Source organism: Leptospira saintgironsiae, from assembly GCF_002811765.1.
Classification (GTDB): Bacteria; Spirochaetota; Leptospiria; order Leptospirales; family Leptospiraceae; genus Leptospira_B; species Leptospira_B saintgironsiae.
In genome coordinates, this window is record NZ_NPDR01000005.1 from 57,672 (window position 1) to 115,342 (window position 57,671).

The 57,671-nt window shown below is 40.1% G+C and carries 56 protein-coding genes and 1 pseudogene (2 of these 57 cut by a window edge); 40 read left to right on the forward strand and 17 right to left on the reverse strand.

Annotation, left to right across the window (positions count from 1 at the left end; genetic code table 11):
* The 3 genes from CH362_RS12470 to CH362_RS12480 all read right to left on the reverse strand — a co-directional run.
* Window positions 1-99, reverse strand: the beginning of a protein-coding gene (locus CH362_RS12470) for a hypothetical protein (RefSeq protein ID WP_100710677.1). 1,872 nt of this gene lie to the left of the window's left edge; the window shows 99 of its 1,971 coding nt (coding positions 1-99); it begins with the start codon at window positions 97-99; the stop codon falls past the left edge of the window.
* A 16-nt stretch (window positions 100-115) separates the two neighbouring features.
* On the reverse strand, window positions 116-1,162 hold the full coding sequence (gene asd, locus CH362_RS12475; protein ID WP_100710678.1) for an aspartate-semialdehyde dehydrogenase: 1,047 nt from the start codon (window positions 1,160-1,162) through the stop codon (window positions 116-118).
* Window positions 1,163-1,239: 77 nt separating this feature from the next.
* Complete coding sequence (locus tag CH362_RS12480; protein ID WP_100710679.1) at window positions 1,240-2,784, reverse strand: hypothetical protein; 1,545 nt, start codon at window positions 2,782-2,784, stop codon at window positions 1,240-1,242.
* Between the two features lie 91 nt (window positions 2,785-2,875).
* Here CH362_RS12480 and CH362_RS12485 point away from each other — a divergent pair, with 91 nt between their 5' ends.
* Window positions 2,876-4,354, forward strand: coding sequence for a hypothetical protein (locus tag CH362_RS12485; RefSeq protein ID WP_165780265.1), 1,479 nt, complete (start codon window positions 2,876-2,878; stop codon window positions 4,352-4,354).
* Here CH362_RS12485 and CH362_RS12490 read toward each other — a convergent pair.
* The 6 genes from CH362_RS12490 to CH362_RS12515 form a co-directional block, all read right to left on the reverse strand.
* On the reverse strand, window positions 4,339-5,784 hold the full coding sequence (locus CH362_RS12490) for an MBOAT family O-acyltransferase (protein WP_100710681.1): 1,446 nt from the start codon (window positions 5,782-5,784) through the stop codon (window positions 4,339-4,341). The two genes, CH362_RS12485 and CH362_RS12490, sit on opposite strands and share 16 nt — an antisense overlap.
* A gap of 100 nt (window positions 5,785-5,884) precedes the next feature.
* Entirely contained in the window at window positions 5,885-6,100 is a 216-nt protein-coding gene (locus CH362_RS12495) for a hypothetical protein (protein ID WP_086445707.1), read from the reverse strand.
* Window positions 6,101-6,916: 816 nt separating this feature from the next.
* On the reverse strand, window positions 6,917-7,291 hold the full coding sequence (locus CH362_RS12500; RefSeq protein WP_165780266.1) for a phosphatidylinositol phospholipase: 375 nt from the start codon (window positions 7,289-7,291) through the stop codon (window positions 6,917-6,919).
* A gap of 5 nt (window positions 7,292-7,296) precedes the next feature.
* On the reverse strand, window positions 7,297-8,271 hold the full coding sequence (locus CH362_RS12505) for a hypothetical protein (RefSeq protein ID WP_244280576.1): 975 nt from the start codon (window positions 8,269-8,271) through the stop codon (window positions 7,297-7,299).
* 107 nt (window positions 8,272-8,378) lie between these two features.
* The gene (locus tag CH362_RS12510) at window positions 8,379-9,413 is read right to left on the reverse strand and encodes a hypothetical protein (protein ID WP_100710683.1); all 1,035 of its coding nucleotides are present in this window, start codon (window positions 9,411-9,413) and stop codon (window positions 8,379-8,381) included.
* A 4-nt stretch (window positions 9,414-9,417) separates the two neighbouring features.
* Window positions 9,418-10,827: a helix-turn-helix domain-containing protein gene (locus tag CH362_RS12515; RefSeq protein WP_244280577.1), complete on the reverse strand. Its 1,410-nt coding sequence runs from the start codon at window positions 10,825-10,827 to the stop codon at window positions 9,418-9,420.
* Between the two features lie 217 nt (window positions 10,828-11,044).
* Between CH362_RS12515 and CH362_RS12520 the strand changes: the two genes are divergently transcribed.
* The 5 genes from CH362_RS12520 (at window position 11,045) to metF (ending at window position 17,340) form a co-directional block, all read left to right on the forward strand.
* Entirely contained in the window at window positions 11,045-11,797 is a 753-nt protein-coding gene (locus CH362_RS12520) for a ParA family protein (protein WP_100710684.1), read from the forward strand.
* Window positions 11,781-12,626: a ParB/RepB/Spo0J family partition protein gene (locus CH362_RS12525; protein ID WP_100710685.1), complete on the forward strand. Its 846-nt coding sequence runs from the start codon at window positions 11,781-11,783 to the stop codon at window positions 12,624-12,626. Before CH362_RS12520 ends, CH362_RS12525 begins: the two co-directional genes overlap by 17 nt.
* A 386-nt stretch (window positions 12,627-13,012) precedes the next feature.
* On the forward strand, window positions 13,013-13,906 hold the full coding sequence (locus CH362_RS12535) for a helix-turn-helix domain-containing protein (protein WP_100710883.1): 894 nt from the start codon (window positions 13,013-13,015) through the stop codon (window positions 13,904-13,906).
* Window positions 13,907-13,927: 21 nt separating this feature from the next.
* Window positions 13,928-16,435, forward strand: coding sequence for a discoidin domain-containing protein (locus CH362_RS12540; protein WP_100710686.1), 2,508 nt, complete (start codon window positions 13,928-13,930; stop codon window positions 16,433-16,435).
* 32 nt (window positions 16,436-16,467) lie between these two features.
* Window positions 16,468-17,340 (forward strand): methylenetetrahydrofolate reductase [NAD(P)H], encoded by an 873-nt coding sequence (gene metF / locus CH362_RS12545; RefSeq protein WP_100710687.1) that lies wholly within the window; start codon window positions 16,468-16,470, stop codon window positions 17,338-17,340.
* On the opposite strand, the gene CH362_RS12550 is transcribed toward metF, so the two are convergent.
* Window positions 17,337-18,164 (reverse strand): 1,4-dihydroxy-6-naphtoate synthase, encoded by an 828-nt coding sequence (locus tag CH362_RS12550; protein WP_165780267.1) that lies wholly within the window; start codon window positions 18,162-18,164, stop codon window positions 17,337-17,339. The genes metF and CH362_RS12550 overlap by 4 nt on opposite strands.
* Window positions 18,165-18,336: 172 nt before the next feature.
* Between CH362_RS12550 and CH362_RS12555 the strand changes: the two genes are divergently transcribed.
* From CH362_RS12555 to hemG, 11 genes are all read left to right on the forward strand, one after another.
* Window positions 18,337-19,164: a Cof-type HAD-IIB family hydrolase gene (locus tag CH362_RS12555; RefSeq protein WP_208859586.1), complete on the forward strand. Its 828-nt coding sequence runs from the start codon at window positions 18,337-18,339 to the stop codon at window positions 19,162-19,164.
* Window positions 19,165-19,467: 303 nt separating this feature from the next.
* On the forward strand, window positions 19,468-20,355 hold the full coding sequence (locus tag CH362_RS12565; protein ID WP_100710690.1) for a glutamyl-tRNA reductase: 888 nt from the start codon (window positions 19,468-19,470) through the stop codon (window positions 20,353-20,355).
* Window positions 20,340-21,902 (forward strand): hydroxymethylbilane synthase, encoded by a 1,563-nt coding sequence (locus tag CH362_RS12570; RefSeq protein ID WP_100710691.1) that lies wholly within the window; start codon window positions 20,340-20,342, stop codon window positions 21,900-21,902. The genes CH362_RS12565 and CH362_RS12570 overlap by 16 nt, the downstream gene beginning before the upstream one ends.
* A complete protein-coding gene (gene hemB / locus CH362_RS12575) occupies window positions 21,899-22,864 on the forward strand; it encodes a porphobilinogen synthase (RefSeq protein ID WP_100710692.1) in 966 nt (321 codons plus the stop codon). The genes CH362_RS12570 and hemB overlap by 4 nt, the downstream gene beginning before the upstream one ends.
* Window positions 22,864-24,159 carry a glutamate-1-semialdehyde 2,1-aminomutase gene (hemL, locus tag CH362_RS12580; RefSeq protein ID WP_100710693.1) on the forward strand — a complete coding sequence of 432 codons (1,296 nt, stop codon included), beginning with the start codon at window positions 22,864-22,866 and terminating at the stop codon, window positions 24,157-24,159. The genes hemB and hemL overlap by 1 nt, the downstream gene beginning before the upstream one ends.
* Window positions 24,156-25,085 (forward strand): sensor histidine kinase, encoded by a 930-nt coding sequence (locus CH362_RS12585; RefSeq protein ID WP_100710694.1) that lies wholly within the window; start codon window positions 24,156-24,158, stop codon window positions 25,083-25,085. Before hemL ends, CH362_RS12585 begins: the two co-directional genes overlap by 4 nt.
* On the forward strand, window positions 25,082-25,774 hold the full coding sequence (locus CH362_RS12590; RefSeq protein ID WP_100710695.1) for a response regulator transcription factor: 693 nt from the start codon (window positions 25,082-25,084) through the stop codon (window positions 25,772-25,774). Before CH362_RS12585 ends, CH362_RS12590 begins: the two co-directional genes overlap by 4 nt.
* Window positions 25,767-26,789 carry a uroporphyrinogen decarboxylase family protein gene (locus CH362_RS12595; RefSeq protein ID WP_100710696.1) on the forward strand — a complete coding sequence of 341 codons (1,023 nt, stop codon included), beginning with the start codon at window positions 25,767-25,769 and terminating at the stop codon, window positions 26,787-26,789. Before CH362_RS12590 ends, CH362_RS12595 begins: the two co-directional genes overlap by 8 nt.
* Entirely contained in the window at window positions 26,786-28,135 is a 1,350-nt protein-coding gene (gene hemN, locus CH362_RS12600) for an oxygen-independent coproporphyrinogen III oxidase (protein ID WP_100710697.1), read from the forward strand. Before CH362_RS12595 ends, hemN begins: the two co-directional genes overlap by 4 nt.
* Window positions 28,136-28,260: 125 nt before the next feature.
* Complete coding sequence (locus tag CH362_RS12605) at window positions 28,261-29,226, forward strand: LA_0442/LA_0875 N-terminal domain-containing protein (RefSeq protein ID WP_100710698.1); 966 nt, start codon at window positions 28,261-28,263, stop codon at window positions 29,224-29,226.
* Between the two features lie 81 nt (window positions 29,227-29,307).
* Window positions 29,308-30,612 carry a protoporphyrinogen oxidase gene (hemG, locus tag CH362_RS12610; protein WP_100710699.1) on the forward strand — a complete coding sequence of 435 codons (1,305 nt, stop codon included), beginning with the start codon at window positions 29,308-29,310 and terminating at the stop codon, window positions 30,610-30,612.
* Here the strand turns inward: hemG and CH362_RS12615 are convergent, their stop codons facing one another.
* The 5 genes from CH362_RS12615 to CH362_RS12635 all read right to left on the reverse strand — a co-directional run bounded on the left by CH362_RS12615 (window position 30,613) and on the right by CH362_RS12635 (window position 34,935).
* Complete coding sequence (locus CH362_RS12615) at window positions 30,613-31,029, reverse strand: SRPBCC family protein (RefSeq protein WP_100710700.1); 417 nt, start codon at window positions 31,027-31,029, stop codon at window positions 30,613-30,615. It lies immediately after the preceding gene.
* Between the two features lie 4 nt (window positions 31,030-31,033).
* Entirely contained in the window at window positions 31,034-32,266 is a 1,233-nt protein-coding gene (locus tag CH362_RS12620) for an RNA polymerase sigma factor (RefSeq protein ID WP_100710701.1), read from the reverse strand.
* A 27-nt stretch (window positions 32,267-32,293) separates the two neighbouring features.
* Window positions 32,294-32,650: a YciI family protein gene (locus tag CH362_RS12625; protein WP_100710702.1), complete on the reverse strand. Its 357-nt coding sequence runs from the start codon at window positions 32,648-32,650 to the stop codon at window positions 32,294-32,296.
* An 87-nt stretch (window positions 32,651-32,737) separates the two neighbouring features.
* On the reverse strand, window positions 32,738-33,844 hold the full coding sequence (gene hemH, locus CH362_RS12630) for a ferrochelatase (protein WP_100710703.1): 1,107 nt from the start codon (window positions 33,842-33,844) through the stop codon (window positions 32,738-32,740).
* Window positions 33,841-34,935 carry a putative porin gene (locus tag CH362_RS12635; RefSeq protein ID WP_100710704.1) on the reverse strand — a complete coding sequence of 365 codons (1,095 nt, stop codon included), beginning with the start codon at window positions 34,933-34,935 and terminating at the stop codon, window positions 33,841-33,843. Before CH362_RS12635 ends, hemH begins: the two co-directional genes overlap by 4 nt.
* Before the next feature lie 188 nt (window positions 34,936-35,123).
* Between CH362_RS12635 and CH362_RS12640 the strand changes: the two genes are divergently transcribed.
* The 4 genes from CH362_RS12640 to CH362_RS12655 all read left to right on the forward strand — a co-directional run bounded on the left by CH362_RS12640 (window position 35,124) and on the right by CH362_RS12655 (window position 38,079).
* The gene (locus tag CH362_RS12640) at window positions 35,124-36,050 is read left to right on the forward strand and encodes a ParA family protein (protein WP_100710705.1); all 927 of its coding nucleotides are present in this window, start codon (window positions 35,124-35,126) and stop codon (window positions 36,048-36,050) included.
* Window positions 36,034-36,735, forward strand: a complete 702-nt coding sequence (locus CH362_RS12645) for a ParB/RepB/Spo0J family partition protein (protein WP_100710706.1) — start codon at window positions 36,034-36,036, stop codon at window positions 36,733-36,735. The genes CH362_RS12640 and CH362_RS12645 overlap by 17 nt, the downstream gene beginning before the upstream one ends.
* A gap of 108 nt (window positions 36,736-36,843) precedes the next feature.
* Entirely contained in the window at window positions 36,844-37,449 is a 606-nt protein-coding gene (locus tag CH362_RS12650; RefSeq protein ID WP_100710707.1) for an NADPH-dependent FMN reductase, read from the forward strand.
* A gap of 231 nt (window positions 37,450-37,680) precedes the next feature.
* Window positions 37,681-38,079 (forward strand): cyclic nucleotide-binding domain-containing protein, encoded by a 399-nt coding sequence (locus CH362_RS12655; protein ID WP_100710708.1) that lies wholly within the window; start codon window positions 37,681-37,683, stop codon window positions 38,077-38,079.
* Here the strand turns inward: CH362_RS12655 and CH362_RS12660 are convergent, their stop codons facing one another.
* Window positions 38,080-39,102: a GGDEF domain-containing protein gene (locus CH362_RS12660; RefSeq protein ID WP_100710709.1), complete on the reverse strand. Its 1,023-nt coding sequence runs from the start codon at window positions 39,100-39,102 to the stop codon at window positions 38,080-38,082.
* Window positions 39,103-39,236: 134 nt separating this feature from the next.
* Between CH362_RS12660 and CH362_RS12665 the strand changes: the two genes are divergently transcribed.
* From CH362_RS12665 to CH362_RS12745, 18 genes and pseudogenes are all read left to right on the forward strand, one after another.
* Window positions 39,237-40,001, forward strand: a complete 765-nt coding sequence (locus CH362_RS12665) for an SDR family NAD(P)-dependent oxidoreductase (protein WP_165780269.1) — start codon at window positions 39,237-39,239, stop codon at window positions 39,999-40,001.
* 12 nt (window positions 40,002-40,013) lie between these two features.
* Complete coding sequence (locus CH362_RS12670) at window positions 40,014-40,529, forward strand: low molecular weight protein-tyrosine-phosphatase (protein WP_100710711.1); 516 nt, start codon at window positions 40,014-40,016, stop codon at window positions 40,527-40,529.
* Complete coding sequence (locus CH362_RS12675; protein WP_100710712.1) at window positions 40,522-41,808, forward strand: NAD(P)/FAD-dependent oxidoreductase; 1,287 nt, start codon at window positions 40,522-40,524, stop codon at window positions 41,806-41,808. Before CH362_RS12670 ends, CH362_RS12675 begins: the two co-directional genes overlap by 8 nt.
* Window positions 41,809-41,858: 50 nt before the next feature.
* On the forward strand, window positions 41,859-42,671 hold the full coding sequence (locus tag CH362_RS12680) for an SDR family oxidoreductase (protein WP_100710713.1): 813 nt from the start codon (window positions 41,859-41,861) through the stop codon (window positions 42,669-42,671).
* Between the two features lie 15 nt (window positions 42,672-42,686).
* Window positions 42,687-43,109, forward strand: coding sequence for an SRPBCC family protein (locus CH362_RS12685; protein ID WP_100710714.1), 423 nt, complete (start codon window positions 42,687-42,689; stop codon window positions 43,107-43,109).
* Window positions 43,110-43,258: 149 nt separating this feature from the next.
* The gene (locus CH362_RS12690) at window positions 43,259-43,624 is read left to right on the forward strand and encodes a PLU-1-like domain protein (protein WP_100710715.1); all 366 of its coding nucleotides are present in this window, start codon (window positions 43,259-43,261) and stop codon (window positions 43,622-43,624) included.
* A gap of 44 nt (window positions 43,625-43,668) precedes the next feature.
* Window positions 43,669-44,757, forward strand: coding sequence for a DUF1574 domain-containing protein (locus tag CH362_RS12695; RefSeq protein WP_100710716.1), 1,089 nt, complete (start codon window positions 43,669-43,671; stop codon window positions 44,755-44,757).
* Between the two features lie 99 nt (window positions 44,758-44,856).
* Complete coding sequence (locus tag CH362_RS12700) at window positions 44,857-46,143, forward strand: LIC20035 family adhesin (RefSeq protein ID WP_100710717.1); 1,287 nt, start codon at window positions 44,857-44,859, stop codon at window positions 46,141-46,143.
* Between the two features lie 128 nt (window positions 46,144-46,271).
* Window positions 46,272-46,919, forward strand: a complete 648-nt coding sequence (locus CH362_RS12705) for an LIC20036 family protein (protein ID WP_100710718.1) — start codon at window positions 46,272-46,274, stop codon at window positions 46,917-46,919.
* A gap of 11 nt (window positions 46,920-46,930) precedes the next feature.
* Entirely contained in the window at window positions 46,931-47,941 is a 1,011-nt protein-coding gene (locus CH362_RS12710; protein ID WP_100710719.1) for an AAA family ATPase, read from the forward strand.
* Window positions 47,942-47,955: 14 nt separating this feature from the next.
* Entirely contained in the window at window positions 47,956-48,780 is an 825-nt protein-coding gene (locus CH362_RS12715; protein WP_100710720.1) for a DUF58 domain-containing protein, read from the forward strand.
* The gene (locus CH362_RS12720) at window positions 48,777-49,679 is read left to right on the forward strand and encodes an LB_053 family protein (protein WP_100710721.1); all 903 of its coding nucleotides are present in this window, start codon (window positions 48,777-48,779) and stop codon (window positions 49,677-49,679) included. Before CH362_RS12715 ends, CH362_RS12720 begins: the two co-directional genes overlap by 4 nt.
* Window positions 49,676-50,620, forward strand: coding sequence for a VWA domain-containing protein BatA (batA, locus tag CH362_RS12725; protein WP_100710885.1), 945 nt, complete (start codon window positions 49,676-49,678; stop codon window positions 50,618-50,620). Before CH362_RS12720 ends, batA begins: the two co-directional genes overlap by 4 nt.
* Window positions 50,617-51,615: pseudogene (gene batB, locus CH362_RS19505) on the forward strand (VWA domain-containing protein BatB); the annotation flags it as partial. The gene batA and the pseudogene batB, both read left to right, overlap by 4 nt.
* Window positions 51,601-52,326, forward strand: coding sequence for a TPR repeat-containing protein BatC (gene batC, locus CH362_RS19510; RefSeq protein ID WP_341865082.1), 726 nt, complete (start codon window positions 51,601-51,603; stop codon window positions 52,324-52,326). The pseudogene batB and the gene batC, both read left to right, overlap by 15 nt.
* The gene (locus CH362_RS12735) at window positions 52,323-53,918 is read left to right on the forward strand and encodes a BatD family protein (RefSeq protein WP_100710723.1); all 1,596 of its coding nucleotides are present in this window, start codon (window positions 52,323-52,325) and stop codon (window positions 53,916-53,918) included. The genes batC and CH362_RS12735 overlap by 4 nt, the downstream gene beginning before the upstream one ends.
* Entirely contained in the window at window positions 53,915-55,744 is a 1,830-nt protein-coding gene (htpG, locus tag CH362_RS12740) for a molecular chaperone HtpG (protein ID WP_100710724.1), read from the forward strand. The genes CH362_RS12735 and htpG overlap by 4 nt, the downstream gene beginning before the upstream one ends.
* Window positions 55,745-55,801: 57 nt before the next feature.
* A complete protein-coding gene (locus CH362_RS12745) occupies window positions 55,802-56,323 on the forward strand; it encodes a hypothetical protein (protein ID WP_100710725.1) in 522 nt (173 codons plus the stop codon).
* Here CH362_RS12745 and CH362_RS12750 read toward each other — a convergent pair.
* Complete coding sequence (locus tag CH362_RS12750; protein WP_100710726.1) at window positions 56,304-56,798, reverse strand: hypothetical protein; 495 nt, start codon at window positions 56,796-56,798, stop codon at window positions 56,304-56,306. The two genes, CH362_RS12745 and CH362_RS12750, sit on opposite strands and share 20 nt — an antisense overlap.
* A gap of 109 nt (window positions 56,799-56,907) precedes the next feature.
* On the opposite strand from CH362_RS12750, the gene CH362_RS12755 reads away from it, so the two are divergent.
* On the forward strand, window positions 56,908-57,671 hold the 5' portion of the coding sequence (locus tag CH362_RS12755; RefSeq protein WP_100710727.1) for a PhoX family protein. Its footprint extends 907 nt past the window's final position; 764 of the gene's 1,671 nt are visible here — the first part of the coding sequence; the start codon lies at window positions 56,908-56,910; the stop codon falls past the right edge of the window.

Genomic DNA, 57,671 nt, shown 5'->3' on the forward strand with positions numbered 1-57,671 from the left:
CTTGTACTGGAAATCCCCTCTGGCCTCTAAGGCTTGGGTTAACTGTAAGGCCGAGTTATAATCCGCTACCTTGAGTTCCGGAGATTGGGGATCCAGCATGAGTCATCCTCTTCGACTAGAGTAGGTTTTTCCGATACATCAATTCCGCGTTTAAAATCGCGGCACCGGCAGCCCCACGGACCGTATTATGACTTAGGACAACATATTTCCAATCTAAAATCGGATCCGGTCTAAGTCTTCCCACTACGGTAGTCATTCCTCTTCCTGTTTCCAGGTCGAGACGAGGCTGAGGTCTGTCTTCTTCTTGACGATAAAGAATCGGAAAATCCGGAGCGAGAGGCAACTTTAATTCTTGAGGCTCGCCTTTAAATGAAGACCAGGCTTCTAAAATTTCGGATTCCGTTGGCGTCTTCTTGAATTTCACGGAAACACAAACAGTATGCCCGTCGAAAACAGGAACTCGATTACAATGAGCGGAAATTTTAAAATCCGCATTCACAATCTTGCCACCTTCGGTCTTTCCAAGACATTTCAGAGGTTCGATCTCGGCTTTATCTTCTTCTCCGCCTATAAAAGGAACTACGTTCCCCAGAATATCCATGGTAGGAACTCCCGGATAACCTGCTCCGGAGATTGCCTGCATAGAGAATAACATAACGGACTCTATACCGAATTTTTCGTATAGAGGTTTAAGAGAGATAGTCACTCCCATGATCGTACAATTGGAGTTAGTCACGATCTTACCTGGAGTTTTTTGGCTTGCGAGCACATCCAAATGGTTCGCGTTCACTTCTGCAGAAAGAAGAGGAACATTCTCCACCATTCTATGATTTTTAGAATTAGAAATAATATGGATACCAGCTTCTGCAAAAGAAGTTTCCACTTCTCCTGCGACAGAAGCGTCCAGACCTGAAAACGCCAATTTCACACCTGGAGTAACCTTCGGATCTGGTAATGTGATAATTATGTCACTAGCGTATTTAGGAATATCGCCGGAAATCTTCCAACGCTTCTTCATAACGTCTGCATATGTTTTGCCTGCGCTATTCTCGGATGCGCATAGATGGGTTACCTGAAAATAAGGATGGTTTTCCAAAAGTTGGATGAACCTTTGCCCGACGGAGCCAGTGGCTCCCAAAACAGCTACGTTAATTTTGCTCATAGAACTTATTTACCGCTCTCAGACTTAAAGTCTGCATTTCATTGTTTTTTTCTATTTTTTTCTAAGACCACGGACTGTCATTCGACAAATTTAGATATGAGAGAAGCATACTTAGAATTCATCTTATGAGTTCCTTCAAAAGTGAGATGATGGAAATCCCAAAAATCTGTCGAAGGTAAAGTCCGGCTTAGATCCACAAAATTGTCCCCGCCACCGCTAATTTCTTTCAGATAAGATAAATGCTCTTTATACCATTCCGAATCCCCATACCAGGAAAGACTGACTGGGTTTTCAGGATTGTTTATTAAGAGAAATGGCAAATTCTTCTCTTTGAAAAAAGAAAGTAACTTCTTCATATAACGAAAATGAAGAATTGGTCGGAACTTTTCTTTTGCGATCTTCTTCTTAGAGTCCGCCAATACCTGAATGTACTGTAAACCTGGTCTTTTTTTTAGATCTGTAAGAAGCCTAAAGTAAAAGTATTCTTCATATTCCTTATCGGACATCCCTAGAAAGCGTAGGTCTTCCAACCTTTCTTCTCTCACCGGTCTTTTATCCAAAAGAGAAAGATTATCTTCTTTCCCAAAAAGCTGTTGGAGTCTAATTCCAAGAATATCCCGAGCCCAATCTTTATGCTCTGGTCCCGCAAAATAAGGGATCCAAGTATTAGAAACTTCTGCTCTGATCCAGTGATCCTTCTCCCCTTGGTCCAAAAACTTAGGATCTAGAAGAATTTTTTTCCAACCGGGACTCTTAAACTCCAAGGTCTGTTTAACAGTATGAGAAGTATTTTCCAAGTTCAGGATCAGCTTTCCATCCTTAAGGACTTCTTCCACTACCTGGATATAAAAACCTTTTCGAGCCATATAAGGTTTAGGCTGAAAAGAAAAAACTTTTCCGGTCCAACCCCTAAAGGTTACCTTTTCCGGAATGTCTACGCCGTTATACTCTCTGAAGCTGGTGTTCCTACCAAATCGATGTTCATAAAGAGAAGAAGAAATTTTCCAATAAATTTCCTTATAACGATAGGAACCAAAGATAGAAGCAGCTAAATATTCCGCACTCTTCTCCAATCCTATTAAATCCCAAAATTCCAAGAGACTTTCCAACGGAAAAATGATCTTAGATTGTGGAGCATCCCTAAAATCCAAAGCATCCAGGATAAGTTTGGATTCTTCTGCGGTTTCGTTTTTACCATTTTTAGGATCCAGAACATAGGTCCTATATAATCTCCAATCCACAAAGTTTACCGGATATACAACAAGATCCGGAGACAAACTTAAGAATTGATCCTTCATCAAGTAAGCATCCATAGGAGGCATACCTGCATAAGATAAAAAGATTATCTCTAGATCTTTCCCAGTGACCTTACGAAGTTCTTTCTCTAAGTCTTTCGGGTTAATAGAATAACCTGTAACGCTGGAACCTATTACTAAAACGCGGAATTTCTGCTTCGAAATCTTTTCGAAAGTTTTAAACTCATGTAAAAAATTATAAAAATAATCTGCTCCCCAAGAAGATTCGTTAGGCAAAAGCCAAAACGAGTATCTGAACAAGAAGAAGTCCAAAAAAAATACTGAGATAATTATAGAAAATAAGATCGTTAACTTGGAACGGGACACAGTTCCATAAACTGAAAGTAATTGCCTCTTTGTCCAGAAATTGTTTCGTTTTCTACTTTACCTAGGATGAGGCATTGGCCACGATTCCCAAGTGGTTTGGCTCTGGACTTCGATTATCATTTTCCTGGCCTCACTTATATTTTCCCTATTTTCTGCGCCTAAAGAAATTTTCTGGAACATAGAAGCTTTATATCTTCCTTCTGTGTTAATCGACGTGCTTCGGGACGGAGGTTCCTTAAGGGCCTGGTCATTCGCTCCCACACCTTATTTTTTTCCAGACTTGCCGATCGTTTTTATATTCGGTTATATCACTGAGAATGTTTTTAGGACATTAACACTCTACGCGATCTTCCAAACCTCTTTACTCGCATATCTTTTAGGAAAATTCATCCGTGCAATGGAGCCGAAAATGCCAAGGCCCCAAAGTTATGTATTTAGCTTGCTCGCACTTTCTTTCCTATTTTTGATAGCTGAAAAATTTCCGTTATTATACTTTTTATATTTTCCATCCGTACATATCAGCGCATTCCTCACAAGCCTCTGGATCTGGCCTTATTTAAAAAGAGAGAGGGTCCCAAAATATTCGATCTTCCCTCTGCTTTCTATACTCACAGTTTCAGATAGGATCTTAATTTTAGAATTATATCTGCCCACTTTGCTTGCATGGGCGAGGAGGTATGGTCGTTGGGGAGTTTCCTTTCCGCTGATTTCTATTCGATTTTTCGCGACTGGTTTAATCGGATTAGGGCTTAATTCTTTCATAAAAATATTTTTAGCGATCAACTCGCCAAATAAACTTTCTACACTCGAATCAATCTCACATTGGTGGGCAGATTTTTTCAGCGCAATACTGAGCCTAAAACTTTCAGGGATCTTTCTAGCATTCGCAATCCTAGGCGGAATTTTATGTTTAAGAAAGGGGAAAGAAGCCGGGCATAGTTACGGATTTTTAGGATATTTCCAACTCAGTCTTTGCATTTTACCACCCTTACTTGGGCTATATTCCGGCCAAAATTCACTCAAATACAGCCTTCCTGCAATCGTGATGGTCCCTGTATTATTTGGGATTTTACCTTCTATCAAGAACCAAAATTATCTGAGCCATTCTAGAAATTTCGCATTTTTAGGACTGATATTCGGGCTTGGAGTATTTGCTGCATTTGGAGAAGAAGCCGGACAGCTCAGAAATCCATGGGAATCCATCCGACCGCCTGAAACAGTCTGTGTGGATGAATGGAAAGAAAAAGATTCATTTGTATTCGTACTTTCAGAGCCTCGGAAAGCCAGACGAATACTCACATATTCTGAAAAAAGAGTCCTAGCTTACCCGATAGATTTTAGCACATTAGAAGGATCATATTCAGTTTCCAATAAAGAATGGTTCCTATTCCCGCCAGAAGGCCCGATCGCAATATTGCCAGAAGGACTCGGAGAATCCAGGATCAAATCATTCTATGGAGAACCTTCTCGCGTTTTAAATTGTGAATCCGGAAACGGAAAAATTTGGGTCTACGATGAAACAGAAAAGATCAGAGATTATCTACAAAGACCAATTCAAAAAACAAAATAAATGAACGGCTGAGCCTCGGAAGAGAATACAGCTCCTAATAAAAGCCCCACACCAACCAAAACTCCGAAGATTACCGGATGTAAGCCTTCATAAAATTTACGAAAACTACCATCCTTCTCGTCTCGATTTCCGATCCAGGTCGCAACAAAAAATAAAAAGAATGCAATAAACAAAATACGCAAAGAAGAAAGAGCCGGATCCGCACCACTCGAAAATCCGAAAAGTTTTTCGAAAACAATCCCTGTAGTTTTCCAATTTGGAGATCTAAAAAACACCCAACAAAGAACTACAGCTAAGATCACAAAGATCCTATAAGAGAACCTTCCTAAAATTCCAGATCCATTTTCAGGGGAGAAGAAACCGGGCCAAAATTTTTTACCCAATCTTTCTAATCCTAAGAAAATACCGTGAAATCCTCCCCAAACCACAAAATTCCAACTCGCACCATGCCATAAACCACCCAAAAGCATGGTCAAAAATAGATTTATATAAGTTCTGAGTTCAGATTTACGATTACCGCCCAAAGGAATGTATAAATAGTTCCTGAGCCAAGAAGATAAAGAAATATGCCATCTTCTCCAAAAATCAGAAAACCCTGAAGCAAGATAAGGCATCCTAAAATTTTCAGTTAGCTTAAAGCCAAGAAGAAGAGCAGAACCCAAGGCAATATCAGTATATCCGCTAAAATCACAATAAATTTGAAGAGAATAGGCAAAAACCGCTGCCCATGCATAGGCACTCGAAAATTCTAAAGGAGACCGATAAAAAGAATCCGGTAAGATAGACAGTTGATCTGCAATCACCACCTTCTTCCATACACCTATCAAAACTAAAACGAGACCTTCTCTGAGAGGGAGTTCCTTCCATGCTACCCAAGTCTTAAGCTGAGGTAAAAAAGTCTTTGCCGGAACAATCGGTCCCGCAACCAACTGAGGGAAGAAGGAAAGAAAGAGTGCATAATTCCAAAAATTTTTCTCAGGCAAAATTTCTCTTCTGAACACGTCGATTGTGTAACTTAGAGACTGAAAAGTGTAAAAAGAGATACCTACAGGAAGCACAATGCGCCATACAGGAAGACCCAAATTTAGCCCAAATGCCGAAAAAGCGGCATTTCCAGACTGCATAAAGAAAATGAAATATTTAAAAAAAGCTAGAACGCTAAGATTCAAAATAAGAGAAGCAGAAAGTAAGATTGCACGAGACCTTCCATCCTTTTGCTCCATTGTCCTGCCAATCCAATAATCCAGGATTGTAGTTCCGAAAAGAAGAAGCCCAAACTTAGGATTCCAAGACATATAGAAGAAATAGCTTCCGGCTAGCAAAAATGGCTTAGGGACCCACTCTGGAAGGAATTTTAGTCTGGGAAGAAACCATCTTAGCCCAAATATAAGCAAAAAGAAGAATAAAAAGAGAGGAGTAGTGAAATTCATTACTTAATTTTAAGCATTCATCGATTCTTGGGAATAGTAGCCTATTTTTAATCTTATCTTAGATTGTTTTTAATCATTTTTAAGACTAATAATAATCCTATTAAATGGTCCACTTGCAGCGAACTCCGCAATTGGGGCAGTCTGCAGTGATTTCTGCCTTAACACGCTTTCCTTTAGGTGTTTCCACCTTCCCAATAGCCACAAATTCGAAGTTTACTCCCTCTGGAACGTAGTGCCCCCCACCATACTTAGCAGAACCTTCGATTAAATTTGAGCAGGCGTGGCATTTTACCCTTAATTTGATTACTTCGGCCATTGGAAGAGGATTTATGATCCTTCCTCCTTCCGCAAGAAGAAAGCAATATGGCCTGCCAAAACCTCATGGGGGTGTTAAGTTGATACACATGACTTTATGTCAGTAATACGCGGGGCTTTGAGCCATTCTTAATCCCAAATAAGAGCCCCTTTACATAGCCTTTTGACGGATTCAATGCAAAGCCAAGAATGACAGGAATTCCTTTGTTGCCGCCCAAGGATGGACAGTTTTGTCAAAATAAGGCAGCAAGCCTCTCGTAAAGAAAAAGCGCTGACTTACTGAGTGACGCCTGAAAGCAAATATTAGGCTCTATAACGTGAATTCCCTGCTTTTTATAGACAATTTGCAAGGTGCAACTTAGGGCCTGCCTGCCCTAATCTTCATTTCTATCCATTTCCCGGAGAGCCCTTATAATCAAAACTAAATGCTCATATTTGGGCAGTGTCGATAGGTGGCGAATAAGCGAACTATCGCTCATACACTGATAGACTGCTCGACTATCCAATACATTTAAGAGCCTAGCCCACGGGCGATTTTAAGTCGTTTCCAGGGCAGATATTGCCCCTTACTTTGCGCGATTTTTCCCAACCGCATTCATGAATTCCTCGAATTTCAATCAGGCAAATGTCGAATTTTGCTGCTTATGATTAGGCACTTATGTAAGAGTCTCAATATAGGCATCGAAAGTCGAATTTTGGGCAGAAATTGCCTATTCATATACGCATGCGCCCATAAGCGGGCAGTTAGGCAGGGATACTGCCCTTTTGTGGAATATGAATTTTGGCCCTGTGCGCAGCACAGGGAGATTTGGAAAATTTAGGCTCTTTTGCGAGCTGGAACTTGTTTTTTGGAGGGAGCGGATTTTTTAGGGGATAGTAACTTCTTCTTCTCTTTTTTTGATTCGATGGCGCTTGAATCAAAGTTCACATCCAATCCCATTTTCTTATTTCGTTTCACCATATATACGAAATGTCTAACGTACTGAGCGTAAGGTTCAGGCACAGATTTAGGATCGAAGTCTAAAGGATTTTCTAAAAGAGAACGGACCACTGTTTGGTTCAGATCTTCTTTGCTTGTGACCATAAGAGTTTCTAATCTGCGAAGAATTTCGTGATCGTTCACCTCACTAGTGACTTTCTTCATCGCATTCAGAAGCCTCTGAAAAGAGGTTCGTTTGATCTTCACGGCCATATTTGTTAAGTTAGAATTTCTGGGGTCGGACGACCAGAAGAAAATTTATAACAAGTCTCGTCCCGCGCAGATGTTACCTTTTCAAGTGATGATTTCAATTCTGGGTTTAGGGTCTGAGCTTCCAATTTTTCTGCGGAGAATTTTATATTCAGAGTTAGTGCTCCAGCTCGGCTCATGGTGCTCGCCATTGACGACCCACCTACTCGCCTTTGGCCTGCGCTTTCCCAGTAGAAGATCCTGCTTTCGTAGAATTTCCCAAAAACCAGGGTAATGCCCCCTATTTGGTCGAATTCAGGGCTCAATCCCGTTCCCAGTGCATTCTCTGCAGTTTTTCCTGAATCCACAGTATTCGTGGCAGGAACTCCAGGCCCTAAGAGTAGATTTCTTTGATTTTCGGCAGAACAGACTGACTTAAGTAAGGAGCCTTCCCCACTTAAATATAGGGAAATTACAGACTCACATCCGGATACCGCGTCCGCATAAAAATCTCCTATAACGAAAGAAGTCTCATGATCTCGAGTTCGCCCTTGGGCTTGGATGCTTGGTAGGAACTCCAGACCAAGTCCTTGTCCGACATTCATATTTGATAATAAAACATTCAGACTAAGAAGACAATTTTGTGAGAAGATTGAAGACTCCGAAAAATTTTCAGAAGTCGATTTTCGATTTTGGATCCCAAGTTCAGAGTTAGGATTTTTCCCCTTCTCTGTTTTTTGATGCGAAGAAATTTTTGCGACTCTACCCGGAGCACCATCATCTGCCAGAAGAGAATCTAGATCCGGAAAGTCGGATAATCTTTCTTCTTCCGAATAAGAAATTCCTTCGGAGAGAATTTGATCCACTTCTTCTTGGTAGATTGATTTTAGTTCTTCCGAAATAAACTCTTCTGCCTCGGACATATTTTGAGAAGAAAGTTCTATATCAGAACCCTCTTCTGCGAAGGCAGAACTCGAGCCCAAAGCCAGGGAGGCAATAAGCAAGAACTGTACCAAAAAATTATGTCTCATTCGAAAAAACATGACAGTATAGCCCATTTTTAACCGTTTTTGAGGGAAATGGAAGCTTTTTTTACTGTTTTTCCAGGAATTTAGGCTGTCTTCCGGAACAGTCTCTTAGCTCTGAGCTTCCATTCCCAAAGCACAATTTCTTGCTCTTTGTTTTCTGCTCGGTCTTGTTCTTTTTCCAAAAGTGCGTAGACCATATAAGCGATATCTTTTGAGAAACCTTTATCTAGTTCTGCTTCGAATTCTTTTTCTTTCGTTTCTAAAATTAAGCCCGCGAGTCGGAAGCCTTCATCCAAATTTTTTAATTTTGGTGCCCAGCCTTTTAACTCTTCTTTATTATCATCGTTTCGGATCATCACATCCAAGAAGGTCCGGATGAACGCAACCTCTTCTGATTTTAATGTGAATTCCAGGAGTAGCTGTTTTACTTTTTCCAGGTCCATTTTTCGAAGATGGATCCTAGCAAGGAAGACTGGATTTTTGGAGTGCATATTTAAATTGCCCTTCTCCAATAAATCCGTGGCCCGGACCTTATTAAAGTCTACGATACTGGATTCTTCCCGGAGACTTTTTTCCAATTCCTCTTTTCCAGGGGATGGCTTTTCCCCCACTGCCCCGATTTTTTGAGCCACCTTTCTTTTGATGATGAGCATGTTCAAGGAAGGGAACCTAATTTTCAGAGCCACCAATTCTTGGCGTGGGAACTCCTCATCCAAAACCAGGTGATGCATTTCTACACCCTCTTCTCTGGCCCTAAGCAGACTATCCACTCGGTCATAATGGTAGATGATTACTGGCAAAATATCGCACTCGCTTCCGCTGTTCAGGAAGATGGTCCGGACTTCGTTTCCGGAACTGGAATGCTGGTAAGGGATCACTAGTTTCCCCTGTTTTACGTTTACGAAACTCAGCTCTCCCAGCCTAAAATGGGAGAGGTCAAAATCCTCTCCTAAAAATGCGATCCTAGGAACCGAAACCACAATGGACTGGTTCCTAGCTCCTTTCGGGACTTCTGGGCCCCTGGAGGTAAAGACTACGTACGTCATTTTTCCGAGGCGGACTTTTACTAAAAATCCGGCCGGAGTTTTTCTTTCTTCGTATAAGGAATCTAATTCCAAAATTCTAGCCCAAACCTAGGTTTTTTAATTTGTACTGCAAGGAACCTCTGGAAATTCCCAGGGCCTTTGCCATTCGTATTTGGTTACCGCCGAACAATTTATCCGCCAAAAGAATTTTTTGGCGCTCCACGGCTTCCACAGCTTTTCGCAAATCCAGGTCCTCCGGATCCGGAAGAGAAATTCCTTTTGAACCTTCCTTTTTAAGGTCCGAATTTCGAATCTCTCCCGAGCCGGAATTTAAAACTGCCTCTTCGATCGCATTTCTGAGATCCTCTAAATTTTGGCAGGATATTCCTCCTACCAAAGACTCAATCGCATCCTCAGAAAGTGCTAAATCCGGACGGCCATATAACTCGCAGACCTCTTGAAAAATCGGCTGGACCGCCGCTATTTTATCCGATTTTGCCCAGTCCTTCCAGGCAGGTAATTGTAACTTATTTTCGGCCAAAAGAGAACGAAAATATAAGAACTCTTCCGTTGATTTTTTGCCTGAGTTCTCTAAAAAAATAAGACGGGATTTTCCAGACTTTCTCTGAGAATATTCGAATAAGATTCTCTGCTGGGCCAAAGAATAATTCTCTGAATTTTCTAAAATTAGAGTCCCAGACTCGGCCATTTTTTCCCAATCAATAAGTGCTTTTTCTAACTTGGATGCCTGCTCCGGAAGGATCGAAACCGTTAAAATTGGCCTACCAGGAAACTCCCTTTTTTGGATCCATTTTGCTAGAGTTTTTTTCCCCGAAGAATCAGGACCTGAAATACAGATACTTCCTGATTCCTTGAATTTTTCTAGCTGAGAATTTTTCCCATTTCCTAATCTAAAAATCAACTCCCCTAATGGATCCGAACTAACGTCCTCGGAAAGTTTATAAACGGTAGAAGGTTCCGATTCTTTTTTTAAAAGCCGGGCCACCTTCTGACAGAGTAAATGTAAGAGTAAAATTTGTCTTTCTACCGCTTGGCTTGGAAGCTCTATCAGAAAGAATCCAAACATTCTTCCATCCAGTAAAACCGGGGATAATAAACATCCCAAGGAATCATCTCGGAATAGTTCCACTTCTTCTGACCTGGGCAAGAAGAATGGAGATTTGCTTCCTTCTAATCGGCTCCTGATCTGGGAACCCTTGGTCAGAAAAGGATAGAAAAATCCTTCTTCTCCATAACCCCAAGAACCAGCTTCCTCTAAGGAAGAAGGATCAGATTCTGAGACCAAAGTGGCAAGTCCTGCCAGGCCATCGATTAATCTTAAACATTCCGGAAATGCAAGAGGTAACAAAATCCTAAGTTCTTTAGGATTTGGATTCCCCCATATAAATTCTTCCGGAGCGGATAGCATAGAAGGGAAAATGTTTAAAATTAAGCATGGTGTCAACCATGTACCTGGACTTTCTTTCGAATGTCGGACGTCCGACATTTGGATCCGATTTTTCTGCAATTTTTAGAAAATTTAAGAATTAGTTTGAATGCTTCTCCCCTTCTTCTTATATGGAAATATAGTGTTGGCTTCGGTCCCGAAGTTAACTTTTAATTTTTATTTTTGTTTAATTTCCTCTCATTATTCTATCGATTTCGTGCGGTAGATATAAGGACGGGATGTCGGACATCCGACAATTGAGATACAAGGGAACAGAATGATTGTAGTATCCATCGCAAACCAAAAGGGCGGAGAAGGTAAAACCACCACCTCCCTGAATTTAGCTTGGGGTCTCGCCAGAAGAGGTAAAAAAACTCTGCTGATCGATATAGATCCTCAGGCAAATTCAACAGGGATTTTCCTGAATCCAGATGGATTAGAAAAATCCATGCATAATATTTTCCAATCCAAAGCGAAGATCAGAGAAGTTATGGTTAAGACCGAGGTGGAGAATTTAAATATCGCCCCTTCCCGTCTGACCCTTGCCGAGGCGGAAACAATTGCTGCAATTGTGGACGCACCTTATATTCTGAGAGACGCTCTTGCGGACCTGGAAAAAGAAATGGATTTTTGTGTGATCGATTGTCCGCCTAGTCTTTCCATTTTTACGATTAACGCACTTGTCGCTTCCAACTTTGTTATCATTCCTCTCCAAGCGGAAAAATTTTCCGTGGATGGAATTTTGGGACTGCAACAAACAATTACTAGCATTAAAAAAAGGATCAACCCTGACTTGGAGATTATGGGAGCACTAGTCACCCAGCTCAAGCCTCAGACACTTCTTACTAAAACGATCATTCCTGTTCTTACCAAATATTTCAGAATTTTTGATAATAGTATCTCGGACGGAGTTGCCGTGGGAGAATCTCACCTAGCAAGAAAGTCAGTCTATGAGTATAATAAATCCAGCCGTCAGGCCCAGGAATATGAAGGCTTCATTGAGGAATTTTTGAATGAGCTCAAAAAGTAAAAGACTAGGCTCTCTCGCAGATGTTTTCCAGGCAGAAAAATTAGAAGGCACCATCCGCAAGATCCGCCTGGATAAAATCCGTCCTTCTGAAAGCCAACCAAGACAAGAGAGAAAAAAAGGTGTAGAAGAGCTTGCCCAAAGTTTGGACAAGGATGGACTTCTACAACCTATCCTAGTCACCAAAAAAGCGGATGAAGAATTTTATACAATCATCGCCGGAGAGAGAAGATTCCATGCGGCTAGCCTTCTCAAATGGCCGGAAGTAGAATGTAAAATTCTAGATAAGGACGCGAAGGAAACTTTCCGCCTAGCAATCATTGAAAACCTACAAAGGGAAAATTTATCTCCCTATGAAGAGATAGAGGCGATGACCCATCTCAAAACTTCTTTTTCTTATACTGACCTGGAACTAGGAAACATGTTTGGGAAAAGTAGAAGTTATATGACCGAACTTTTGGGAATTTCTTCTCTCTCAAAGGAAGACCTGAAGGTTTGTAAAGACGCAGGGATAGAATCCAAAAACCTTTTGGTACAGGCAGCATCTGCAGCCAAAAAAGGGACTCTGAAAGATTTTCTGGAAAAATTCAATTCGGGCGAATTGAAAACCGTAAAAGACGCAAAAACTTTCAATAGAGCTGAGGAAGGCGGGCTATTCTCTCCTGGACAAATCGGAACCAAAATTGGATCTGAAAAACCTACAATTTCTGCCTACCCTTATAAGATCGTAAAAAAAGGTAAAAGCGTCATCATCTCCACCGAAGACGAAGAATTTCTTTCAGAACTTCACAAATTCGTTAAGAAAGAAATTTCTAAAAAATTCGGGAAATAAATTCCTAAACTCAAAAACGAAATCGAATAACGATTATTGTTAAACGAAGTCTAGCAGTACAAACATGTACTTAGCAAAAGATTTTATTGGGCTTAGGCTGAAAAAGTCGGGAATGAGTTGACGGAGCCGAAAAAAACTCCAATATGTGACATAATATTCTAAACGGAAATGTAGTACTTTCTCCCAACCCGGAAGAGAGGAGGAAGAAGCATATCCGTCGGTCTGAGATAAAAAAACTCCCCTGGTTCACCAGGGGCCGGACCTTCCCGAAGGAATGTTGTTGGATGAGACATAAGTAACCTTATGTCGGATAAATGTCAACTACCTTCGAACCTTTTTGCTTAAAATTAATTTTTTTGCCTCCGGGGCAAAAGAGGATCCAAGGTATGGGCGAGCATTTTCCATATATAAAATTCCTCTCGGATATCATTGATTCCGGGGTTTGGGCCACTTTATCCCCGGCCGCAAAGACTCTTTATCTCGTCCTGCTTAAATTTAGTGACCAGACCTTTAAGCCAGTCTGGCCCAGTAACGAAAGCTTGATCCGACTCACCGGCTTAAAGACTAAAAAATCTATTAACGAAGGAAAGAAAGACCTAGTAAGAGCGGGCCTTCTTCAATTTGTTCCTGGGACCGGGCATAAGAATTCCACTTATTATTTTTGCTTCAACTATCCGGGTTCCAGAATTCCACCTCAGGGGGTTATTTTTGGAAACCCCGGAGGGGGATTGGGATCGACCCCAGGGGTGTTGGCAGGTAGCCCGGAGAGGGGTGGAAATGGAAACCCAAACAATATAAATATAACCATCCATAATACCCAAAACCAAAAACCTAGTTTGGAAAAGAAAGAATTGAGTTTAGATTCTTTAAGAGAACGTTACGGAGATGATATCTTGTCCGAGGCAATGGAAATTGCGAAGGCACAAGGACTTGGTGAAAATTTACATTATATTCGAGGCATTTGCAAAAACCTGTCCGGAACCAAACGGCCGAATTTTGAGCACGCCTCCCCCATCCAATCTCAGGACCTGGGACATTCTTCAGGAAAAGAAGCTTCTTGGATTGGATTTTTAGAATGGTGTAAGGGGAATCTTTCTAGAAGCAGCGTAGAAGTATTGGAAAAACTTCAGGTAGAACCGGACGGTAAGACTCTTTTGGTAAAAGATCCACTTCCTGAGACACTTAGGATGATCATTACAAAGTACTTCACAGACAAAATCCACCCCTCGATACTGGTTATATTTTCTGCAAAAGCCGAAGAAAACCGGGTACATGTTTAAAAGGACCACGTTAAAGCTCTTATGAATGAAGAATCCATCCGGATCAGCCATCCTCGACAAGTTAAAGTAAACGAAATTAAGACCAAAGGTACGTTCGAATTTAAGGAAGGAGGACTTCGTTCTTATTCTGAGCAGTTGGACCATCCTGGTGTTGGGGTCTTGACCTTGGTTTTAAATCCAGGCTCTAGTTTTAATCAGATCAAATTACATCAGTCGGAACAATCCGGCACATTCTTCCCTGACTCTTTTAAATTCGAAATTTCTTTGGATGGAAAAGTTTGGGAGCCGATCCTGCAAGAAACAGGTTTCAGAAGATTGAATAAAAAAGTGGGACAATGGAACTTCTCCTTGGTCCGCGCTAACTTCCTAAAATTGGTCAGTAAGGTTTCTGAAAAAGAAGGAGCCAAATTCAAAGTTTCTATAGGTGCTTTGGAAGTTGGGATCTCAGGAGTCACTAAATTAGAAGTGAGTTCCGAGAAAGACAGATTCTGGGTAAAAGAAAATCTAATAGATGAAAGACCTGATTACGGCTGGTCTTCTGTGGAATCAAATCAACCTAAGGAAGAATTTTTCCTAATGGATCTTGGTTCTATCAGTAGAGTGAATGAGTTGAGAGTTCTTACGCCGAAAGACGGTCACTTACCTTTTCCCGAAACGTTTACTGTATATTATAGCGAAGACGATCTGACCTGGAATCAACTTTTGGAAGAGAACCAATTCTTATCTGAATTGGGAACTTGGTACCAATGGAGATTTTTACCTACGAATATTCGCTTTTTGAAATTCGTTTCTCGTCCTCGCAAAATCCAAAATAAAGAGAAATATTCTGCAAGCATTGTAGAAGTAGAATTATACGCGGCTCCATACTTAAGCGAGCTAACTCATAAGCCAACTGCTGAGCCTTTGCCATATGCAACTGTTCTTAGATCGGGTCTGGTTCGACTCGCAATTGACGGAGAAACTTCTGAAGGTGCCGCAGTTCAGGCAAATGACAGAAGATTAAGAGACGGTTCTACTGAGTATAAAGGTATCGTAGAACTTGCTTCTGATGGGGAAGATAAAGAAGGCGTTGTTGTCCAAGGTAACGACAGAAGATTAAAACATTCTACTGAGGCCGCTTATGGTCTAGTGCGTTTAGCTGGGAACGGCGAAAATCGGGCAGATAGAGTTGTGCAAGGGAACGATGATCGTTTAAAACCTTCTTCTACCCAAAGTTTTGGTATTGTTGAACTTGCGGAGAATGGTGAGACCAAAGAAGGTGCTGTTGTTCAGGGAAATGACGATCGTCTGAAGCATGCAACAAATCAAAAATTCGGTCTGGTTCAATTGGCTCCTCCTGGAGATGCAACTCCTGGAAAAGTGGTCACTTCCGATGATCCAAGACTCAGACATGCTACCACAGAAAGTACAGGTATTTTAAGATTTGCTTCTAATGGAGAAGAATCTGCGGATGCTGCAGTTCAGGGGAATGATAAGAGATTAAAAATTTCTACACCTCAATCTTATGGGATTGTGAAACTTGCTCGTTCCGGTGAAGCAAAAGAAGGTGCAGTTGTCCAAGGTGATGACGAAAGATTACGTAACGCAAGCACTGAATATCCAGGTATAGTAACTGTTGCACCTAAAGGGAAATCTATTCCTGGTCATGTGGTTTCTTCTGATGATCCTAGATTGTCGGATGCAAGACAGCCTCTTCCCCACACTCATGATTACGCTCCTAAAGAGCATGATTTCAGTTCTCATACTGGATATCTGAGACTAAAAGGTTCTGTAGAAGCTCCTTATGCGAATATCTCCCCTCCTCCTGAGAATGCAGGACTTGCATATGCAAGAAATGAGAGCGAAAAAGGAGCAGGTATTGTAGGCTCCGGTAGGTTCTCCGGGATCTTGGGCTTCGGAGAAAAATTCGGAGTCAGAGGCGATAGCGCCTCTGGAGAAAAAGAATCCGCAGGTATTTTAGGTCTGGCCAAAAGAGGATTTGGTGGATGGTTTCATTCTAGATCCGGCCATGCATTATATGCTAGCGGGAAAGGGATCCCAAGTCTGAACGAAACTGGTTCAGGTAAAGCGATCTTGGCAGAAGGTGATTCTGATTTCCTTGGAACAGTATATCTCCAAACCGGAAAAGGTACGGATTGTATCGCTAAATTTTTCCCTGTTCAGTCTTCGGATGTGATTGCGGAAGGTGATCTTCTTGCAATGGGAGAAGATGGTAAACTTCATAAATCCAGACAACCAAACGCTACGAATATAGTAGGTGTCGCAGTAAAATCTGCAGCATTAGTTTTGGGCGATAAACCACAGGCAGAAGGGCAATGGCTTGTAGCAATTGCAGGAGTGGTGCTTGCGAATGTGGAAGCTCAATCTTATCCTGTACAGCCTGGTGACCTATTATGTTCTGGTCTTACCGGAGGACATGCGGTCAGAGTCGCACCTGAAAATTTAAAACCTGGCGCGCTTGTAGCAAAATCTCTGGGCTTACAAAGAAATGGCAGAGGACCTATTCAGGTCCTACTCTGCTGTAGTTGAAAAATTCCCCACACTTGTGGGGAAAGGTTAGAATGAAAAAGATATTAGAAATTTATAAAACGGCCAAAACGCCGGTGTACTCTTTCGAGTTTTTTCCTCCTAAAACTCCGGAAGGAGAGACAAAATTATTCGAAGCCGTGGAAGAATTATCCAAGGTAAGTCCAGGTTATATCACTGTGACTTACGGAGCTGGAGGTTCTACTCGGGACAAAACGATCCGTATTACTTCTGAATTGGCTAAAAAGTTCTCACTTCCTGCGGCGGCGCATTTTACCTGCGTGGGCGGAAATAAAGACGAGATCAGGGTTATATTAAACCAGATCCGAGAATCCGGGATCGAAAACTTAATGGCTCTCCGAGGAGATCCTCCTAAGGGAGAAGAGGCTTTCAAAAAGGTAGAAGGCGGATTTGGTTACGCAAGTGAACTTATCTCTTTTATTAAAGAAGAAGGTTTCGATTTCTGTATGGGAGCAGCTTGTTACCCTGAAAAACATCCGGAAGCTTCGAATCTAGAATCCGATGTGGATAACCTAAAACGCAAAGTGGATTCGGGTGCTTCTTACCTTGTTTCTCAATTATTTTTTAAAAATTCAAATTTTGAATCTTTCTTAAATCTGATCCGTCAAAAAGGGATCAATGTGCCTGTGATCCCAGGGATCATGCCGATTACTTCTTTTACTCAGATTGAAAGATTTAAGGCAATGGCTGCCTGCGAATTTCCTGAAAAACTAGTTTCTGATCTGGAAGAAGTGAAGGATCAGCCGGAAGAATTTTATAAAAGAAGTATCAACTTCTCAGTAAACCAATGCCGCGAACTGGTCAAGATGGGAGCTCCAGGAATTCATCTTTATACCCTAAACCAATCTCCTGCGAGTTTGGATATAGTTAGAGAACTGAAAAATTAAAGGAATAAGTCCTTCTCTTTTTCTGGAGGAAGTAATCCTGTCTCGAGGGCCTTTTGCTGTAATAAGCGGATTGCCCTTTCCCCTTCTTTTCCTAAACTTTTAGAAAATTCGTTCACGTACAGATCTATATGCGCATCCGCCACTTCTCTTGTAGTGGTTTGAGAATGTTTTAAAATATAATCGTACATACTTTCTCTATTTTGGTAAGCAAGAGATAGGCTTTCCTTAATCGCCGAATCCAGGTCATGCTTTACTTGAGCGGAAAGATCTCTGCGGATTGCGATACATCCAAGTGGAATATGCGCACCTGTTGTGCCTTCCCACCATTCTCCTAAATCTTCTACCTTGGCGAGCCCTCTTGATTCGTAGGTGAATCTTTCTTCGTGAATGACGATCCCGAAATCAGCTTCTCCATTTTTTACTTTGTCCAAGATGAGATCATAGCGTGTGGGAACTGGTGTGAAGTCCCCGTTTAAATATAGATGTGTAAGTAAGTTGGCGGTAGTCCAAAGTCCTGGGACTAGGATTTTTTTTCCGTTAGGAGTTCCTACCGAGGCACCTGCTTTTTTTACGATGATGGGGCCGCAGTTCCTACCAAGTGCAGATCCGCTATCTAAAAGAGAATATTTGTCCGCCACATGGAATAAAGCTGCGAATGAAATTTTCGTGGCTTGGAATTTTCCTTTATCGGCGAATTGGTTCAGTTGTTCCACATCGTATAATTCTTCTTTTATAGAAAATGGCGCCTTGGTTTTTGCGGAGATAAGATGATAGAAGATGAATGTGTCGTTCGGACAGGGAGAATATGCCAGACTGAGTTCCATTCTTCCAGGCAATCAGTTCTGATTCTTTTGAAAACGAAAAAAGGAGGTGGAAGGAACACCTGCCCTTAGGTCTATTGGAAAAGAATCGTAGGCTCCCTTGGATATCATTTCGAATTCCCACTCTCATAAATTCCCAAAATTGGATGGGCTTCTCCCCTTTCATACGATTGCTATGGATCTGGATGGAACACTTCTGGATTCTAGGGCTTCTATTTCTAGTTTAAATCATTATGTTTTGCAGTCCGCATTGGACCAAGGAGTTGGGCTGATTATCGCTACGGGTAGAAGGTTCTCTTCTGCTCTTCCATATGCTCAGGAGTTTCGGGGAAATGTGACCGTGGTGGCCAATAATGGGCAGGTGCTCCGAAGTTCTCCCGATGGAGAAAGAATTTCGGAAACATATATTTCTGAAAAGGCAACATTTGCAGTTTTATCTTTGGGAAAGAAGAAGGGCCACTCTCCCCTCCTTCATGTAGACCGCTTCGAAGAGGGGATCGATATTTTAATCGAGTCTCCGATCACGGATGAAAAATATCATAATTATTCGGGCGGAGATATTGCGAGAACCAAGGTGGTTTCAGATCTTCTGGAACATTCCTCCGATCGTGTGCTTGTAGTATGTTATCTTTCCTTAATAAAGGAAGAATTGATCGAATTAGAAAAGGAGCTTCTGGCTTTGCCTGAGTCTTCAGAATATAGGACTGTGATCACTAAAATTCCTGGAGTTTCTTATTGTTTAGAAGTTTTGGAAAAAGGGGTTTCCAAGTGGACTGCAATCCAGTCTTATTTGAAAATTTCAGGTTTAGATGAGGCTGGAGTCATCTCTTTCGGAGACGAATTGAATGATAGAGAAATGCTTTTTTCTTCCGGATATGGATTTGCGATGAAGAATGCAGTGCAGAGTCTGAAAGAAGGCGCTTCTTATATTACTAAATATTCGAATAATGAAGATGGTATTGCGATGACTCTTTTGGAATTATCCCTACTTTCGTTTAGATAAGACTTTTTGATTTTTATCAATCTTTACTTCGCAAGAGGAGCAAGCGACTTCGTAACAACCGAAACTTGTCTCCGTACTTTGGGCTTTGCTAAATAAACCTTTAATGGAAGAAGCAAGCGGAAAGCTCAAATAAACCGCTGCAGAGCCAACAACTAGATATACAATTTTATCTTGGAAGCCTATGTCCCAAACCATAAGGTCATTTTGAAATTCGTTCTCAACACATGCAAGAGGAATATTTTTCGGATCTCTCTGACAGTATTTTGACAAATAAGGCCCTGAATCAGGTATGATCGAAGATAGATGTGGTCCACATTACAAGTTTTTCACTCTGAATCTTCCGACAGGGATTTGCTCTCTCTTCCCGACGCGTTTTCTTGGAAGACTTGTATGCGCACTGTTCTTGTTTCAGATTCCAGGATCCATCCTCATCCGGAAAATCTTCCTGCTCATTGGGAAAGTAAAACTGGTTACGAAGCATATCGACTTCTTCTCGAAATTATCTCCGGTTTAAGATCTAAATTATTTGGAGAGACAGAAGTTCTCTCTCAGTTCAGACAAAGATTCCAAGAAGTTCCTGATCTTGCTTTCGGAGATTATCTGGCAAAACTCAGAGACAATCTGATTGAAGATTGTAGAACTCTTCGTTCTGGGTATTTGCAAAATTTAGGAGAACAATCTTACGGTGGTTTGGCGGATAAATATTTGTCCGAAGCTTTAAATCCTCCTAAGGAAATTGTACTTTTTGGGACCGGTCAGCTTGCTGAAAAAATCTTACCTTGGCTTTCTCATTCTAATAGAACTACCAAGATTGTAGGACGTAATTCAAATCGTTTGGAATTTTTATCTTCTGTTTCCGGTTCTACTTCTTACCTGATGGAAGATTGGTCTCCGAATGGAGAAGCATGGGTGATCGCAGCACCAATGGACTGCTCTGCTTGGATGGATAAATTGGTTCCAGGCAATCTGGTCCTAGATTTTAGAGAAGAACCTTTAGAGGAATCTTGGCCCTCAGATATCGTATATATTTCCTTTGCAGAAATGCTTTCTTCCTTGAAAGAAACAGAAGAAAGAACTAGAAAAGTAAAGGAAGAATTAAAATCCGTTTTAGACGAGCTTTTAGAAGAAAGAGAACTGGAAGCTCATCAATTTGTATTCGGTTGGGATGACCTACCTTGTCCGACGTTTTAAGAATCGGTTCCCGAAAAAGTTCCCTCGCAAAATTACAGACCTGCCTCGTACAAGATCAATTGCACAAATTGTATCCTGAGTTGGAGCTCCAACTTTTTTTCAAGGAAGCAAGTGGTGACCAAGATCTAACTACTCCACTTTGGAAAATGGGGACTAGGGGTGTATTTACCCAAGACCTTACCAAAGAACTTGTCCAAGGAAATGTGGATGTAGTCGTTCACTCCTTTAAGGATTTGGATTTAGAAGGTCATGAGGGCACAGAGATTATAATGGTGCTTCCTCGTGCAGACCAAAGAGATGTTTTACTTTTTAAAAAATCTTCTTACGAAAATCCTCCTAAAGAAATTAAGATCCATTCTTCTAGCCCAAGAAGAGAATATAATCTTTCTGCATTTCTCCCGAGCGCACTCCCCTCTCGTCTTCAAAATTTGCCGATCAGTTTTCATCCTGTAAGAGGGAATGTACAAACTAGACTTCGTAAATGGAAATCTGATCCAGAAGTTTCGGGGATTGTAGTGGCAAAAGCCGCGATAGATCGGCTTCTTGCGGAAAACTTTTCTTTTTCTTCTAACGAAGAGTATTCTGAAGTTAGGAAAGAAATTAGATCTGCGATCTCAAATGAACTGTTTATGGTTCTGCCTTTATCAAAAAATCCGAATGCCCCTGCACAAGGCGCGCTCGCTGCAGAAATTCGAAAAGGTGACGAAAAGACTAAGAAACTTTTACTTCCACTTTCGAATCAAAAAGAAGAAGCAGCTGTTTTGGAAGAGAGAAAAATTCTCTCTTATTTCGGCGGAGGTTGCCACCAAAAGATCGGAGTTTCTGTGATCTTAGGAGGCCCGGCAGATTTTTTATTCGTTCGAGGCAAAACTGATTCAGGTTCTGAGTTAGATGCTTTTGATCGTTGGAATGGAGAAGAATTGCCGATCCCTTCTTCTTTGGATCTTGTATTTCCAAAACCAAGACAGGGTTTTAGAATGAAACGATCTTCTGTGCAAGCTTCTGTTCCGAAGGAAAAATTTTGGTTTGTTTCTCGTGCAGATTCTTTGCCTAAGGAATGGGAATTGCCAGGACCTGATACGATCTATATCGTAGCAGGCGCAAAAACCTGGGAAAAATTAGCATCCAGAGATGTTTGGGTGAATGGTTCCACGGATGGTTTGGGCGAAGAAGATGCAAAGGAAATTGTTAGTTTTTACGAATCCAATCCTGATTTCATCAAACTCACTCATGAAGAAAGTGATATCATAGAAGGTGTCTGGCGAAGGTTTGTAACTTACAAAGTCGATTTTGATTCAGAACAACCTGATCTTTCGGAATATTCCCACTTTTTCTGGATGAGTGCTTCTCAATTTGATAGAGCTTATAGAAAAAATCCGGAAATAGGATCTCGCATTCATTCTTGCGGAACCGGGGCCACGTATAAATATATTAGAAAAATATTAGGTTCGAATGCGAAAATTTTTGCATTTCCGAACTTTGAATCTTGGGAAAGAGCCTGTAAAGGTGAAGCCCCGGATTTTCTTACAAAAAGAGGTGCTGTATGAGTTCCGAGAGTTTGTTGGGCCTGAGAAGAAATCGCCTCAATGCCCCGCTCAGAAATTTGGTCTCTTCTGAGAGTTTGAATCCTAAAAAACTGGTTCAGCCTTTATTCGTAACTGAAAGTTTAAAATCTCCAGAAAAAATGTCTTCTTTGCCTGGAGTGTTCCGTGATAGCCAAGACTCCATTCTGTCTCAAGTAGAATCGGACCTTAAGAATGGTGTGGAGCATTTTCTACTGTTTTTAGTTCCGGAGAAAAAGTCGGATGATTCTATTCCGAAATCATTTTATAAAAATGTAATTGGTAATATTAAATCTAAATTCCCTGACGCGTTTCTCTGGGTGGATACTTGTCTTTGTTCTTTAACCACTCATGGTCATTGTGGACTTTTGGATCCAAAAGGCAGGATAGATAATAGTAGTTCTGTCAAAAGGCTTTCTGAGTTAGCACTTTGTTATGCTGAGTCAGGTGCGGACGGTATCTCTCCTTCTGATATGATGGATGGCAGAATTAGAAGTCACAGAAATATCCTGGACTCCAATGGTTTTCAGCATGTTCCGATCATGAGTTATTCTACAAAATTCAAAAGCCATTTTTATGGTCCATTCAGAGAAGCAGCTGAATCTGCTCCAGGTCATGGAGATCGTTCTTCTTATCAAATCGACGTTAGGAATAGAGAAGATTCTATTCTTTCTTCTATTAGAGATACGGAAGAAGGTGCGGATCTTCTGATGGTCAAACCAGGAATAACTTCTATTGATCTTATCTTGCCTATTAAAGAACAAACAGGATTGCCTGTTGGCGCTTACCAAGTGAGCGGAGAATATGCATCTATTGCGATGCTTGCAGAAAACGGATTTTGTAAATTTGAAGATGCTCTGAAAGAAACATGGCAAGTGTTCTCGAGAGCTGGTGCATCTTATCTGATTACCTACGCAGCGAGAAGAGGAAAGGAGATTTTAGGCTGATGTTTCCAAGTTCTAAGGAACTTTTTGAAAGAGCAAAAAAAGTAGCACCGGGTGGAGTACATTCTCCCGTTAGATCCTTTCGTTCCGTTGGAGGAGATCCTATATTCTTCCAGTCTGGAAAAGGTGCAAAACTTACGGACGTTTCCGGAAAGGAATATATAGATTATTGTTTGAGCTTTGGTCCTTTGATCTTAGGTCATAGAGACGAAGATATCCAAAAGATCGTAAACGAAACCGCAGAACTTGCTTGGAGTTTCGGAGCAACTGAGCCTTATTCTTTAGAACTTGCAGAATGGATTGTGTCAAAAATCCCTTGGGTAGAAAAAATCAGATTCGTGAATAGCGGAACTGAGGCTGTGATGAGCGCGTTACGTGTGGCTCGTGCTGCAACAGGTAGGGATAAAATACTAAAATTTGACGGATGTTATCACGGTCATTTGGATGCGTTGCTTGTAAAAGCAGGTTCCGGACTTGCTGGAGAATCTTCTTCTGATAGTGCTGGTATTGGTTCGGAATTGATCAGAAACACTTTGGTTCTTCCTCTGGACGATGAAAAAGCAGTAGAGGAACTTTTTGCTAAAGAAGGCAAAAATATCGCAGCATTAGTGATAGAACCTCTGCCGGCAAATTACGGTTTATTAATACAGAGAAAAGAATTTTTATCTAAGATCGTTGAGATTGCCAGAAAGCACGGAAGCCTTGTGCTTTTCGATGAGGTGATCAGTGGTTTTAGGGTCGGATTAACAGGAATGAGCGGAGAATTAGGAATTTCGCCTGATCTTGTGACCTACGGGAAGATCATTGGTGGAGGATTTCCTGTCGGAGCTTATGCAGGAAAAGCTGAACTATTGGATCTTGTCGCTCCTCAAGGACCTGTGTACCAAGCAGGAACATTAAGCGCTAGTCCTTTTGGGATGAGAGCCGGCCTTGCTACATTAAAAAAATGTGAAGAAGAGAATGTGTGGAATGTTTTAGAAAATCGTACCAAGTCTTTTATTTCCGGAATGGGTTCCATTTTAAGGGAAAGAGATCCAGAGGGAGATTGGGATTCCAGTGTACATTCTTCTTTGTTTTGGTTCCATAAAAAGTCCCCTACTCCTATTCGCACTGTGGATAAGATACCGGCAGGTCATAAAGAAGGGTTTGCAAAAGTTTTCCACGCACTTCTGGCAGAAGGAATTTATTTAGCTCCTTCCGGTTATGAAGTTGGCTTTTTAAGTTATGCTCATTCTGATAAAATACTTTCTGAAACATTGGAAAAAGCGGATTCCGCATTAAAAAAATTGAAAGTATGAAGGTCTTCGATTCTAAAAAGATAGTTTTACCGGTAATCTGGGTTGTGACCACGGTCTCACTCGGTGTTTGGTGGCTTTTTTTGGGATTAAGACAGAATAGAATGGCGACTGAACTTGCTTCTCGCCTCGGATCTCAGATTGATATCGATTTTTTAGAAAAATTGGAAAGACAAAGTTCCATGATCAAGATGGAAGGAACCTTCTTCCTGTTCTTGCTGGTGAGTGGCGGGGCGACCTTAATTTGGCTTACCTTTAGAGAAGAAAAAAGAAACAAACTCATTCACGATTTTTTCTCCACTGTGACTCACGAAATGAAAACACCTTTGGCAAGTCTTAGGCTACAGGCAGAAAGTTTGTTGGAAGAAGGTGTAGATGCAGGCAAAAACAGACTTCTTCATAGATTATTAAAAGACTCAGATAGAATAGAATCTCAGATGAACAAGGCATTATACCTGGCAAGTCTCATGAGATCAGAAGGATTATATTTAGAAGAGTTGGACCTCCGACACTGGGGAGAAAGTCTAAGAGAAGAATGGTCCGAGTTAGACATCCAAACAGAATGGAAAGAAACCAAAGTGTTAGCAGATAGAAGAGCGCTCGAAAGCATTTTCAGAAATCTTTTGGAAAATTCTGTGCAGCATGGAGGAGCCACAAAGGTAAAAATTCTTTCAGAATCTGTTTCCGGAGATAAGATCAAATTCAGATTCGAAGACAACGGAAAAGGTTTTTCAGGCGATTTTAAATTATTAGGAAGATTATTCTTAAGGCATACAAGCACCAGTGGCACTGGAGTTGGATTGTATATCGCTGAAAAGTTGGCTAAAAGAATGGATGGAAACTTCTCCGTTCGAAATTCCGAGTCAGGAGGATTTTTGGCAGAGCTTGTTCTCCCCTCTTATTCTTCTCAAAGGAGAAACGGCATATGAAAGCGAAATTATTATTAGTAGAAGATGACCGCTCTTTAGGTGAAACTTTAAAAGAACGTTTGGAAAAAGAAGGATATGAAATGGTTTGGACCGTTTCTGCTCAGTCCGCAAAAGTTTTAGCCGCAGAGTCCAAACCTGATCTTATACTTTTAGATGTTCGTTTGCCAGATGGAGATGGATTTGAACTTGCCGAAGAATTAAAATCCAGAAAAGACTGCCCTCCATTTTTATTTTTAACTGCACATTCCGGAGCGCCAGAACGTTTGAGAGGATTCGAACTAGGCGCAGAAGAATTTATACCCAAGCCATTTCACTTAAAGGAATTGCTGATTAGGGTAAAACACGTATTAGAATCTCATAAACATTCCATAAAACAGGCTAAATATTCTTACGAAGGTTACCTTCTGGATTTTTACGGATATTGTATTCTTACACCATCCAAAGAAGAAATCCATCTTTCCAAAAGAGACTGCGCTCTCTTAAACTTTTTGGTAGAAGAAAGAGGAAGAACAGTTAGTCGAGATGAGATCCTAGATCGCCTTTGGGGAGAGGAAAAATTCCCTACAAATAGAACTATAGATAATTCCATTGTTAGATTACGCCAAGCCTTCGGAGATAGAGGTGAAGATGCGATCCGTTCTGTAAGAGGAGTCGGCTACCAATGGATCGGAGACTTAAAAAATGTCTAATACTAGATTCCAAGCCGCACTTAAATTAGAACCTCAGGCTACTCCTCCTATCTGGATGATGCGCCAGGCGGGCCGTTATCATTGGCATTACCAAAATTTAAGAAAAAAACATTCTTTCGAAGAATTATGTAAGGTTCCCGAACTTGCTGCTGAAGTAGCTTTTGGTCCTGTAGATGACTTTGATTTTGATACTGCAATTTTATTTTCTGATATTCTTTTTCCTTTAGAAGCATTCGGAATGGGTTTACGTTTCGGAGATGAAGGTCCAAAACTAGGTTGGCATCTTTCTGTATTAGAAGATCTGAATAAGTTTTATCCTTTGGAGCAAGCTGTGGAATTTATGGGATTTCAAAAGGACGCAGTCATCCGCACGAGAAAAAGAATCTCTAAAGATAAATCCTTGATCGGATTTGTGGGAGGACCTTGGACCCTATTTTGTTATGCTACCCAAGGAAAACATGATGGAAATTTAATACTTCCTAAAGTTTCTGCAGAGTTGCGAGAAGGTTTTTACGAGAAAATCCTGGCATTATTGAAAGAAAATATACGCTTACAATTGGAAGGTGGTGCGGAGATTGTAATGATCTTTGATACCGCAGCTGGAGATGCTTCTCCTGTATTCTTCCAAGAAGCGATCTTACCTACCATCAAAGTTTTGGTAGAAGCATTTCCTGGCAAAATTGGTTATTATGCTAAAAATCTTGCCCCAGGTTCCTTGCAATCTCTTAGGGAAATTTCTGGTCTGATTGGATTCGGGATGGATCATAGAACAGACATAGTTGGCTTTTTAGGGAATGGCTCCCATTTTGTTCAGGGAAATTTTGATCAGGCGTTATTGTTCATGGAGCCCGGAGAATTTAAGAAATATTTAAATCGTTGGATCAGACCGTTTTTAGATCTGGCCCCAGAAAAAAGAGCAGGATGGGTTTGTGGCTTGGGGCATGGAGTTCTGCCAAAAACCCCTGAAGCGAATATTAGAACTTTCGTAAGTACTATACGTGAGGCATTCGTATGAGTTCCAGATCCGATCTAATTCGAAAATATGATGTTCCGGCGCCTAGATATACTAGTTATCCTACTGTGCCTTATTGGGAAGACAATCCTACTCGAGAAGAGTGGATAGATGCGCTTCGCAGAAGGTTGGTCCCTGACGATTCTTCTGTAGCATTATACCTTCATATTCCATTTTGTGAGACTCTTTGTTCTTTCTGTGGATGTAATACTTCTATCACTAAAAACCATTCTGTAGAAGATCCTTACGTAGAAACAGTTCTGCAAGAATTCAGAAAATACCAAGAAGAACTTCCGGAGCTTACTAAACGTGAGCTAAGAGAATTACATTTGGGTGGTGGATCCCCTACTTATCTTTCGGAATCTAATTTGGAAAGTTTATTAAAACCAATTTTAGATTCTTGGAATGTATCTGATTCTCCTGAATTTTCTTTAGAAGTAGATCCAAGAAGAACTAGGCTTTCTCAACTAGAAGTTTTAGCAAAATATGGATTTACAAGGATTAGTCTAGGAGTCCAAGACTTCGATCCAGAAGTGCAAAGATTGGTGAATCGTATTCAACCTTATGATTTGACCGCAGCAATCACTCACGGATCTCGCAAATTGGGATATCATTCTGTAAATTTTGATCTGATCTATGGACTTCCTAGACAAACCAAAGAAAGTATGAAAGAAACAATTCGGAAAACTTTGGAGCTTAGGCCGGATCGTATCGCATTCTATAGTTATGCTCATGTGCCTTGGATTAAGGCTGCGCAGAGATTATTTACTGAAGATGATCTTCCTAAAGGAGAAGAGAAAAGAGAACTCTATGAGATTGGAAGGGAACTTTTCTTAAGCGCAGGATATAAAGAAATTGGAATGGACCATTTTGCTTTAGAGTCTGATTCCTTATATGCCGCTTATCAAAACGGAAATCTTCACCGAAATTTTATGGGTTATACTACCAAGTCCACTGACCTACTTTTAGGTTTAGGTGTGTCTGCAATTTCGGATAGTTGGGATTGTTTTTATCAGAACGAAAAGATTCTGAAAAAATACCAAAGAAAAATTTCGGAAAATGGGCAGGCAATACTCAGGGGACATAAATTAAATTCTGAAGATTTGGTCCAAAGAGAACTCATTCTAAAACTTTCTACTTTGGGAAAAGTAGAAGTTCCGGATCCGATTTTTGAAGAGGTTCGCCTCTATTTGGCCAGCATGGAAGACGATAATTTAATAGAATGGAAAGGAAAAACCCTTGTTTTAACAGACCAGGGAAAACCTTTCTTAAGGAATGCATGTACGGGTTTGGACATGCGTTTGAGAAGAAAAAGTCCTGAAACCAAGGTGTTTTCTCAGTCTATTTGACTCTCTTTCTGAAATATTCGGGTCCAATAGCTGTTTCTTCCTTTAGAAAGGACTCATTTGGAAATTAATTTCTTTTCGTCCAATACTTTGGGGACTTTAGTGGCGTAACACTTTTTCAGTTTGAAATGTTATCTTTGCATTTAAAAAAAATTATTTCGATCCTATTGATCGTTTTTGCTCCTGTGGGAATTTTCCCTGTTACCCTTCTGTTGAGAGAAGGCGGAAAGGTAAAAGGAGATATCATTACTCAAAATCAACATTCTGTTCTTCTTCAAACTGAATCAGGAAAACGTAAAGTAGATAAAGACCTGATCCTTAAGATACTTTTCCAAGATATAAATGACGACGAAGAGGAAAAGATCCGCAAGGAAGAAGAGGATAAGCTCGCTTCTGACAAAAAAGAACAAGAAGATAAAGAAGCTGCCCAGAGAAAACTGGAAGAAGATAAACAAAAAGAAGAAGATCTGAAAAAACAAGCAGCAGCCGAAGAAGAAGCGCGCCGCTTAGAAGAACTTCGTAAACAAGAAGCTAAACGTCCTTTAAATGCGCTCTGGAGATCAGCAGCTGTACCTGGCTGGGGACAATATTATACTGATAGAAAGTTTCAATCACTTCTCTACCCTACCCTATTTGCTGCGGCCGCATTTGTTGCTTATGATAAATTCAGAGTGTACAGAACTTCCGTAAAAGAATACGGAGACTTGGGAAATCCCTATACAAGAGAAAGTTTGACACTTGCAGCGTTAGGCCAAGCCCAAGCTGCGGCTACGCCGTCTTTATCTCCAATTGATGCTTATTTAGCGAACCAATCTAGCCAGGTTCAGCTAAAAAGAGAAGAAGCAGATAAAAATTTCAGAGAATACCAAGGCGCCTTATATGTGTTAGGCGGGATTTATATTCTGAACCTGATCGATTCTTATATTTTTGCAAATTCTGTCAAATCGGTAGTCCAGTTTTCAGATGGTCAAAGCAAGGGGATGGTAATCTCAGCTATGCCTTCTAGTGTTGGAGCGGGAAGTGGATTTTCCAGTAGCGGAAACTTCTCTGGAATGGAAACCAAATATACAATGGGTTACAGATTCGATTTCTGATCTTGATAAAAACTTTTCTCCCTTTTGAAAGAAAATCTAGGATTTTATTGCCAATAGTTTCCATCCCATTACTTTGTATCCGTGGCGAAATGGGTTCCGGATCATATAGTAATCGGCGCAGGTTTTACTGGCCTTCTGCATGCATTCCTTTCTTTAGAGAAGGGTGAGTCCGTATTAGTACTGGAAAAAAAAGAAAGTACTGGGGGATTGATCCGATCTGTGCGAACGGAATACGGTATTGTAGAGACCGCGGCTAACGGAATTATAAATTGTTGGGAGTTGGAAAGTCTCTCTTCACGTTTAGGATTGGATATCCTATTCTCAAATCCTTCATCTAAAAAACGTTATATATTTTCTGATGGAAAGATGAAAAGAATGCCTCTTTCCGTTTTCGAAATAATTTCTCTCGCTTTCTCCGCATTGACTGTGCCCGCGCAACCTCTCCCAGGTGAATCCATTTATCAATGGGGTAAAAGGGTATTGGGCGAAAAAACCATGAGCAAAGTATTGGAACCTGCATTAGGCGGGATCTATGCGGGCGATTTGGACGCAATGTCCGCTGAGCTTGTCCTCGGAAAATTTTTGCCGGAGCAAGCGCCTCTTTGGAAAAACATTCTTCATCTTCGAAATTCCAGAAAAGATAAACCGAAACTTCTTCCAGGAAGAAGAGGAACCGTAAGTTTTAGAGGCGGCCTAGGAACTTTACTTGGTGCCCTTGAGGCAAGAGTGTCTTCTCAGGGAAAGATCAAGTATAATCAAGATATTACCAGTTTAAAAGAACTGAGAGCGAGTTATCCAAAATCCAAGATCACTATTGCGACTAGTCTTGGAACTGCATTAAAACTTCTGAAATCGGAATTTAAGGAATTCAAGTCCTACCAAGGTATGTTGGACACTTTGCCCATCGTAAGTGTGACTCGTTTCGGAAAAGATTCCATCTTGAATGGCAAAAAAGGATTCGGAGTATTATTCCCGAAAGATCATAAAAGTTTTTCTTCCGAATTAGGAATTAGATCCAGAGGGATTTTATTTAACGATTTTATATTTTCCGGTAGGACCTCCGACGGAATCCATTCAGAAACATTTATTATGGGTGGTGCAGGAGACAGGGAAATTTCCTCCAAAACGGAAGAAGAGATCATCTCAGTAGTGGAAGAAGATCGTAAAAAATTATTCTCCGAAAGTGGAATTCCTTTAAATCACTATGTGACTGTTTGGAAAGATGCACTCCCTGTATACGGGCCGCAACTTCACGCATTCAATCGTGATTTGGATAGAATTCTGCCTCCGGAAGTCAAGGTAGAAGGTAATTTTAGAAGCGGGATCGGTTTAAAATCCATTTTAGAACGGGCCTTCTCGCTTTATAACCCGGATCTTTCCGTCTGATCAGCGGACAAATTTATTTATTAAAATTCCTTTAAGTTCTTCCAGATCTTTTTTGATCCAGTTGGAATCCTCTTCGAATTTTTCGGGAGTCATTCCTTCCGTTTGGAATAATGTAAAAATTAGTTCACTCCCCTCCCCGTTCTGAATGATCCTGAGTGGATTATAAGAAATATTTTCAGGACTGAAGATCACATAATGATCCAAGATCCCATATGGGTTTTTATCAGTGAATTTTGCGGTAAGTTTGCCCATAGGAGAGTCAATGGACCATTCTCCGTTTTCTAAGGGAGAAATTGATTTACACAAACCGGAAGCCCATTCTGGAAAATTTTTAGGCTCTGAAAGATATTCGTAAGCTGTATTTTGAGAAACGGGAATTGTAACGCTAATATGTTTTGTATTTTTTGTCTTAAGCATTTCTTTACTTTGGGAATTGGTCTATTTTTTTCTGGATACTGATCTTATCATGAGAAGTTTTTGCAAGTGAATATGCTTTGCGAAAATTTTCTTCTGACTTTGAATTATCTATATCTAAATACAATTCTCCCAAAAGAGCAAAGTAAAAATGATTTTCTTTTAGGTTTAGTTTTTCCGCTTCTATGATTGCTTCTTCTTTTTCATTTGCTTTAGAAAGTGCATATGTTCTATTCAAAGCAGCAATAGGAGAATATTGTAATTGAAGTAGACGATTGTATAACTGCAAAATATTTTCCCATTTTTCTTTCGTATCTTCCTTTTGGGTATGCCAGTATGCAATTCCTGCTTCCAAATGATATTTTGTGAGTTTTGTTCCGCCGGTTGCTTTGGTTAGAAAAATTTCTCCCTTTTTGATCAGATCATAATTCCAAAGAGCCGTGTCCTGGTCTTGGTATAAGATCTGTTCTCCATTTTGATCCTGCCTTGCTTCGAATCTGGAAGTATGAAAACACATTAATGATAGAAGTGCATATACTTTAGGTTTATCAGTGATCTGATTTTCTACAAGCATGCTACAGAGACGGATTGCTTCTAAACAAAGATCTTTACGTAAAGTTTTGTTTTGGCTGATGGAATGATATCCTTCGTTAAACAATAGATATATTGTAGAAAGTACAGAATCCAATCGATCTTCTATCTCTTCCGGTGCTGGAAGTTGGATTGTGATCTTTTCTTCTCTTAATTTTTCTTTAGCTCTAAACAATCTTTTATTTATCGTTTCTTTATTGGTTAAGAAGGCATCGGCTATCTCTTCTATTCCGAATCCACATAAAATCCTGAGAGAAAGTCCAACTTGTGCTTCTGAAGAAATAGAAGGGTGGCATACTACGAACATCATTCTGAGTTGGCTATCGTATATATTTTCAGGGGAAAGATCTATTTCAGATTCTAAAGACTCTGATTGAGATTTTGTGAGCTCAGGAAGGATTTTGTTCTTAAAAACTGAGTTTCTTTGAAGATAATTTTTGGCCTTATTCTTTGCTACGGCATAAAGCCAGGCAGTGGGATTTTCGGGATTTCCCTTGATTCCCCAGGCTTCAGTTGCAGTTAAGAATGTCTCACTTGCGATTTCTTCTGCAATTTCCAGCCTTTCGAAACCTATATGTTTGGAAAGAACGGAAACAATTTTAGTGTATTCATTCCTGAATAAATGGGGTAATATTTCCGAGCTTTGCATAAAACTTACGCGAGATATGTGTGTCGGTTAACGTGTTTTATCTACGCCTACAACTTTTCTCACTTCTACACTGTTTCCTGGTCCATTTAGGATGGGACATTCTTTTGCGATATTGGTAGCTTCTTCAAAATTTTCGGCCTTGATCGTAATAAAACCAGCTATAGATTCTTTTGTTTCTGCAAAAGGACCGTCAGTAATGATCTGTCCGGATTTTATAACTTTACCTTCAGTAGATAGTCCTGTTCCACCTACGAATTTATTTTGAGCGGCAATCCCTCCTACCCAGTCCTGATACATTTTCATGTACACTTGCATTTGTTCAGGAGAAGGTTGTGCATCCTTTGTGATCAGATCCAGTCGCATTAAGATTAAATATTCGTCCATATTTTGTTCCTTATAGAAGATGATTTTATCTCTAGATCAATTGAGTTTTTAGAAATTGGACAGGGACTTTGATAAAATTTGGACGCATTATAAATTACAATTGCAGGCAACCTTTTCCTTCTTCGGATCCCATCCGCCTGAAACTTTACATATACAATGTGAAAGCCCACCTTTCTGCGCAGAATGCTTAGCTTCGAATACAAATTTTGCCAATGCTTCTAAGAAAGCAGGGTATGTTCCTGGTGCGGGAATTCTATGATATTCCGAGATCCCATTTTGGAGGGCATGATCTCTTATTTGCACTCCAATCTCTTCTAATGTTTCTAAATGATCGCTGATAAAACTGATCGGATAAACTGCGATCCTTTTGGTTCCATTTTGTCCCAACTCTTGGATCTTATATAGAGTATTAGGAGTGGTCCATTTGCTTGGCCCCACCCTACTCTGGTAGGATAAATGAATTTGTCCTTTATAACCTTTTTCTCTCAAAAGAATAGTAAGGGCTTTTACATTCTCTTCGATGTCTTTCGTATACACGTCGCCTTTTTTAATTAGGCGAAGAGGTATCCCGTGTGCGCTGAATACTATATCAAGGTTTTGCCAGTCTGAGATCGGCTCTTGCTTTATATGTAAAAAATCTTTTTCGGAAAGTTTACCTTGGAAAAAATCCAGGATCAAATCTCTAATAGACTCTAAATATTCTTTTCTATCGGAGAAAGGTCTTACCCAAAGAGGACTGGAAGCAGGGCAGTATCCCAATTTTTTTTCCATGAGCATTGCTGTGGATAAAACTGTTGATCTGGAAAAATGAGGGAATAGGGGAAGAATTACAACTCCCTCATTTGGATCTGTCCATTCCGTAGGGAGTTCTCTTATGTCCGGATATCCGCAGCACATTGTGGCCTTGACTTCCCATTTCTCTCCGGACTCTTCTAAAAGTTTTTTCAAACCTTCTGCTTGTTTTTCAGTTTCGGAGACTAAGGGGGAGCCTCCTCCGAATCCCATGGAAGCATAAGTCTCTTCTACTTTTTTCGCTCTGGTCTCTGCGATTTTTCTAGCGAGTCTGATCCTTAGAAATTCAGGAAGAGGGAGATCGAATACCAAAGGATCTTCGAATAGATCTTTTAGAAATTTTGGAATTTCTTCGGCGTTTCTAGGTCCGCCCAAGTTGATTAGTAAAAGTTTATTTTTCATAAAAAATGGCTCACTTGAAATTCGATGGAATATTGTTTTGTACTCAGATAATTTCTGTATCTTCCTGAATAATTTGAAATAATGTCCTCTCTACTCAGACCACCTTGGGTTTGGAAACTTCCTTCTCCGTATAATCTATGCTCAGTTAATTTTACGAAAAATAACCAAGAGGGTAGTATATAACCTGCTCCTAAATTTGTCTCTATTCCGAACCCGGAAGAATCTCCGATAAAATTCAAATTTCTTTGGTAATGATAATCCCTGAAATGTGAATACCAAATATTTCCGGAAAGACTTGCTTCGTACATCCAAGTTCCATTGGAATATCTATAGCCGAATCCGAATGGAACCTCCCAAGTGGAGATTGAATAACTAAGTCCAATTCCGATCGGACCATAAGTCACTGGTGAGGTCGCGATCCATTGCATCACATCGTATAGATAATATTTATAATAAGTATAATAAGCTCCGCCGGTAAGATAAAGACCAGATCCTGGTTTTCTTGGATCTGGATTTGCTCCGCCAAAATATTTTCTGGCAAGAAATCCTATCCGATCGTCTTTCATTTTCAGTTTTCCTCTTCCATCCGCAAAGTTTTGAGTCCCTGTAAATGTATAAGGAGTATCGTAAAAACTTGCGTTTGCGAAATCGATCTTTGTCCCCTTTTCTCTGCTTACGCTACCAAGAAGAAAGTCCTCGTCCCTCCCCTCTCCGGTTCTTTGGTTCTTAAAAGTTGTCCTGTATTCCAGGTTGATCTCCCAAGTTTCCCACCAATGTTTGAAACCGATCCCACCATATTCGAACTCTCTGTTGTAAGTGATCCTTGATCCCGCTTTTAGCCCGGATAGATTAGGGAACTTTGTGCCCGATTCAAAAATATGTTGGCCTCCATTTTCCCCCACAAGTCCTGTGATGGAACTTCTGGTCATTAGCTCGGATAGAAGGGCCTGAATTTTGGTTTGGGGCGCCGCGGTTCCTGGAAGTTTTGTTTCGGATCTTATCTCTTTGGGAGATTCAGGCTCTTGTGCAAGCAATGGACCTGTGGCAAATAGGCAGAATAGTGTGGTTATAATTCGAATCTGAATTTTCATTTCATCCTAGAATTAGGGGTGAAATGATTTCATCCCCAGTGGAATTCCTTTTCCGAGAAGAGACCTTAGCATTCTCCCCTCCCCTATCGTTTCAATTCGGTTTTTTCGCTCTTAAATCAATATGAGACATAGGTTTTCTTGACAAATCCGGTCTTCAAGTGGATCTATTATCAGGGTCGAGATCTAAAGTGAAAGCCAGAGTTTTAAGTGTAGAAGAAGTCCTCTCCGAATACGTTTTAAGTTCGGAAGATGAGTTTCTGGAGAAGGCGGAAAAATGGTCCTTGCCCAAAGACAATAAGGGCAAGTACAAGACGGATGTTTTGGATAAGTACTTTTCCAAAAAAACAAAACATTCTTATGAATCTGTGATCATCGCGGTTTCTAACCAAAAAGGTGGAGAAGGTAAAACCACAGTTTCCATCTGTCTCGCGGAAGCATTGGCAAAGGCAGGCAAAAAAGTCCTACTTTTGGATTGGGATGCTCAGGCAAATATTACTCAGTTATATGTTGGCCAGGCGGATAAATCGGTCTTTCATAGTTTAGGTTATAAAGAAGAATCTAAAGTAGATATTTCTGAAATTATTGTAACTCTTGCTCCTGGTTTGGACCTGGTTCCTTCTTCAATTCACTTGGCTAATTTTACGACTCCTTATGAGAGAGACGATTTTGATCTTTTGAAAGAAGCACTTCTGCCTGTCCGTTCTTCTTATGAATATATTATTATAGATTGTCCTCCTTCTTTGGGTTTGATTTTGGAAAATGCTTTGATCGCGGCTGATCTTGTTTTAGTTCCGATCCAGACTCGCGCTTTTAGTGTGCAGGGTTTGAAAGACCTTCATGGTACAATAGAGAAGATCCGTAAAAAAGCAAATCCAGGTCTTGGGCTTTTGGGAGCAGTCTTAAATCAGTATGAGGATTCGAGGGCGCTTTCTGGGCTTGCCGAAACTGTCCGGAAATATTTCCCAGTGTTTGATTCTGTAGTGTACAGAAGAGAGGCGATCCCTCAGTCTCAAGCAAAACGTAAACTTTTATCCGAATATGATCCTAAAGCAATGCAAATGTTTTCTACCTTGGCGGAAGAAGTGATGAGGAGAGCAAATGGCAAAAAGATCTGATTTTGCAGGGCTGGATCTATTAACAGCTTTCGGTGGGGACGAATCCCTAAAAAAAGAGATTCTTCTTTCTGATATTATAACGAATCCGGAACAACCTAGAGTTTTTGGAAAAGAAGATGTGAGCGATCTTGTCGAATCTATGAAACGTCTTGGTTTGATAGAACCGATTGTTGTTCGTAGATTAGGTAAGAAGTTCCAGATCGTAGCTGGAGAGAGAAGATTTCAAGCTGCGAAACTAATAGGTTGGAAATCTATTCCTGTAGTAGAAACCGAAGCTCCCGAAGATAGATGTTATGAGATTGCCCTGGCTGAGAACGAAAAACGTAAAAGTTTAAATCCCTGGGAAGTAGGAAGGGCGATCCAATTCCTCCGAAAAGAAAGAAAAAAAACCGCAGAAGAAGTCGGTAAAATTTTGGGTTATACAGAAAGATATGTAAAACAGTTGAGCTCGATAGCAAGACTGGACCAAAAATCTGTTTCAGAATTACTCAAAAGTGGAAGTGACCTTTCCGTCAAAAACCTGGAAACCCTTCTAAAAAAGAAAGAAGGACGGGGGGGTGAAACGATTTCACCCCGCAGACCTGGTGAAAGGGTCACGCTGGATCTTAAACTCCTGACTATCAAAAATAGAGAATCTTTCCTAAAAGAACTTTCTAACCTAAAGAAAAAGTACGGATTGAGCTAAGACAATATTTTTCTCGTTGGAGAAAAGTAGAGGCTCTCGAATCTGTTCTCATACGATAGTTCGAGCGGATTATTTTATCATCGTTCGGATCTTTATTAAAGGAACAGAATGAAAATAGGAATCATAGTTGGCTCCCAACAAAAACAATCTCAATCCTCTAAAGTAGGCGAATTTTTAAATTCTAAATTAAAAGAAATGTCCGTAGAAACTTGGACATTGGACCTGGGAAAAAATCCTCTTCCTCTTTATGATTCTACTCAGACAAGCGACGATAAGGTCTGGACAGGTCTTTGGAAACCTATTGATGAAAATTTAAAAAGTTCTGAAGGTTTTGTTATTATCACTCCTGAGTATGGTGGGATGGCGAGTCCTGCTATTAAAAATTTCTTCCTTCATGCGGGTCTTGTTCAATTAGGCCATAAGCCTGGACTTCTTGTTTCTGTTTCTTCTGGTAGAGGCGGAGCTTTCCCGATCAATGAGATGAGAGCAAGCAGTTATAAAAATACTAAGATCTGTTATATCCCTGAACAATTGATCTTTAGGGACGTGGAACATTTGATCAATGGAGGGGAACCTGTCTCTCCGGAAGATAGTTTTATCAGAGAGAGAAGTGGATTCGCGCTTAAGATCCTGGTTGCTTATGCGGATGCTCTTTCCGAGATCCGTGAGTCTGGCGTGGTCCAGGATCCTAGGTTTAAAAACGGAATGTCCTGATGTGACATAATCAGCGACCGGCTTACGTATAGGTTTTGGTTACAAAACTGCGTAGGGGAGGGGGAGTTCCTTCACTGTAGAATTGGCTCAAAGATTGTCTTTTCTGACCCGATGATATATTCTGAGAGCTGTTGGATTCGGATCCGACAGTTAGGAAACGGAAAGTTTCCAAGTCAGATAAGACGGACCGGGTTTTTAGATATCTCGGTCGAAATCGAAAGTTAGGAATTCATGAATAAAATTAATATCCAGGCCGGACAAATTATTTTCAGAGAAGGCGAGTTGAATAACTCGATGTACATCATCACCTCTGGAACAGTTGAAATATTTTTTACTCATAAAAACTCGGCCACTCGTTTGGCTTTGATGAAGAAGGGAGATTTTTTCGGTGAAATGGCTTTATTTAGGGCAAAGCCTAGAACCGCTACTGCGAGAGCAGTGATGGACACCGAAATGGTCGCAGTAGAATCCAAACAGCAATTGGAAAGATACTTACTCGCGAATCCTGAGTTTGCTGCTAAGATGGTGAGGATTTTAGCCGATCGTTTGGCGAATACGAACGAACTTTTGATCTCTAAATTGAACGAAATTACTACGAAAGAAATCGAATATCAGATAGAGGATACCTGATCAGGTATACGTAATGCGGTCTTTGCCCGCTGCTTTTGCTTCGTATAGTTTTGCATCAGTCAAAGAATAGAGCCTATTACTTTCGTCTGCATCTGTAGGATATTCTGCAACTCCGCCAGATACTGTGACTTCTATCCCGAAATCATTTTTGGAAGAATTTCTTAAATAAGTCCTGAATCTTTCAATCGCTACTCTCGCGTTTTCTTTGCTGGTTTCGGGAAGAATGACCGCGAATTCTTCGCCTCCGACCCTACAACTGATGTCTTCTGTTCTGAATGCATACATCAAGGTTCCTGCTACCAGTTTTAAGATATCATCCCCGAAAGAATGCCCTTTGGTATCATTGATCTTCTTAAAATTGTCCAGGTCGAATAAGAATAGGCAGAAACTTCTTTTATACCTTTTACTTCTGGTGATTTCTTTGTTTAGGACCAGGTTGAAATATCTTCTATTATAGATCCCTGTTCCTTCGTCTATGACTGCATTTAGGATGATCTCTTCGAAAGAGTAGATATCCACGATCTTAGGGTTTTCTATAAGTCGATTTTTTAGATATATATAATCTAGGAGGGCTACGACGAAGTTCATACTTCTGCCCAATTGTTTACTTAGTCCTTCCGCATGGGAGTAGATCTCTTTCCAAAGAGATCTGGCTTCGGATTCGGGTAAGTCTAAGTTCGCGATGATCCTGAAAAAGTCTGAGTAGAAATAATCGTCCTTCTTTCCCATCTCTTCGAATTTAGTTGCGAGGCTGGGAAGTGGTGCTTCTTTATCGTTTACGATCTCTAAAATTGCGGTTTTTCTTTCTGAGTTGATCTGCCCCAGGCCTTTAAACCTGTCCCTCATTTCTATGAGTTCGTTTCTGGCTAAATTTGCTGTGGTTTCGTGGGCATTGAGGGTTTGTTCCGCTGTGAGTAATTCTACTTCTCCCAGCTTAGAAACTCTTTCGTAGAGCTCCAATAGTTCCTTGAGTTTTTGGATTTCCTCTTCTTTTTCTTTTAGCACTTCTTGTAGATTTCGCATTTTGGTTCGAGGATATGTTGGAGTCCTTCTGGTAGGAACTCCTAACTTTCCGGTTTGTTATGGAATACTGGTAAAATAATTCTTTTCCACCCTAGGGGTAAACCAATTTAATGAATTACTTGGCGGTTTCATTTATGTTCAAAGGTCCTCATAAGAAAAAAGTTATTATTACAGGAGCGAGCTCAGGTATCGGCAGAGAGCTTGCTCTTTTATACGGAAAGGCGGGCCATGATCTGGCGATCACTTCTAGAAGGAAAAAAGTTTTAGAAGATATCGCAAAAGAGATCCGGTCATTTAATAAAGGCGGCAAGGTTATCTTGGCTTCCTTGGATGTCTCAGAATCGGCGGACAATTTTAAAGTCCTTCCTAAACTTGCTAAGGATCTTGGTGGAGTAGATCTATTTATTGCGAATGCTGGAATTTCTACTAACTCTTCTTTTGGCCAAAAAAGTTTTGAAGCTGATAAGAAGGTGATCGATACAAATTTGATCGGGCTTATGGCTGGCATCTCCGCTTTGCAGCCGATCTTTAGAGATCAGAAAAGTGGACAGATCGTAGGGATTTCTTCAGTAGCTTCTTTCAGGGGTCTTCCTGGTTCAGCAAGTTATTCTACTTCCAAGGCTGCGGTTTCTACTTATTTAGAAGCACTAAGAGGAGAGGTTCGACAGTTCGGTGTAAAGGTCACTGTCATTCATCCGGGTTTTATAGATACTCCAATCAATCAAAAGTTGAAATCCCGTCCTTTTCTTGTTTCCTCAGAAAAAGGTGCTCAAAAAATTTACAATAGGATAGAATCAGGAGTTCGCTCCGCTACTGTGCCTTGGTTTCCTTGGGCAATGATCGGAGTCCTGATGAGATCGCTTCCTGAGTTTTTATGGGAGAAGATCGGGCCTAAATAAAGGTTTTTGCATATGGTAGGAACTCCAGACTCTTCGAATATCTGCAAGGTTCTCTTTGTATGTTTGGGAAATATCTGCAGATCTCCTGCGGCAGAGGGTGCATTTGTGGATTTATTGGAGAAGAGAGGGCTTTCTTCTCTCTTCGAAGTGGATTCTTGCGGAACTTCTCGCTATCATATTGGAGAATTGGCGGATCCCCGAACCAGACAAACTGCTCGTAAAAAGGGAATAGAGCTCACTCATAAGGCGAGACAATTTAAAAGATCCGATTTTGAATATTACGATTTTATTCTAGCGATGGACAGATCGAATAATAAAGATCTGGGAATACTCGCTTCGAATGAAGAAGAAAGAAAAAAAATTCATTTGTTCAGAAAGTTTCAGAAGGGCCAAGGAAAAGAATCCGAGGTTCCTGATCCATATTATGGAACTTTAAAAGACTTTGAAGAAGTCCACCAGATTGTTTCCGAAGCCTCGGAAGGATTTCTGGAATATGTCTTGAGTAAAAATGGAGTAAATAATGCCTAAGGGTGAAAAAAAGAAAGTAGTAGTAATCGGAGTAGGTTTCGGGGGATTGCAGGCGATTAAAAAATTATCCAAAGAAGAAGATTTGGAGATCATCGCTATTGATAAAAAAAATCATCATTTGTTCCAACCTTTATTATACCAAGTAGCCACTGCAGTATTAAGTCCTGCTGACATTGCGATCCCTACCAGATCTCTCATTGGTGATAAAAAGAATGTGACAGTTTATTTGGGAGAAGTGGAGAAGGTAGACATCCAGGCCAAAAAAGTATATTTCCAAGGCCATTCCGAGGATTATGATTATCTAATATTGGCTGCGGGTGCTAAATCTGGCTATTTTGGGAATGACCATTGGAAAAAATATTCTATTGGTTTAAAATCTTTAAAGGATGCACTTTCTATCAGAACAAAAATTTTAACTTCTTTTGAGCAGGCGGAACTTGCAGGCGATCCTGAAATTGCTAAAAAACATCTAAATTATGTTATCATCGGTGGAGGTCCTACAGGTGTGGAGCTTGCAGGTTCCATTGCAGAACTTTCTCATGAGATCGTTAGGAACGAATTCCACACAATCGATCCTGGTTTAGCAAAGATCACCTTGATCGAAGCTTCTCCTAGACTTCTTGCAGCTTTTGCTCCTAAACTAAGTGAATTTGCAAAGATCCGTTTAGAGAAGAGGGGAGTGGAAGTTCTAACTGGAACCAAAGTTCTCGAAATAGACCAGAATGGGGTCAAGATAGAAGGCAGAACAATTGCTTCTTCTACAGTGATCTGGGCTGCGGGAGTTCAAGCAAATTCTATCGGAGCATCTTTAGGAGCTCCTACAGATAGAATGGGAAGAGTGATGGTAGATGAGTTCTGCAATGTGGAAGGTCATCCAGAAGTTTTTGTAATAGGTGATATCGCAAATTATTCCAAAGGTTTAGAAAAACCTTTGCCTGGTGTTTCTCCGGTTGCAATGCAGCAAGGAAGATATGTTGCTTCTCTTATCCGAGGAGATCTGAGATCTAAAAAAAGAAAACCTTTCCATTATCTGGACAAGGGAAGTATGGCGACTATCGGAAGACAAGATGCAGTTGCTCAAGTTGGGAATTTCAGACTAAGAGGATTTTTCGGGTGGTTTGTTTGGTTGTTCATCCATATCTTCTATCAAGTAGGATTTAAAAATAAGATCTCCATCTTCATCACTTGGGTTTGGTCTTATATTACATTTCGTGCAGAAGCAAGATTGATCCAAGACGAGGTTGAAGCCAGCTCAGTCGGGTCCACTACGCAAAATTAAAGCCGAAAATAATCCTTGAATAGGTCGTACATAATAAAAGAATAAGCTCGATGCGGACTGATCTTTGGAAAGGCAAGACAATCGTAATTACCGGAGGCTCTTCCGGGATAGGAGAAGCTTTATTAGAAAGTTTATCCCAGATTCCTTGTAAGATCATCAATCTTTCCAGATCAGAGCCTGAGCTTATTCGTAAAATTTCTAAGAAGAAAGAGAAACGTGCTGCGGAAATTTTCCATATTCAGGCGGACCTTTCTTCTGAAAAAGAGATCAACAAAGCAGTTGCTAAGTTGGCGAAACTTGCAGATGGCATCGATGTTCTTTTTAATAACGCAGGTATAACTGCTCATTCTAGATTTGATCAAACTCAGATAGAAGCATTTCGACAGGCGTTTGATGTGAACTTTTTCGGTCCTGTTTTCCTCACGATGAGACTTCTTCCTTTTTTGAAAAAGAACAAGGGAGCAGTCATGGTAACATCTACAGTTAGCGGATTATACGGGGTCCCTGCAAGAAGCGCTTATTCTTCTTCCAAATCTGCGTTACACGCTGTTATGGAATCTGCACGTATAGAACTTTCGGAAGAAGGTCTTAGATTTATTATATTCTGCCCTCCTTATACCAAAACAAAACTAAGAGCAAATGGTATAGATGGGGATGGCCAGAAGCTGGGGGAATCCCATTACTCCGGCAAGAGTAAAACTCCGGAAGAAGTTGCAGAGAAGATGATCCGTTCTGTTGAGGATCCGAACTCAAGACTTGTTGTAATGGATAAAAGTGGATTTTTCATGAAATGGATGAGAAATATCTCTCCTTCATTTTTGGAAAAAGTATTATATAAAAAACTTTATAAGGACTTTCATTAAAGGACTTAAGTCTATATGGAAACTAGAAGCATTATTAAAGAATTTAAATATGATTTTCCTTTGGAAAAAGTTTGGAGCGCTGTTACTGTCAACGAGGAGCTAATCCATTGGTTGGCAGATAAGGTAACTGGACGTCCTAAACTTGGCGGCACTTTCTCTTGGACTTGGAATTTAGGTCCAGAAGGAGAACTTACTTCTACAGGTATTTATAAAAAGATCGTTCCTTTCCAGGAGTTGATATTGCAATGGCAAGACCATCCAGCAGGTGATATAGAACTCAAGCTTGAGTTTGAAAAAGAAGGAGAGGATTCCACTCTTCTAAAACTCACCAACTCAGGATATCCGACTGGAGAAAAATTCGACCATTGGATAGAAGCAGCTTCTGAAGGCTGGGACGAAGAAAGTATGCATTTGCTTCAATACCTCAGAAAGAACTGATATCTCTTTAGTGTCGGATTATGTTTTTGTTTTCCGCTTGAACTCTCGGGTCCCTAAAAAAAGATGACATTAGAGCCCCGATCATAGGGTGTTCGCGGTCTTTTCTCATAGAGGCCAGGGCCGCGAGCTGCTTTTCAAGGCGGTATACAGTGAACCTTCCAGAACTAGACTCTTACTTTCAAAGTCTTACGGATATCACAGATACGATTTCGATCTTAAACTCTCCGTATGAGTCCGAATTCGATTCAGATATCTCTAAGATGGAAAATTTCTTAAATGAGATCCAATCCAAAGATTGGCTCGCCACAGACAAAGAATACTTTAACCTATTCACCAGCCACTTCTCCTTTCATATCAAAATAGTAGAAGAGATTGTCCGCGAAGCGAGAGAGATCTTAGATCCTGAGCGTCGTATGCACGTAAAACGTTTGGTAGGATATTGCAAATCAAGCGAAGAATGGTTAGCAGATCTTCAAAAACGCCGTAGAGCTACAGAAACTCTCGCGACTGCTTGATATAATCTATTGACATCCCCGGTCAGCCGGGGAGTCTTGAGTTCGTGTCCGAGAACGAACTGCCACAGAAAGAAAAAATTAATTTTTTCACCCATCCCTTTCTCTTCTATCCTGTACTTCTTTTTATATTCATATTCGCTCTAGATAAAATTTTCTTTTTGGATAAGGTCAGAGACTACGTAAAAGTAGAATTAACTTATATATATTACGATGTTAAACAAGATCTCCTAAAAGAAATGATCTCCAAGTTCGGCAAGAACGCTGAGAAGAAGTCCGACAAAAAATTGGTACTTCTTATGGGATCTTCCAGGATGTTATACTTCAAAAACGAAGAGATCTTGGACTTCTATCCTGATTGGGAGGTATATAATCTTTCTTCTGCAGTAACTACTCCTGCGTATTATCTCTATTTTTTAGAAAGATTATTTGAAGCAGGTGTAAAACCTGACTATCTGGTTTTAGAAGCGGACCCTTTCCAATTCAACGCAAACAGCACTACATTCAAAAAATCGAATTTAGCAAATAGTTTCGATCTTAGATTCGTTCTTTCTAATGCCTGGGACCTGGGTAAGGAAAATGTGAACTATTATTTGGGAAATTATTTTTTTGGAGTAAGTAAGAATAAACCTTATATCACTAATGTTTATGCTCACCTCACCAATAAAAAATTCGAACAAGCCGACCTGATCAAAAGACTCACCATAGAATCTCTGCAAAGAGACAAGGGGAATGCGATCTCTCCTGCCGGTGGTTTTATGGAGAAGGACTACGGCAAATTGGAAGCAAGTTCTATCCGCACAATAGGTTGGATCTATCCGAAATATTCTCCTTCCGAAATGCAGTTCTCCTTTTACGAAAAGATCCTGGATAGAGTGAAGTCAGAGGGAATTCCTACCCTTGTTGTCCGTCCCGAAGTTTCTCTTCCTCTGGAAAATCTTCTAAAAGAATTGAATATCCCTGCTCCTTGGTGGGAAAGAATTCGCCCAATTAACCAAAAGTTCGGCATACCCATCATAGATATGGCAGAAGCAACCGACTACGAGTGTAATACTTTTGCGGACAGTGGTCATATGGCCGTGGACTGTTACCGGCCATTCTTGCGCTTTTTAAGAATGAGATATTCCGGAGAGTAATCCGCTTCTTTCTATATATTTCGCCGGGGAAAGGAGGTTGACGAGAGGAATTGTCTGCCTTAATTTTGCTTCGTTAGATTTTCCCCAAAAGGCGAACCCATGAAAAAAATTATATCCACAGCGGTTTCAATTTCTCTTTTGATCGGTTGTTCTTCTACGAGTGTCGTTGAGAACAAGGGCAAGGATGCCGAGTTCCAAATTTTAGAGCCGAATATCAGAGTAGAAAAATTCAAAGAAACATTCAATTTAAAAGCGGAAGGTCCGGTTAACCTGGACTGTTCCGGCAAACCTTGCACTCCTGACCAAGTCAGCGCATTAACTCCTGATCAGATCAAAAAACTAAAACGTAATGGTTCTTGGAAAGAATATGTAGAGAAGGAAGATCTTCAAAAAAATAAATTCTCCGTTCTAACCCGTGTAGGTGATTACAAAGACGATAAAAGAGACGGTATCTGGAAAACATTATACGAAACAGGAGAAACTTTAAGAGAGACTCCTTACGTTGCCGGCGTAAAAGAAGGTGAGGAGAAAAAACTCGCAAAAGATGGAACCCAACTTGAAAGCACAATTTACAAAGCTGACAAGAAGAATGGACCATACTGGTCTAAAACAGACAAAGGTATCTTAAGCGACGAAGGTACTTACGCAGACGATAAAAAAGTAGGCACCTGGAAAGATTATTATAACGAAGACGGAGCTAAAAAATCCGTAATCGATTTTAAAGACGGTAAAAAAAGCGGCAAAGAAACGAATTACCATAAAGACGGGAACACTGTCTCTTCTGAAGGAAACAATTCAGATGATCTAAAAACGGGTTATTGGAAAAACTATTACGAGAATGGTTCCCCTCAATCAGAAGGTAATTATGCTCCGAAAGGAACCGGTCCTGATAGAAAGTCTCTTAGAATAGGCGCTTGGAAAGAATATTACAAAAACGGAAAGGTTTTTGCAGAAGGACAGAGAGATCATACTCGTAAGGGAGATTGGACCTTCTATTGGAGTACTGGAAATCCAGCGTATAAAGGAACCATGATGAACGAAATGATGATGAGTTCCGCAGAAGTATACGATAAGGACGGAACAATCCAAGGAAAGGGAAAACTTCTTTTCGACCTCTTATTGATGGATGAAAAAACGGATGAGCTAAAGGCAAAATATAAGCCTGATTTCCCGTTTGCATATTATAAAAACGGCAAGAAGTCCTTTGAAATCGCTGCAAACGGTACTGCGGTCGAGTATGACGAGTCTGGAGCAAAGATTGGGCAAGGGCCGATTATGCCTGGGACAAACCAAAAAAACGATTGTTGGACGACACCTCAGGGTAAAAAATATTACGTGAACGGTAGAGAAAATCCTAAAATGGGAGAACTACAAGGCTGTAAGTAATCTTGCACCTTAAGTAACTCAGTTTCTTAAGTATAAAAAGCTCGGAGATTTTTCTCCGGGCTTATAATATTTAGAAAGGCTTTTCTCAGTCTGTAAAATTCTTCTCTGAACTGTGTAGGAATTCCAACATGGACTCAGAGTCGAAAAAGGGAATCCTCGCCTTGGAAAAAATTATCACAAATAACGATCTCAAAAAAATCAGCCTAGGAATATTGGTCGCTGCTCCTTTATTCTTCCTGCTTGGATATTTCGTCCGAGGCTGCAGTTCAGTAAATCGTCAGGCAAAAGTAACTTATAGCGGATCCTTTACTGAAGGAACACTGGTTTCCTTAAATTCTAAAAATGTAATATTGCAGGATCCTGACTTTTCTATTCCTCTGGAAACAGTGGAAAAGATAGAATTTCTGGAAGATGCTCAGAGTTTGAATCCTAACCAGGTACCTTTGAGTGATTCCGAAAAATCATTTGTAGGTACTTATAAAATACAAATTGGAACTCACAAAGGTGTATTGAGTATATTCCCTCGAAAGACCGGAGGGATCGGAGCCACTTTACGTTTTACAAATTGGGGAAAAGGATCAAACGAATTCCTCACAGGAATTCGAGTCACAGGTAAATCTATCCGTTTTGTAAGGTCTTGCGCGGGAGCAAGATGTTCCGAGATAGGAAGTAATGTTCCTTTCACCCAAACTTACACCGGAGATTTGGACGGTAAAAAAATTCAAGGTGCATACCAAGGTACGAATAGTTCCGGCCGTTGGCTTGCGGAACGTTAATAGGAAATATTATGGAATCCATCGCCAAAGATCGTGAGAATATTCCTTTAACTGAATCTGATATTCATTTTGCAAAGGATACATTAGATAGGATCCGCCAAGAGCTGGCTGGAGAGATTACTGGCCAAGAAGCAGTAGTTAAAAATCTACTCATCTCTTTGGCCTGCCAAGGGCATGTTCTGTTAGAAGGGATGCCTGGACTTGCTAAAACACTTTTGGCAAAATCTTTATCGTCTGCATTGGATCTAGATTTCAAAAGAGTTCAGTTTACACCGGACCTTCTTCCTGCCGACTTGATCGGAACAGTTGTATTCAATCCTAAAAACGGAGAATTCAATACTCGCAAAGGTCCAATCTTCACTGGAGTTTTACTTGCAGATGAGATTAATAGAGCACCTGCAAAAGTGCAATCTGCTCTTTTGGAATGTATGGAAGAAAGAACTGTCACCATTGGAGAGAACACTTTTCCTTTAGAGAGACCTTTTTTGGTATTAGCTACGGAAAATCCAATCGATCAAGATGGAACTTATCCATTACCAGAAGCACAGATGGACCGTTTTTTTATGAAGGTTCTTGTTGATTATCCAGATATGGAAGAAGAACTCGCGATTTTGGAGCAACATGGTAACCTCGCTACCGGTCCAAAACGTATTAAAAAAACTGCAACTGCTAAGGATGTTCTAAGGATCTCTTCACTTGTGGATAGGGTTCATGTAGAACCTAAATTAAAAAGTTATATAGTTCGTTTGGTAAGAAATACTCGTCCAGAAGAAAAGACTGTGCCAGATCTTCTTCCTTATGTGAAACATGGTGCTTCTCCAAGAGCAAGTCTGAGTTTGCTAAAAGCATCCAAGGCAAAAGCATTATGGGAAGGAAGAGACTATGTTGCTCCGGAAGATGTGAAGGCTGTTCTTCCTGAAATTCTTCGTCATAGAATTTTACTTACTTTCGAAGCAATCTCTGAAGATGTAGGGATAGAGTCTGTGGTTCGGATTGTTTCGGATGCAACCCAGGTGCTTTGATCTAATTAACTAAAATGTTCCGCAAAGAATACCAAAGCCTGATCCAACTTTTGGATTTTAAGGAGAGAGGATTTTCTCTTCGGAATAGACAAGGCACGGCCACAAGTTCCAGAAAGGGTAGGGGAGTGGACTTTAAAGATGTCCGTCCTTATGCAGTCGGTGATGATACAAGGCTGATAGATTGGAATGTTACCTCTAGATTCGGAGAATTACATGTAAGAGAATTTTACGAAGAGAAAGAAAGACTTGGAGTTTTTTTCTTAGATGTTTCAGAGTCCATGGATTGGAGTAGTTCAGAATGGACCAAGGCAGAAAATGCTTTCCAGGTTTTGGCTCTATTAGTTTTACTTTATGTAAGAAAAGGGAATCTTGCTAAAATCCTACTCTATTCAGATCGATTAGAATGGGAAACAGGTTATATTAGAAATACGGAAGAAGCACTTTCTTCATTGGAGAAGGTCCGATCTTATCCACATAGAAAATTAAAAACAGATCCAAAACTTCCATTCATACTTTTAAAAAATAGGATTAGAAGATACACTGATTCTTATATACTTTCTGATTTTCATGGACTTCCTTCTTTGAAAAAACTTACAGGCCTTAGAAGATTTCATACCTTACATGCAATCCGATTTAAGGACCGTTTGGAAGAGAATGCTCCTAGAGGTTTTTTCCAATTTTTTTTATTAAAAGATCCGGAAACCGGCGCTGTCCCTTCTCCTGTAGGAGGAAATATTCAAAAGAATTTGGAGTTTTTATTCAAAGCCAGATGTTTGGAATTAGAAGGAAAAGATACTGATCCAAACAAACTTCTGGAATATTGGAGAAGTATGTCATGAAGGCGGGAGTTTTCCGTCTGAGATCCTTGGATCGTATTCAATTTTTCTACTATATATTCTATATATCCCTGATATTCTTCGCGGCTCCTGCTTTTGCTTGGAAAGAAGATTTTGAACCTAAGGAAGTAGGGATTGGAGAGCAGGTTGAATACTTGTTGGAATTCCAACAAGGAGAAGTCCAGAATCCTGAGATCCCGTCCAAAGGAATGTACCCTGATCCGGATTCTCCAGATCTTCCCTTATTCGAAGTAATCTCTGCTGAGATTTCAGATACAAAGATCAAATTGAGTGTCTCTTATTATGCTTCTGGAAAATTTTCTCTTCCTATTATTTGGAAGGATAAAGACGGAAAAGAATTCCATTCCGAAGCAGTCATGACTGTTCGTTCTTCTTTAGGGGAGAAGGATAAAACTCCTGAGGAGATCCTACCACCTCTTGAGTTTTCAGGAAAATATGGCTGGAAACTCGCGGCAATCCTTGCAGGTCTGGCCGCATTAGGTTTAGGGGTCTTCTATGCTTGGTATTTAAATCAAACTGCATCTAAAAGAACTATGGATGCACTAGTTGAAGCAGATCCATGGGTTCAGAAAATTTTAATATACGAAAGTAAATTAGATGAGATCATCAATGCTCCTCCAGTATTTGCTAGGACCTTTTATAGAGTTTTATCAGGGTATATCCGTGAAAATATGTCTAAAAGGATGAATGCCCCATTCGCGCATCTTACTGAGGCAGAATTATTCCAACGTATATATGATTCTTTCGGATTAGAGGAAGAGGAAGCTAAAAATTGGGAAAATACTTTCCGTAAGGCACAATATTCAGGAGAAGAAGTGGAAATCTCTTCTTCAGAAGCGCTGAAGGCATGGGATTATTGGAAGGAGGCACTTTCCAAATGACGGAATGGGAGTCTCCATATTATCTTTTTCTGATATTTCCGATCTGGATCTGGACCTTTTATTCTTATTGGAAGAACGAGCCTGCATTAGGAATAGAACTTAGGATCCCCGGCAAGGTCCAATCAGAAACATTCTCAATAAAACGGTTTTTATCTTCTGTGGCTCCACTAGTTCGCCCAATCGTTTTAACTTTGTTTGTAATTGCAGTGGCAGGTCCTGGAAAAAGATATAGGTTTCTTCCGGATGAGACCAAGGGAGTGGATATCATTTTGGCATTGGATGTATCCGGTTCCATGTCCAAAAGTAGGGACTTCTTACCTGAAACTCGCTTAGGAGTTTCCAAAAAATTACTCAAAGAGTTTATTAGAAAAAGAGAAAATGATCGTTTAGGCCTAGTCGTATTTGCGGGAGGAGCTTATCTGCAGTCTCCTTTGACAAGCGATAGAGAAGTATTAGAAGAAATATTAAGCCAAGCAGAAGAAGAAACAGTTCCAGAACAAGGAACTGCTATCGGTGATGCACTTATACTTTCATGTTATAGATTACGCAGGTCTCCTGCAAAATCAAAAGTGATAGTGCTCATAACTGATGGTGCTTCTAATACTGGGCGTATAGATCCAGTGACAGCAACAGAGATCGCGAAGGGAGTGGGAGTTAAAATTTATTCTATAGGCATTGGAAAAGAAGACCAATCTTATGAAGTAAATTTTGAAATTTTGGATATACTTTCCAAGAGGACGGGAGGAGTATTTTATAGGGCAGAAGATATCAGCGAACTCCGAGAGGTTTTAGCTTCTATAGACTCTTTAGAAAAAGATCTTTTGATCTTACCTCCAGAAGAAGTTAGAGAATCGGAGTCCTTAATTTTTCTAACCTATGCACTTGCGTTATTGGGCTTGGACCTGCTTGTTCGGTCTTGGGTGTTTCGGTATTACGTATGAGCGAAACTTTTTTAGAATCTTTTTGGATCTCGCTTGGGCTGATCTTTTTCGCTTATTCATTATTTAAGCTAGTATTCTATTTTTACTGGAGCCGCTGGAAAAAATCCTATCCTGGCCTGCAGAGAGAATCTAAGGTCCCACCTTTTTATATCGTACTTGTAAGGATCTTATTACTCGCTTCCGTATTCTATCTTTCTTATTTTGCCTACCAAAGAGCTGAATCAACGAAGTCTAAGGAAGAGGAAGTCTCCAGAGGTGTGGATTTTCTATTCTTGGTGGATGTAAGTCTTTCTATGCAATCTGTAGATACTCGTCCTTCGAGGATCACTAGAGCTAAGGAAACAATCCTAAGACTTCTTCCTCAGTTGAACGGGAACAGATTTGGTATGATCGTTTTTGCAGCTTCTCCTTTTGTGTATTGTCCTATGACTTCGGATACTCGTGCATTTTCGGAATATGTAAGAGGCCTGGATGTTGATATAGTAGGGGATAGAGGAACAGATCTAAAATCTGCTTTCAAAAAAGCGGAAGAAGTTTTGAATTCTAATCAGGTATTAAGAAATCGTATTTTAGTTTTAATCTCTGATGGAGAAGATTTGGATTCTCCAGGTATTGTAAAATTCCCCGCAGAGGTTTGGGCCTGGTCTGTAGGAACTCCAACAGGAGGCCCTATCGGATATTCAGAAGATGGCTCCAAAGTATACGGATTTTTAACTAAGGATGGATCCTTGGCTCCTTATCAAAATTCTCCAGGTGTTATTATTTCTAAATCTAATCCAGGGTTTTTAAAAGAGCTGGCTTCTGCAAATGGAGGTAGATTTTTATCATTGGATTCAGAAAGCCCAGAGATCTCTGATATAAAATCCTGGATCGGTTCTATGGAAAAAAACACAGGACAAAGAATTCGTAATTTAAGAAGGGCAGAAGGCGCCAAAAAGTTTTTAATACCTGCGCTTCTACTTTTGTTGTTTGATTTTTTCGTGTTAGAGTTCTGGGGAAAATTTTTGGTTAGAATTTCTAAAAAGGTCGCTCCTGTTCTGTTACTCCTCTTCTCATTTTGGGGAAGAGATATTTATTCCTTTGAATTGGACCCAGGTGGAAATCGGATCAAAGAAGGTAGGAACTCCTACGAACAAGGCGATTATAAAAATTCTTTAGAAAGATATAAAGAAGCAGATCCTTATTTTCCGGAAGATCCTAGATTAGAATTCAATCGTGGAGATTGTGAATACAAATCGGGAAATTTAGAGAAAGCAATTCGTCATTTCGAAAAGTCTGCAGACTCAAAGGATCCAGACTTAAGAGCACAATCTCATTTTAATTTAGGGAATTCTTATTTAAAGTTGGGAGATCGTAAAAAAGCAGCAGAACATTATCTTCGTTCTCTAAAAGAAAATCCAAATTTGGAATCTGCTAAAAAGAACTTAGAATGGTTGCGCAAACTTCCTCCTCCGGAAGGAAAAGAGGGTTCAGAAAATAAAGAAAGTACATCTGAGGAAAAAGAAGATAAATCTTCCGCATCTAAACAAGGTTCCAAAGGAAAAGAGAAGTCGGAGAAACAATCCAAATCTGGCGTAGGAAAAGATCCGAAAGATAAAAACAAATCCAAGATGGAAGATGAATTGGATCGGATCATGGAATCCATGGATTTGGATTCAGTAAAAAGAAGAAGCCCAGGTTCTCGGAACAAAGAGGTGTTCTGGTGAAACGTTTCCTTCTTCTTTTATTATTAGGGGCTTTTCCATTATTTGCACAAGGTTCCAAATTTTATCTCAGCCAAACCAGAGCAGATCTGGGAGACGCAGTATTTATCATTTTAGAAACGGAAGGTGGCGCTCAGGTCCGATTGATCGAAAAGGAATTTAACGGACAAGGGATAAAGGCAGTCTATTGGGGCACTGAAGAAAATACCACGATTGTAAACTTCAAAGTATATCGTAAAAAACTAATTAAGTACAGACTAACTGTCTCTGCACCCGGACGTTTTTCGGTTCCAGAAATAGAAGTAGAAGTGGACGGACAAAAAGTAGAATCAGGAATGATGGCCTTGGAAATTTCTCCCAGAAGTTCCACTGCAAATAAATCTTCCGGATTTTTTTCGAATCGTTACTTTTTTAGCGAAGAAACAGAAGGCCCTGAAGATGGGGACTTAAAAGTTCTATTCAGAACGAACAAAGATCAGGTTTGGGTAGGGGAACCTATATTAGGATTTTTTACCTTATATTATAGAAATGCGATACGTCCTTATATAGATCGGGATTTTTCTAGCTCTATTGAATTCCCTTATTTTAGAAGTGAAGCGCTTTCTGGAATTAACCTTTTGATCCCAGAACAGGTGATTTACGAAGGATTAGAATTTGAAACCGCAGTTTATAATAAAGAAACTTTCATCCTAACTCCTTTGAGAAAGGGAGAATATTCTTTAGGTTCTACTGTATTCCATTTGGAAGGAAGACAACAGTCGTTCTTTCATATGAGAAGTATTAAGACTGTTCCTAGTAAAATTATAGTAAAGGATCTGCCTTCTCCTTCTCCATCGGAATTCAAAGGTGCAGTTGGCAATTTTAAGATAGGTTTAGAAGAATATCCTAAGGCGGCGTTTTTAGGGGAACCTTTTCAGTTTAAGTTAACTATTTCAGGAAATGGAAATCTATCTTCTATTAAAGATCCTTTATTGAGTGTGTGTGATCCTGCTTGTTACCCTGAGATTACATACTTGCAAACAAGGCAGCAAAGAGATTTCAGAGAGCTTGGTCCAGGGGAATTCGGATTTTATCTAAATCATTCTTATCATTATTCTGTACTTCCTAAAAAAGAAGGTGTTTGGAAGCCGGACGATCTGAAATTTATATTTTTCAATCCTAGTTCAGGAAGATACGAATCGGTTTCTCTTCGTTTTCCAGGGTTAGAGGTTGGACCTCCTAGACCAAAACAGGAAATTGCAACTGAAGATACCGAAAATAAGGGCGGGTCTTTTCTATTAGGTTCCATTTTTCTTTCTATCATGTTTGTGGGAGCAGGTGCATTTACAGTTTTGAGCCTGCGCAAGAAGTATCAAGCTGAAGCAATATTGAAACGACTTGACCTCTGGATAGGTTCCAAAAGAGGTTTTGTTTTGAAACATTCTGTGATGACCAAGGGATTACCGGAGGAAGAAGCAAGTCTTCTCGCAGGTTGGAAGTCAGACACGGTTCCATTGACTGAAACCTATAAAAGTTTGGGACCTTCTTCCAAAACAACTCTGATTAGGATCTCAAATTGGTTGTCTGATAAATTGAAAGAGGAGGGATCCGAATGAGCGAAGAAGTAAAAGGTAGGATCTCCGTAGAAACGGAGAATATTTTCCCTATCATTAAAAAATGGTTATATTCTGAAAAAGATATATTCTTAAGAGAATTGGTTTCTAACGCATGTGACGCGATCGCTAAACTTAAAAAAATCTCCTTGAATGAAGAATTTGAGGGAGGAACGGACTATAGGATCGATCTGGACTTTGACCAAGAAGCCAGGATCTTAACAGTTCAAGATAACGGGATCGGGATGACCGACGAAGAAGTGAACCGTTATATCAACCAGATCGCATTTTCTGGCGCAGAAGAATTTGTAAAAAAATACCAATCAGAAGGGGACAAGCCTGAGATCATTGGACATTTCGGTTTGGGATTCTATTCCAGCTTTATGGTTTCTTCTAAAGTAAAAATAGAAACCAAGTCTTATAAAAAAGGAAGTGCCTCTGTTGTTTGGGAAAGTGAATCGGGCACCGAATTCTCCTTAAAATCTGGCGATAGATCCGAAAGAGGGACCAAGATCAGTTTATATCTGGATGGAGATTCCGGAGAATATTTGGATTCTTGGAAACTGAAAGAGCTCGTTCGTAAATACTGTGACTTTCTTCCTGTTCCAATTTACGTAAAAGAGGAGAAGGCGAATAAACAAACTCCATTATGGAGTGAACAACCTTCTTCCGTTAAAAAAGAACAATATGATGAGTTCTATCAGTATCTATTTCCTTTCGCTGGAGAACCTCTATTTCACATTCACTTAAATGTGGATTATCCTTTTAGGTTACAAGGTATTCTGTATTTCCCAAGACTCAAACATGAGTTAGATGCAAATCGAATGGGGATTAAACTCTATTGTAATCATGTATTTGTTTCTGACGAAGCAAAAGAGTTAGTGCCTCAATTTTTGACTGTTCTACAAGGAACTCTTGATATTCCGGATCTTCCTCTAAACGTTTCCAGATCTTATCTACAAAATGATCCTTTGGTAAAAAAGATATCTTCTCATATCGTTAAAAAAGTTTCAGACAAACTACAAGAAGAATGGACCAAAAATCCGGATGAATTCCGTAAGAACTGGGATGAGATCTCACTATTCGTTAAGTACGGAATGATGACTGATGAGAAATTTTACGAGTCAGCAAAAGATCTCATCTTCTTCAAATCATCTAACGGTGATTTAACGAAACTAGAAGAATATGTAGAAAGAAATAAGGAAAAAAATTCAGGCAAAGTATATTATGCGGGAGAAGCGGAACTTTCTTCTGTGTATATGGACCTTCTCAAGTCACAAGGACTGGAAGCTCTGCTTGTGGATTCCCGTATAGATAATCATTTCTTACAGTTTTTAGAAGGTAAAAATCCTGATCTAAAATTCCAAAGAGTAGATTCAGAACTTGCTGATCAAGTTTTGGATAAGGATGCAAGCCCTGATCTTGCGGACCAAGATAATAAAACTACTGAAGATAGGCTTAAGGAAATTTTCACTAAGGCAATTGCAAGAGAAGGCGTGGAAATCAAAACAGAGGCTTTGAAGTCTGAGGATATTCCTTCCGTGATTTTATTACCGGAACATCTTAGGCGTTTGGCAGAGATGGGCCAAATGTATGGACAGAAACCAGGTGATATCCTAAAGAATCATACTCTTCTTCTGAATCGCAAATCTAAATTGGTCAAAAATATACTTGGTCTTTCTAAAGGTGTACATCCGGAGAAGGCGGAGAAATTAGCCCGTTCTGTGTACGATCTTGCCTTGTTAGGCGCCAAGTTGATCGGAGAGGATGAATTGAGTGATTTAATCCGCCGCCAAAGGGATCTATTGGAAGATCTTTCCTCGGATTAATTCCGAAAAAAAAGGGGGGAAATTGGGGATCGTACCGATATCTTTAATGGTACCGGTATGCGGACACCGATTTTCCCGATTTTAATTATTTCTGTTTTATCGTCTTTTGGCGATTTGTATTCGCAAGATGCGGGGAAAGGGAAACCTGTCGAAACAGACGGAGAAGTTCATAGCGATCTAAAGTCCTTGGACAAGGAATATTACGAATATTATTTCAAAACTCTACCAAACACAGATATCATCGAAAAAGAGAAATTAGAATATAATTTGATTCGTTCTCTAAAATTCGAACTAAGAAAGATCGATCCGGAAAAGATGAGCCCGGAAGAATTGAAAAAGGTCAATTCGAGTTCGGTGCGTTATGAAAGGGTGTTTGAGGATTCTATTTGGATGCGCGGTATACGCAAACAAATGGGGTTTATACGTTTTAGGGAATATATGTACGTGATCGTGTATGAGAAATACTATTGTTTTATTTCTTATGAAATGAACCCTTCAAGATATATCCAAACTCCGTTTCAAGTTCAATTGATCTTCAAAAGAGATAGTAATTATAACTCTACTCTACCTCAGCCTTAAATGTCCTGAAGTAAAGACTGACTAATACCAGTCCTAAAGAGAATAAGATCCCAAATAACAAAAATTCCTGCATAAAGCCGAAACCGGGCGGTGGGGCAGTGTTTCCAACAATCCTGCCTAGGATCTTTGTTTTTCCAAAACTATTCCAAACTAAAGTGCGGACCTGAACTGTATCTCCCACTCTCATTCTTCTGTTTGTAGTTTGGTCTACTTCTTCAGTGACCTCGTGTTTTTTGCCTTGTTCGTCCGGTACTAAGTAGGTGTACACATTTACAGTTCTACCTAACTTATTGAGTTTTGTATTCTCCACCAGAACTCCGAATTCTTTGTTTCCCGGAAGAGATAAGTTTTTGTAGATCGATTCTAAACTTTGGTTTTCCCAATAAACTGCGACGGAGAGAGGAAGAAAGAACGCAAGAGAAATCCAGCCCATGATAAAAAGGATCTTATAGAATGGGGTAGAGTTCGTTTTCATTCTCAGGCTTTATCATCTTTTTTGATAGAGATTATTACAACCAAGTTTCCTTTTTCTGTAGGAAGAAAAAACGAATGGTCCAAAGAGTCAGGTGCAGTATTCTTAGGTTATGAAGGTATCTAGATCCGATTTTTTAAAATATATGGGAAAGGGAATGCTTGCTTTGACTGCGGCCCGCACCTTGGATCTGTTTTCAGAGCCTACAAATAGTCCTTCTAAAAAAGTACATTCTTCACATACTTCTTCTCCAAAAACAAAAAAGGAGATCTCTTCTAAAATTCCAGGGAGTAATTTTAAACCTCTAAGACCTAATACACAAGACGATCTGATCTTAGCGGCCGGCTTTACATACGATCTGATCGCAGTCTATGGAGATAAGATCAACACTAAGGGAGATACTTTCGGTTACGCTGCAGATTTTAACTGCTTCTTCCAATTTCCGAATGATCCAAACTCTGCACTTCTTTGGACAAATCACGAATACTTAAATGAATTAGAATATTATGTAACCGGTTATGATTATAACCAAAAGGGTCCGAATAATAGAACTCCTGAACAGATCGAAAAATATCTGTACTCATTAGGCGGATCTATCATTGGACTACACAAATCCAAGGGGACTTGGGTATTAGATCCTGAATCTAAATATGGAAGAAGAATAAATGGAAGGTCGGAATTCCAACTAAAAGGGCCTGTGGCAGGCTCTGAAACAATCTCGGGTAAAACAAAAGTGTATGGAACATTTGCAAATTGTTCCGGAGGGCAAACATTATGGAATACTGTTCTCTCTTGCGAAGAGAACTACGAAATGGTTGTCGAAGATTGTAAACTGGAAGATCCAAAAGAGTACGGTTGGGTCATAGAAATAGATCC

What these genes read in the sequence shown, in the direction of transcription:
- asd (WP_100710678.1), bottom strand. Translation starts at nt 1,162, where the DNA reads ATGAGCAAAATTAACGTAGCTGTTTTGGGAGCCACTGGCTCCGTCGGG.
- CH362_RS12490 (WP_100710681.1), bottom strand. Translation starts at nt 5,784, where the DNA reads ATGAATTTCACTACTCCTCTCTTTTTATTCTTCTTTTTGCTTATATTT.
- CH362_RS12495 (WP_086445707.1), bottom strand. Translation starts at nt 6,100, where the DNA reads ATGGCCGAAGTAATCAAATTAAGGGTAAAATGCCACGCCTGCTCAAAT.
- CH362_RS12500 (WP_165780266.1), bottom strand. Translation starts at nt 7,291, where the DNA reads ATGGCCGTGAAGATCAAACGAACCTCTTTTCAGAGGCTTCTGAATGCG.
- CH362_RS12515 (WP_244280577.1), bottom strand. Translation starts at nt 10,827, where the DNA reads ATGTCGGACGTCCGACATTCGAAAGAAAGTCCAGGTACATGGTTGACA.
- CH362_RS12520 (WP_100710684.1), top strand. Translation starts at nt 11,045, where the DNA reads ATGATTGTAGTATCCATCGCAAACCAAAAGGGCGGAGAAGGTAAAACC.
- CH362_RS12525 (WP_100710685.1), top strand. Translation starts at nt 11,781, where the DNA reads ATGAGCTCAAAAAGTAAAAGACTAGGCTCTCTCGCAGATGTTTTCCAG.
- CH362_RS12535 (WP_100710883.1), top strand. Translation starts at nt 13,013, where the DNA reads ATGGGCGAGCATTTTCCATATATAAAATTCCTCTCGGATATCATTGAT.
- CH362_RS12540 (WP_100710686.1), top strand. Translation starts at nt 13,928, where the DNA reads ATGAATGAAGAATCCATCCGGATCAGCCATCCTCGACAAGTTAAAGTA.
- metF (WP_100710687.1), top strand. Translation starts at nt 16,468, where the DNA reads ATGAAAAAGATATTAGAAATTTATAAAACGGCCAAAACGCCGGTGTAC.
- CH362_RS12550 (WP_165780267.1), bottom strand. Translation starts at nt 18,164, where the DNA reads ATGGAACTCAGTCTGGCATATTCTCCCTGTCCGAACGACACATTCATC.
- CH362_RS12555 (WP_208859586.1), top strand. Translation starts at nt 18,337, where the DNA reads ATGGATCTGGATGGAACACTTCTGGATTCTAGGGCTTCTATTTCTAGT.
- CH362_RS12565 (WP_100710690.1), top strand. Translation starts at nt 19,468, where the DNA reads ATGTGGTCCACATTACAAGTTTTTCACTCTGAATCTTCCGACAGGGAT.
- hemB (WP_100710692.1), top strand. Translation starts at nt 21,899, where the DNA reads ATGAGTTCCGAGAGTTTGTTGGGCCTGAGAAGAAATCGCCTCAATGCC.
- hemL (WP_100710693.1), top strand. Translation starts at nt 22,864, where the DNA reads ATGTTTCCAAGTTCTAAGGAACTTTTTGAAAGAGCAAAAAAAGTAGCA.
- CH362_RS12585 (WP_100710694.1), top strand. Translation starts at nt 24,156, where the DNA reads ATGAAGGTCTTCGATTCTAAAAAGATAGTTTTACCGGTAATCTGGGTT.
- CH362_RS12590 (WP_100710695.1), top strand. Translation starts at nt 25,082, where the DNA reads ATGAAAGCGAAATTATTATTAGTAGAAGATGACCGCTCTTTAGGTGAA.
- CH362_RS12595 (WP_100710696.1), top strand. Translation starts at nt 25,767, where the DNA reads ATGTCTAATACTAGATTCCAAGCCGCACTTAAATTAGAACCTCAGGCT.
- hemN (WP_100710697.1), top strand. Translation starts at nt 26,786, where the DNA reads ATGAGTTCCAGATCCGATCTAATTCGAAAATATGATGTTCCGGCGCCT.
- CH362_RS12605 (WP_100710698.1), top strand. Translation starts at nt 28,261, where the DNA reads ATGTTATCTTTGCATTTAAAAAAAATTATTTCGATCCTATTGATCGTT.
- CH362_RS12615 (WP_100710700.1), bottom strand. Translation starts at nt 31,029, where the DNA reads ATGCTTAAGACAAAAAATACAAAACATATTAGCGTTACAATTCCCGTT.
- CH362_RS12620 (WP_100710701.1), bottom strand. Translation starts at nt 32,266, where the DNA reads ATGCAAAGCTCGGAAATATTACCCCATTTATTCAGGAATGAATACACT.
- CH362_RS12625 (WP_100710702.1), bottom strand. Translation starts at nt 32,650, where the DNA reads ATGGACGAATATTTAATCTTAATGCGACTGGATCTGATCACAAAGGAT.
- hemH (WP_100710703.1), bottom strand. Translation starts at nt 33,844, where the DNA reads ATGAAAAATAAACTTTTACTAATCAACTTGGGCGGACCTAGAAACGCC.
- CH362_RS12635 (WP_100710704.1), bottom strand. Translation starts at nt 34,935, where the DNA reads ATGAAAATTCAGATTCGAATTATAACCACACTATTCTGCCTATTTGCC.
- CH362_RS12645 (WP_100710706.1), top strand. Translation starts at nt 36,034, where the DNA reads ATGGCAAAAAGATCTGATTTTGCAGGGCTGGATCTATTAACAGCTTTC.
- CH362_RS12650 (WP_100710707.1), top strand. Translation starts at nt 36,844, where the DNA reads ATGAAAATAGGAATCATAGTTGGCTCCCAACAAAAACAATCTCAATCC.
- CH362_RS12655 (WP_100710708.1), top strand. Translation starts at nt 37,681, where the DNA reads ATGAATAAAATTAATATCCAGGCCGGACAAATTATTTTCAGAGAAGGC.
- CH362_RS12660 (WP_100710709.1), bottom strand. Translation starts at nt 39,102, where the DNA reads ATGCGAAATCTACAAGAAGTGCTAAAAGAAAAAGAAGAGGAAATCCAA.
- CH362_RS12665 (WP_165780269.1), top strand. Translation starts at nt 39,237, where the DNA reads ATGTTCAAAGGTCCTCATAAGAAAAAAGTTATTATTACAGGAGCGAGC.
- CH362_RS12670 (WP_100710711.1), top strand. Translation starts at nt 40,014, where the DNA reads ATGGTAGGAACTCCAGACTCTTCGAATATCTGCAAGGTTCTCTTTGTA.
- CH362_RS12675 (WP_100710712.1), top strand. Translation starts at nt 40,522, where the DNA reads ATGCCTAAGGGTGAAAAAAAGAAAGTAGTAGTAATCGGAGTAGGTTTC.
- CH362_RS12680 (WP_100710713.1), top strand. Translation starts at nt 41,859, where the DNA reads ATGCGGACTGATCTTTGGAAAGGCAAGACAATCGTAATTACCGGAGGC.
- CH362_RS12685 (WP_100710714.1), top strand. Translation starts at nt 42,687, where the DNA reads ATGGAAACTAGAAGCATTATTAAAGAATTTAAATATGATTTTCCTTTG.
- CH362_RS12700 (WP_100710717.1), top strand. Translation starts at nt 44,857, where the DNA reads ATGAAAAAAATTATATCCACAGCGGTTTCAATTTCTCTTTTGATCGGT.
- CH362_RS12705 (WP_100710718.1), top strand. Translation starts at nt 46,272, where the DNA reads ATGGACTCAGAGTCGAAAAAGGGAATCCTCGCCTTGGAAAAAATTATC.
- CH362_RS12710 (WP_100710719.1), top strand. Translation starts at nt 46,931, where the DNA reads ATGGAATCCATCGCCAAAGATCGTGAGAATATTCCTTTAACTGAATCT.
- CH362_RS12715 (WP_100710720.1), top strand. Translation starts at nt 47,956, where the DNA reads ATGTTCCGCAAAGAATACCAAAGCCTGATCCAACTTTTGGATTTTAAG.
- CH362_RS12720 (WP_100710721.1), top strand. Translation starts at nt 48,777, where the DNA reads ATGAAGGCGGGAGTTTTCCGTCTGAGATCCTTGGATCGTATTCAATTT.
- batA (WP_100710885.1), top strand. Translation starts at nt 49,676, where the DNA reads ATGACGGAATGGGAGTCTCCATATTATCTTTTTCTGATATTTCCGATC.
- htpG (WP_100710724.1), top strand. Translation starts at nt 53,915, where the DNA reads ATGAGCGAAGAAGTAAAAGGTAGGATCTCCGTAGAAACGGAGAATATT.
- CH362_RS12745 (WP_100710725.1), top strand. Translation starts at nt 55,802, where the DNA reads ATGCGGACACCGATTTTCCCGATTTTAATTATTTCTGTTTTATCGTCT.
- CH362_RS12750 (WP_100710726.1), bottom strand. Translation starts at nt 56,798, where the DNA reads ATGAAAACGAACTCTACCCCATTCTATAAGATCCTTTTTATCATGGGC.